Annotated in this window: 51 protein-coding genes (1 of these 51 only partly in view); 20 read left to right on the forward strand and 31 right to left on the reverse strand. The window is 73.1% G+C overall.

Going from position 1 to position 56,199, the window contains the following annotated elements:
* Positions 1-1,010: bile acid:sodium symporter family protein (locus MHY49_RS08235; RefSeq protein ID WP_255719756.1), on the forward strand; the 1,010-nt coding region annotated here is incomplete at its 5' end.
* A gap of 307 nt (positions 1,011-1,317) precedes the next feature.
* Here MHY49_RS08235 and MHY49_RS08240 read toward each other — a convergent pair.
* Entirely contained in the window at positions 1,318-1,806 is a 489-nt protein-coding gene (locus MHY49_RS08240) for a DUF2306 domain-containing protein (RefSeq protein WP_228357105.1), read from the reverse strand.
* Positions 1,807-1,924: 118 nt separating this feature from the next.
* Here MHY49_RS08240 and MHY49_RS08245 point away from each other — a divergent pair, with 118 nt between their 5' ends.
* Both MHY49_RS08245 and MHY49_RS08250 read left to right on the forward strand, forming a co-directional pair.
* On the forward strand, positions 1,925-2,635 hold the full coding sequence (locus MHY49_RS08245) for a MerR family transcriptional regulator (protein ID WP_239203534.1): 711 nt from the start codon (positions 1,925-1,927) through the stop codon (positions 2,633-2,635).
* Entirely contained in the window at positions 2,619-3,206 is a 588-nt protein-coding gene (locus tag MHY49_RS08250) for a DinB family protein (RefSeq protein ID WP_239203535.1), read from the forward strand. Before MHY49_RS08245 ends, MHY49_RS08250 begins: the two co-directional genes overlap by 17 nt.
* Here MHY49_RS08250 and MHY49_RS08255 read toward each other — a convergent pair.
* Genes MHY49_RS08255 through MHY49_RS08265 form a run of 3 tightly spaced genes read right to left on the reverse strand, consistent with a single transcriptional unit; the run spans position 3,167 to position 5,798 of the window.
* Entirely contained in the window at positions 3,167-4,459 is a 1,293-nt protein-coding gene (locus MHY49_RS08255) for a MalY/PatB family protein (protein ID WP_239203536.1), read from the reverse strand. The genes MHY49_RS08250 and MHY49_RS08255 overlap by 40 nt on opposite strands.
* A gap of 59 nt (positions 4,460-4,518) precedes the next feature.
* The gene (locus tag MHY49_RS08260; protein ID WP_200502301.1) at positions 4,519-4,896 is read right to left on the reverse strand and encodes a RidA family protein; all 378 of its coding nucleotides are present in this window, start codon (positions 4,894-4,896) and stop codon (positions 4,519-4,521) included.
* A gap of 47 nt (positions 4,897-4,943) precedes the next feature.
* Positions 4,944-5,798 carry a hypothetical protein gene (locus MHY49_RS08265; protein WP_239203537.1) on the reverse strand — a complete coding sequence of 285 codons (855 nt, stop codon included), beginning with the start codon at positions 5,796-5,798 and terminating at the stop codon, positions 4,944-4,946.
* Positions 5,799-6,035: 237 nt separating this feature from the next.
* On the opposite strand from MHY49_RS08265, the gene MHY49_RS08270 reads away from it, so the two are divergent.
* On the forward strand, positions 6,036-6,602 hold the full coding sequence (locus MHY49_RS08270) for a hypothetical protein (RefSeq protein ID WP_239203538.1): 567 nt from the start codon (positions 6,036-6,038) through the stop codon (positions 6,600-6,602).
* Between the two features lie 50 nt (positions 6,603-6,652).
* Positions 6,653-9,331, forward strand: a complete 2,679-nt coding sequence (hrpB, locus tag MHY49_RS08275) for an ATP-dependent helicase HrpB (RefSeq protein ID WP_239203539.1) — start codon at positions 6,653-6,655, stop codon at positions 9,329-9,331.
* Here the strand turns inward: hrpB and MHY49_RS08280 are convergent.
* Positions 9,328-10,497, reverse strand: coding sequence for a hypothetical protein (locus tag MHY49_RS08280; RefSeq protein ID WP_239203540.1), 1,170 nt, complete (start codon positions 10,495-10,497; stop codon positions 9,328-9,330). The genes hrpB and MHY49_RS08280 overlap by 4 nt on opposite strands.
* Positions 10,498-10,614: 117 nt before the next feature.
* On the opposite strand from MHY49_RS08280, the gene MHY49_RS08285 reads away from it, so the two are divergent.
* The 6 genes from MHY49_RS08285 to MHY49_RS08310 all read left to right on the forward strand — a co-directional run bounded on the left by MHY49_RS08285 (position 10,615) and on the right by MHY49_RS08310 (position 17,020).
* On the forward strand, positions 10,615-11,850 hold the full coding sequence (locus tag MHY49_RS08285; protein WP_239203541.1) for a methyltransferase domain-containing protein: 1,236 nt from the start codon (positions 10,615-10,617) through the stop codon (positions 11,848-11,850).
* 107 nt (positions 11,851-11,957) lie between these two features.
* The gene (locus MHY49_RS08290; protein WP_239203542.1) at positions 11,958-12,488 is read left to right on the forward strand and encodes a hypothetical protein; all 531 of its coding nucleotides are present in this window, start codon (positions 11,958-11,960) and stop codon (positions 12,486-12,488) included.
* 9 nt (positions 12,489-12,497) lie between these two features.
* On the forward strand, positions 12,498-13,610 hold the full coding sequence (locus MHY49_RS08295; RefSeq protein ID WP_239203543.1) for an asparaginase domain-containing protein: 1,113 nt from the start codon (positions 12,498-12,500) through the stop codon (positions 13,608-13,610).
* A gap of 211 nt (positions 13,611-13,821) precedes the next feature.
* Complete coding sequence (locus MHY49_RS08300) at positions 13,822-14,721, forward strand: sulfurtransferase (protein WP_239203544.1); 900 nt, start codon at positions 13,822-13,824, stop codon at positions 14,719-14,721.
* Positions 14,718-15,221, forward strand: a complete 504-nt coding sequence (locus MHY49_RS08305) for a SufE family protein (RefSeq protein WP_239203545.1) — start codon at positions 14,718-14,720, stop codon at positions 15,219-15,221. The genes MHY49_RS08300 and MHY49_RS08305 overlap by 4 nt, the downstream gene beginning before the upstream one ends.
* A gap of 518 nt (positions 15,222-15,739) precedes the next feature.
* Positions 15,740-17,020 carry an aminotransferase class I/II-fold pyridoxal phosphate-dependent enzyme gene (locus tag MHY49_RS08310; protein ID WP_239203546.1) on the forward strand — a complete coding sequence of 427 codons (1,281 nt, stop codon included), beginning with the start codon at positions 15,740-15,742 and terminating at the stop codon, positions 17,018-17,020.
* Positions 17,021-17,054: 34 nt separating this feature from the next.
* Here MHY49_RS08310 and MHY49_RS08315 read toward each other — a convergent pair whose 3' ends face one another.
* The 3 genes from MHY49_RS08315 to MHY49_RS08325 form a co-directional block, all read right to left on the reverse strand.
* Complete coding sequence (locus MHY49_RS08315; RefSeq protein ID WP_239203547.1) at positions 17,055-18,335, reverse strand: hypothetical protein; 1,281 nt, start codon at positions 18,333-18,335, stop codon at positions 17,055-17,057.
* Between the two features lie 210 nt (positions 18,336-18,545).
* A complete protein-coding gene (locus tag MHY49_RS08320; protein ID WP_239203548.1) occupies positions 18,546-20,696 on the reverse strand; it encodes a 3-hydroxyacyl-CoA dehydrogenase NAD-binding domain-containing protein in 2,151 nt (716 codons plus the stop codon).
* A gap of 211 nt (positions 20,697-20,907) precedes the next feature.
* Complete coding sequence (locus MHY49_RS08325) at positions 20,908-22,482, reverse strand: exo-alpha-sialidase (protein WP_239203549.1); 1,575 nt, start codon at positions 22,480-22,482, stop codon at positions 20,908-20,910.
* A 192-nt stretch (positions 22,483-22,674) separates the two neighbouring features.
* On the opposite strand from MHY49_RS08325, the gene MHY49_RS08330 reads away from it, so the two are divergent.
* Positions 22,675-23,094, forward strand: coding sequence for a hypothetical protein (locus MHY49_RS08330; RefSeq protein ID WP_239203550.1), 420 nt, complete (start codon positions 22,675-22,677; stop codon positions 23,092-23,094).
* Positions 23,095-23,118: 24 nt separating this feature from the next.
* On the opposite strand, the gene MHY49_RS08335 is transcribed toward MHY49_RS08330, so the two are convergent.
* Positions 23,119-23,985: a universal stress protein gene (locus tag MHY49_RS08335; RefSeq protein WP_239203551.1), complete on the reverse strand. Its 867-nt coding sequence runs from the start codon at positions 23,983-23,985 to the stop codon at positions 23,119-23,121.
* A 280-nt stretch (positions 23,986-24,265) separates the two neighbouring features.
* Between MHY49_RS08335 and MHY49_RS08340 the strand changes: the two genes are divergently transcribed.
* The 3 genes from MHY49_RS08340 to MHY49_RS08350 all read left to right on the forward strand — a co-directional run bounded on the left by MHY49_RS08340 (position 24,266) and on the right by MHY49_RS08350 (position 27,425).
* The gene (locus MHY49_RS08340; RefSeq protein ID WP_239203552.1) at positions 24,266-24,979 is read left to right on the forward strand and encodes a GNAT family N-acetyltransferase; all 714 of its coding nucleotides are present in this window, start codon (positions 24,266-24,268) and stop codon (positions 24,977-24,979) included.
* 260 nt (positions 24,980-25,239) lie between these two features.
* Positions 25,240-26,373, forward strand: coding sequence for a phosphatase PAP2 family protein (locus tag MHY49_RS08345; RefSeq protein ID WP_239203553.1), 1,134 nt, complete (start codon positions 25,240-25,242; stop codon positions 26,371-26,373).
* A 629-nt stretch (positions 26,374-27,002) separates the two neighbouring features.
* Positions 27,003-27,425, forward strand: coding sequence for a hypothetical protein (locus MHY49_RS08350; RefSeq protein ID WP_239203554.1), 423 nt, complete (start codon positions 27,003-27,005; stop codon positions 27,423-27,425).
* A 70-nt stretch (positions 27,426-27,495) separates the two neighbouring features.
* Here MHY49_RS08350 and MHY49_RS08355 read toward each other — a convergent pair whose 3' ends face one another.
* Together MHY49_RS08355 and MHY49_RS08360 are read right to left on the reverse strand one after the other, a co-directional pair.
* Complete coding sequence (locus tag MHY49_RS08355) at positions 27,496-27,921, reverse strand: hypothetical protein (protein WP_239203555.1); 426 nt, start codon at positions 27,919-27,921, stop codon at positions 27,496-27,498.
* Positions 27,922-27,982: 61 nt separating this feature from the next.
* Positions 27,983-28,696, reverse strand: coding sequence for a DUF402 domain-containing protein (locus MHY49_RS08360; RefSeq protein ID WP_228357082.1), 714 nt, complete (start codon positions 28,694-28,696; stop codon positions 27,983-27,985).
* Between the two features lie 90 nt (positions 28,697-28,786).
* Here MHY49_RS08360 and MHY49_RS08365 point away from each other — a divergent pair, with 90 nt between their 5' ends.
* Positions 28,787-29,830: a threo-3-hydroxy-L-aspartate ammonia-lyase gene (locus tag MHY49_RS08365; protein WP_239203556.1), complete on the forward strand. Its 1,044-nt coding sequence runs from the start codon at positions 28,787-28,789 to the stop codon at positions 29,828-29,830.
* Positions 29,827-30,267 carry a hypothetical protein gene (locus MHY49_RS08370; RefSeq protein WP_239203557.1) on the forward strand — a complete coding sequence of 147 codons (441 nt, stop codon included), beginning with the start codon at positions 29,827-29,829 and terminating at the stop codon, positions 30,265-30,267. The genes MHY49_RS08365 and MHY49_RS08370 overlap by 4 nt, the downstream gene beginning before the upstream one ends.
* A gap of 54 nt (positions 30,268-30,321) precedes the next feature.
* Here the strand turns inward: MHY49_RS08370 and MHY49_RS08375 are convergent, their stop codons facing one another.
* The 5 genes from MHY49_RS08375 to MHY49_RS08395 form a co-directional block, all read right to left on the reverse strand.
* Positions 30,322-31,494 carry a cysteine desulfurase family protein gene (locus tag MHY49_RS08375; RefSeq protein WP_239203558.1) on the reverse strand — a complete coding sequence of 391 codons (1,173 nt, stop codon included), beginning with the start codon at positions 31,492-31,494 and terminating at the stop codon, positions 30,322-30,324.
* Positions 31,494-32,354, reverse strand: coding sequence for a carboxylating nicotinate-nucleotide diphosphorylase (gene nadC, locus MHY49_RS08380; protein WP_239203559.1), 861 nt, complete (start codon positions 32,352-32,354; stop codon positions 31,494-31,496). Before nadC ends, MHY49_RS08375 begins: the two co-directional genes overlap by 1 nt.
* On the reverse strand, positions 32,348-34,129 hold the full coding sequence (locus tag MHY49_RS08385; RefSeq protein WP_239203560.1) for an L-aspartate oxidase: 1,782 nt from the start codon (positions 34,127-34,129) through the stop codon (positions 32,348-32,350). The genes nadC and MHY49_RS08385 overlap by 7 nt, the downstream gene beginning before the upstream one ends.
* Positions 34,126-35,553: a quinolinate synthase NadA gene (gene nadA / locus MHY49_RS08390; protein WP_239203561.1), complete on the reverse strand. Its 1,428-nt coding sequence runs from the start codon at positions 35,551-35,553 to the stop codon at positions 34,126-34,128. Before nadA ends, MHY49_RS08385 begins: the two co-directional genes overlap by 4 nt.
* Before the next feature lie 62 nt (positions 35,554-35,615).
* The gene (locus MHY49_RS08395; RefSeq protein WP_370646059.1) at positions 35,616-36,311 is read right to left on the reverse strand and encodes an NUDIX domain-containing protein; all 696 of its coding nucleotides are present in this window, start codon (positions 36,309-36,311) and stop codon (positions 35,616-35,618) included.
* A gap of 177 nt (positions 36,312-36,488) precedes the next feature.
* Here MHY49_RS08395 and MHY49_RS08400 point away from each other — a divergent pair, with 177 nt between their 5' ends.
* Positions 36,489-36,887 (forward strand): VOC family protein, encoded by a 399-nt coding sequence (locus MHY49_RS08400; protein WP_239203563.1) that lies wholly within the window; start codon positions 36,489-36,491, stop codon positions 36,885-36,887.
* A 34-nt stretch (positions 36,888-36,921) separates the two neighbouring features.
* Here MHY49_RS08400 and MHY49_RS08405 read toward each other — a convergent pair whose 3' ends face one another.
* The 7 genes from MHY49_RS08405 to MHY49_RS08435 all read right to left on the reverse strand — a co-directional run bounded on the left by MHY49_RS08405 (position 36,922) and on the right by MHY49_RS08435 (position 46,030).
* Positions 36,922-37,362, reverse strand: a complete 441-nt coding sequence (locus MHY49_RS08405) for a hypothetical protein (RefSeq protein WP_239203564.1) — start codon at positions 37,360-37,362, stop codon at positions 36,922-36,924.
* A 133-nt stretch (positions 37,363-37,495) separates the two neighbouring features.
* Entirely contained in the window at positions 37,496-38,836 is a 1,341-nt protein-coding gene (locus tag MHY49_RS08410) for an acyl-CoA dehydrogenase family protein (RefSeq protein ID WP_239203565.1), read from the reverse strand.
* Positions 38,836-40,053 carry an acetyl-CoA C-acetyltransferase gene (locus MHY49_RS08415; protein ID WP_239203566.1) on the reverse strand — a complete coding sequence of 406 codons (1,218 nt, stop codon included), beginning with the start codon at positions 40,051-40,053 and terminating at the stop codon, positions 38,836-38,838. The genes MHY49_RS08410 and MHY49_RS08415 overlap by 1 nt, the downstream gene beginning before the upstream one ends.
* Before the next feature lie 443 nt (positions 40,054-40,496).
* The gene (locus MHY49_RS08420) at positions 40,497-42,218 is read right to left on the reverse strand and encodes an ABC transporter ATP-binding protein (protein WP_239203567.1); all 1,722 of its coding nucleotides are present in this window, start codon (positions 42,216-42,218) and stop codon (positions 40,497-40,499) included.
* Positions 42,215-43,267 (reverse strand): ABC transporter permease, encoded by a 1,053-nt coding sequence (locus MHY49_RS08425; protein WP_239203568.1) that lies wholly within the window; start codon positions 43,265-43,267, stop codon positions 42,215-42,217. Before MHY49_RS08425 ends, MHY49_RS08420 begins: the two co-directional genes overlap by 4 nt.
* Position 43,268: 1 nt before the next feature.
* On the reverse strand, positions 43,269-44,393 hold the full coding sequence (locus MHY49_RS08430; RefSeq protein WP_370646060.1) for an ABC transporter permease: 1,125 nt from the start codon (positions 44,391-44,393) through the stop codon (positions 43,269-43,271).
* A complete protein-coding gene (locus MHY49_RS08435; protein ID WP_239203569.1) occupies positions 44,390-46,030 on the reverse strand; it encodes an ABC transporter substrate-binding protein in 1,641 nt (546 codons plus the stop codon). Before MHY49_RS08435 ends, MHY49_RS08430 begins: the two co-directional genes overlap by 4 nt.
* A 249-nt stretch (positions 46,031-46,279) precedes the next feature.
* Between MHY49_RS08435 and pdxH the strand changes: the two genes are divergently transcribed.
* Together pdxH and MHY49_RS08445 are read left to right on the forward strand one after the other, a co-directional pair.
* The gene (pdxH, locus tag MHY49_RS08440) at positions 46,280-46,993 is read left to right on the forward strand and encodes a pyridoxamine 5'-phosphate oxidase (RefSeq protein WP_239203570.1); all 714 of its coding nucleotides are present in this window, start codon (positions 46,280-46,282) and stop codon (positions 46,991-46,993) included.
* Positions 46,994-47,396: 403 nt separating this feature from the next.
* Entirely contained in the window at positions 47,397-47,636 is a 240-nt protein-coding gene (locus tag MHY49_RS08445; RefSeq protein WP_228357066.1) for a hypothetical protein, read from the forward strand.
* Between the two features lie 40 nt (positions 47,637-47,676).
* On the opposite strand, the gene MHY49_RS08450 is transcribed toward MHY49_RS08445, so the two are convergent.
* The 8 genes from MHY49_RS08450 to gap all read right to left on the reverse strand — a co-directional run.
* Entirely contained in the window at positions 47,677-49,236 is a 1,560-nt protein-coding gene (locus MHY49_RS08450) for an AbgT family transporter (protein WP_239203571.1), read from the reverse strand.
* Between the two features lie 78 nt (positions 49,237-49,314).
* Positions 49,315-50,106 (reverse strand): creatininase family protein, encoded by a 792-nt coding sequence (locus tag MHY49_RS08455; protein WP_239203572.1) that lies wholly within the window; start codon positions 50,104-50,106, stop codon positions 49,315-49,317.
* Complete coding sequence (locus MHY49_RS08460; protein WP_239203573.1) at positions 50,103-50,789, reverse strand: FadR/GntR family transcriptional regulator; 687 nt, start codon at positions 50,787-50,789, stop codon at positions 50,103-50,105. The genes MHY49_RS08455 and MHY49_RS08460 overlap by 4 nt, the downstream gene beginning before the upstream one ends.
* Positions 50,790-50,881: 92 nt before the next feature.
* Positions 50,882-51,772 carry an ABC transporter ATP-binding protein gene (locus MHY49_RS08465; protein ID WP_239203574.1) on the reverse strand — a complete coding sequence of 297 codons (891 nt, stop codon included), beginning with the start codon at positions 51,770-51,772 and terminating at the stop codon, positions 50,882-50,884.
* On the reverse strand, positions 51,769-52,833 hold the full coding sequence (locus tag MHY49_RS08470) for an iron chelate uptake ABC transporter family permease subunit (RefSeq protein WP_239203575.1): 1,065 nt from the start codon (positions 52,831-52,833) through the stop codon (positions 51,769-51,771). Before MHY49_RS08470 ends, MHY49_RS08465 begins: the two co-directional genes overlap by 4 nt.
* Positions 52,830-53,894, reverse strand: a complete 1,065-nt coding sequence (locus MHY49_RS08475; protein ID WP_239203576.1) for an iron ABC transporter permease — start codon at positions 53,892-53,894, stop codon at positions 52,830-52,832. The genes MHY49_RS08470 and MHY49_RS08475 overlap by 4 nt, the downstream gene beginning before the upstream one ends.
* Positions 53,895-53,896: 2 nt before the next feature.
* Entirely contained in the window at positions 53,897-55,012 is a 1,116-nt protein-coding gene (locus tag MHY49_RS08480; RefSeq protein WP_239203577.1) for an iron-siderophore ABC transporter substrate-binding protein, read from the reverse strand.
* A gap of 236 nt (positions 55,013-55,248) precedes the next feature.
* Positions 55,249-56,199, reverse strand: partial view of a type I glyceraldehyde-3-phosphate dehydrogenase gene (gap, locus tag MHY49_RS08485; protein WP_239203578.1) — the 3' portion only. The gene runs 54 nt beyond the window's last position; only the last 951 of its 1,005 coding nucleotides appear in the window; the start codon falls outside the window, past its right edge; it ends in the stop codon at positions 55,249-55,251.

The following is a 56,199-nucleotide window of genomic DNA, read 5'->3' on the forward strand; positions in this document are numbered from 1 at the left end:
CCGCTCCACCCACACCCCCGTCGGCCCCGGCCGGCTCCACGAGCGAGGACCGCTCCGCGCGCGTCGCCGTGACCGTGTTCCCCGTGCTGATCCTCGCGGCCGCCGCGCTCGGCTTCTTCGTGCCGGCCACCGGCCAGGCGATCTCCGGGTACACGAACCTGTTCCTGGGCATCATCATGTTCGCGATGGGGCTCACGCTCACCATCCCCGACTTCACCCTCGTGCTGAAGCGGCCGCTGCCGGTGCTGATCGGGGTGCTCGCGCAGTACGTGGTGATGCCTCTCGTCGGCTTCGCCATCGCCTGGGTGCTGCAGCTGCCGCCCGAGCTCGCGGCCGGCGTGATCCTCGTGGGCTGCGCCCCCGGAGGCACCAGCTCGAACGTCATCAACTACCTCTCGAAGGCGGACACCGCGCTCTCGGTGACGATGACCTCGATCTCCACGCTCATCGCCCCGATCCTCACCCCTGTCCTGACCCTCTGGCTCGCCGGGGCGTACATGCCGCTGGATGCCGGGGAGATGGCCCTGAGCATCGTGAAGATGGTGCTGATCCCCGTGATCGCCGGCCTCGTGATCCGCCTCGTGCTCTCGCGCCTGGTGGACAGGATCCTGCCGGCCCTGCCGTGGGTGAGCGTCGCCGGCATCTCCCTGGTGGTCATCGCGGTGGTCTCCGGCAGCGCCGACCAGATCGTCTCCGCGGGCGCCCTCGTGCTGCTCGCGGTGGTGCTGCACAACGGCTTCGGCTACCTCCTGGGCTACTGGTTCGCGCGCGTGCTGCACCAGCCGATCCGCACCTCCCGCACCACCTCGATCGAGGTCGGCATGCAGAACTCGGGTCTCGCCGCCACGCTCGCCGCCCAGTACTTCAGCCCCGCCGCGGCGCTGCCCGGCGCCGTGTTCTCGATCTGGCACAACCTCTCCGGCGCGGTGCTCGCGATGTACTACCGGCGCACCGCGCAGCGCCAGGACGCGGACCCGCGGGACCGGCGCGCACCCGCCGGCTCGCGGTGACGCGGATCACCTCGCATCCGGCGGTGCAGAGAACGTGCTCGCAGCACCCGACGCTCCCCGCGCTGACCTGGTGCGATACGAGGGGCGCACAGGATCTGCACACCCTGGGGCGCCCTTCCCAGGAAACCCGTAGGGACGCTCCAGCGAATCTTGCAGACAGGCTGGTTATCTAGACCCAACGCGTTACCGGCGGCCGGGCCTTCTGAGGAGGTGGCCCCGCCACTGAAGCCGGAACGCGGGGGAAAGGGATGGCCCCGGCTCGTGGGGACGAGCCGGGGCGCTTTCTTTGTCGGGGGTCCTTCGGGCCTCACTCCACGGCGAGGGGCCGACGCGCATCGCGGCGCGTGCCGCGCACGCGGACCACCATCCCGGCCCACGCCACGGCGAGGGCGACCACACCCGCGAAGAAGACCAGGGTCAGCACCGGGTCCGAGCGCAGAAGATGCGGGATCAGCCGCCCCGGCGACAGGATCGCGAAGACGAACGCGATGCACGTGCCCAGGTAGGAGCCGATCATCCACACCCGGTGCGACGCGACGTTGCCGCGCCGGATGTTGACGACGCCCATCGTGATGGAGAACAGCGTCCACACCGCGAGCGCGTGCAGCCAGCTGAGCCCCTGCGGGTGGATGAAGAAGCTCGAGACGCAGGTGAGGACCATGGCGATCGCCCACGTGCGGCCGAGCCAGCGGTGCGCACGGTCGCGGTGGCGCCGGAAGATCTGGATCGGCCCCAGGGTGAGGACGATCAGCGCGCCGAGCGCGTGCAGGACGATGACGACGACGGGTGTGCCCATGGGCCGACGGTAATGTGACGGGCGACACGGCGCCATCAAGATAGCTGCTGGTCCTCGCACTATCCGACCGTCCCGGAGGTCCAGCTCGGCGGCGCCGGCGAGATCCGAGGGGGATCGCATGCTGCTGAACGAGCTGGCCCGCGCGAGCGGCACGAGCACCGCGAGCATCAAGTACTACCGGCGACAGCGGCTGCTCCCGCCCGGGCGACGGCTCACCACGACGCGCTTCGACTACGGACGCGAGCACCTCGAGCGCCTCGCGCTGATCCGCGCGCTGCGCGAGCTCGCCCATGCCCCCATCGAGGACATCCGGGCGCTCACCACCGTGATCGACGAGGGCCGACCGCTCGTGAAGGCCCTCGAGATCGCGCAGGCGATCGCGACGGGTCTGCCCGCCCGTCTGCACGAGGAGCCGCCGCCGGAGGACGAGGATCCGCGCGTGGCGGCTCTGATCGGGGCGATGGGCTGGGCCGACGTCGGCAGCGGTCCCCGCGTCGCCCTCGACCGGCTGCTCGGGGCGATGGGCGCCGAGGACGTCGCCGCGGACCTGCCCACCCTGCTGCGCTACGCCCGCCCGCTCGAGGAGATCGCGAGGGAGGACCTCGCGGGGATCCGCAGCGAGCCGCAGAGCGCGCGGGGCGCGTCGTCGGGTCCGTCGGCCAGCGCCTCGAGCGGCCCGAGCACCGATGCGATCGTGCGCCATGCGCTCATCGGCTCCCTCGCCTTCACCCAGCTGACGGTGGTGCTGCGGGCGCTCGCCCACGCCTCGGTGAGCCTCGAGGCCGGGGCCGTCGAGGGGCAGACTGGTCCCCATGGTGCCCACCCCTGATCCCACGTCCACCCTCCTGCAGTACCTGCGCGAAGCACGGGAGTCCCTGCTCTGGAAGCTCGACGGCCTGAGCGAGCGGGACCTGCGCCTGCCCCGCACCCCCACCGGCACCAACCTGCTGGGGCTGGTCAAGCACGTCGCGAACGTCGAGGCCGGCTACTTCTCCCTGGTCTCCCCCGAGCCGTACCCCCACCCGGAGGACCTGGTGCCGCTGGCCGCGGAGGAGACCGACCCGCTGGTCGACATGTACGCCGCGGCCGACGAGAGCGCGCAGCTCGTGGTCGCCCGCTACCGGCGCGTGCAGACCTTCGTCGACGAGGTCGTCGAGGCCCTGCCGCTCGAGACCACGGCCGAGGTCCCCTGGTGGCCGCGCAGCCGCCGCACGATCTCCCTGCACCGGATCCTCGTGCACGTCACCGCCGAGGTCTCCCGGCACGCGGGCCACGCGGACATCCTGCGCGAGAGCATCGACGGCGCCGCCGGCCTGCGCCGCGACAACTCGAATCTGCCCGCCGGCGAGGACTGGCCCGATTACAGGGCGCGGCTGGAGGCCATCGCCGATCGCTTCTGAGCATCCCGCCGCTGCGCACCCGGCCGCTCCGCGAGCGCCCGCTCGTAGGCGGAGCAGAGGCGGTCCAGCGCCGCCTCGAGCACGGGCGTCGGGGTGGCGATGACGAGCCGGGCGAAGCCCTCGCCCTCGGGGCCGAAGACGGCGCCCTCGTCGCAGTAGAGCATCGCCTCGCACGCGTGCAGGCGGGTCAGCTCCTCGTGCGGCAGTCCGAGGGCGCGCAGGTCGATCCACTGCAGGTACGTGCCCTCGAGGTCGCACACGCGCACCGCGGGCAGGCGCTCGGCGAAGATCTCGCGGACCCGGCGGTGGTTGCGGGCGACCAGCTCGTTCACCGCGTCCAGCCACGGCTCGGCGCGCGTGTACGCGGCCTCGCAGGCGACGGCCCCCAGCACGTTGGGGTTGTCGAAGCCGAGGTCGTCGCGGGCCTCGGTGAGCCGTGCGCGCAGTCCCGGGTCGGGGATGATCGCGTTGGCGATGCCGAGCCCGGCGAGGTTGAAGGACTTGCTGGGCGAGGTGAGGACGAGGGTCCGCTCGGCCAGCCGCGGGTCGATCGTCGGCGCGACCAGGTGCTCGTGGCCCTCCTGCACGAGGTCGGCGTGGATCTCGTCGCTGACCAGCAGCAGGTCGTTCTCCAGGACGATCCGGGCGATCTCCTCGAGCTCCCACCGCTCCCACACGCGGCCGGTCGGATTGTGCGGGCTGCACAGCAGCAGCATCGTCGTCGAGGGGTCCTTCGCGAGCTGCTCGAGCTCGTCGAGGTCGAGGCGGAAGCGCCCCGCGCTCTCGACCAGGGGGTTGCGCACGATGCGCCGCCCGCTCGAGGTGATCGACCGGTACATCGGGTAGTAGGCGGGGGTCTGCACGATGATGCCGTCACCGGGGGCGGTGAGCTCACGGATGGCCCAGGTGAACGCTGGGATCACGCCCGGCGTCACGCGGATCCAGTCGGGGTCGACGTCCCAGCCGTGGCGTCGGCGCATCCAGCCGGTGACGGCGCCCAGGTAGTGGTCGGTGGGGACGGTGTAGCCGAGGACGAGGCCGCGCGCGAGGGCGCCCTGGAGGGCGTCGATGATCTCGGGCGCATTGGCGAGGTCGAGGTCGGCGACGGAGAAGGGCGCGATGGGTGCGCCCGCCGTGTCGCGACATCGCTCCAGGTCGACGTCGGCGGTGCGCGCCGCCTCGCCCATCGCCGTCCACTTCGAGGAGCCCATGGACGTGCGGTCGACGAGGGTGTCGAGGTCGTACGCGGTCATGGCTCCTCCTGGTGCGCGGTGCGGGCGGGTGTGCGGATGGTGGGGTGGGGTGGGGATGGTCAGGCGGCGGCGACCACGGTGACCTCGATGAGCGCGCCCTTGGGCAGCGCGGCGACGGCGTAGGCCATGCGCGAGGGGTACGGCTCGGTGAAGAAGGTCCCGTACTCCTCGTTGACGGCGGCGAAGTCGTCGATGGAGTCGAGCAGCACGGTGACCTGCAGGGCCTTCTCGAGTCCGGAGCCGGCGGCCTCGAGGATCGCGCCGGCGTTGGTGAGCGCGCGGCGGGTCTGCTCGCGGATGCCGCCCTCGACGATCGCGCCGGTGGCGGGGTCCAGCGGGATCTGCCCGGAGACGAAGATCGTGTCGCCGTGGCGGACTGCTTGGGAGTAGGGGCCGATGGCGGAGGGGGCCTGGTCGGTGCTGATGGCCTGGGTCATGGGTGCTCTCCTGTGTGCGTGGTGGGACGGCGGAACGGTGGGCTGGTTCAGTGCCGCAGGTCGATGCCGAAGACGCGGCGGATCTGGGCGACGGCGTGACGGGTGAAGCGGACGTCGGACGGGGTGCTCGCGAAGGGCACGAAGAGGCCCGGATGGTCGGGGTGGGCGACGCGCCCGTGGCCGGCGCCGGGGGTGACGACGAAGCCGGCCTTCTCCATGCGCGTGAGCAGCTCGCGGCGGGTGGTGGGGTGGCGGGTGCCGCGGCCTCCACGGGCCGACCTCCCGGAGGCCTCGATCGCGGCGTCGAGCGCGTCCTCGTACTCCTCGGGGCGCACGGAGAGCGCGTAGCGGGCGGTGAACAGGCCGATCACGGCGTTCTCGGCACGGTGCACCTGGACCACGAGGTCGCCGCGCAGGAAGTGGTCGCTGGTGCCGGAGTCGGCGCTCCACGACTCCTCCGGGTCGGCCACGGCGAGCACGATGGTCTCGGTGGGGACGTCGGTGACGCCGACGGTGCGGATCGCGCCCTCGTCGATCGTGAGCGGGCGCAGGTTCGGGCGCGGGTCCTCGGGGACGAGGGAGTGCACGGCCTCGGCCGGAGGCGCCTGCGCGGGGCGTGGGAGCTCCACGGTGCGGGCGCGGCGGTGCGCGGGGAGGCGGTCGCCGGCCGACGGATCGCGCGGCGTCGGCGTGCTGCTCTCCGGGTGCTGCTGCTGGGGTCCATCCCGGTGCTCGCCCTGGTCATCGCCCGGGTCCGGGGCGCGGCGGCCGGTGGCGGTCCAGTCGACCGGGCGCACGCGCGCAGCGGGCGCGGGACGTCCCCGCAGCGCGGCCGGCGAGGGCGCGGCGGGACGCGGGAACGGCGCGGCGGGACGCGGGGTCCGGGGCTCCTTCGTGCTCATCGCGCCTCCTTCCGCCTCGGGCGTGCTGCTCGCGGGTGCTGTTCGTGCATGTCGCCTCCGGCGACCGCGCCAGTCTCTCGCATGGTCGGCCCGGACGCCCCTCATGTGTCCTCGTGAGTCGGGCACGGCTCCGGTAGCGTGGGCTCGGCCGTCGACCCCGTCGGGCCCGTCGGGCCCGCCCGTCCCGTCGGCCCGGTCCGTCACGTCGGCCCCGTCACCGCTTCGAAGGAGACCGCAGTGCAGCGCTTCCCCCATCGCCTCGCCGCCGCCCGTCGTCCCGTGTCCGTCGCGTGCGCGCTCGGCGCGGTGCTGGTGCTCGCCGCGGGCTGCGGCGGCGGGGACGGCGCGTCCGAGGGCGCGGACTCCCGTGCCGCGCAGTCCGACGGGGGCGGCTCGTCCGAGGCCTCCGGCGCGGGAGCATCCGACGGCGGCGCTGCGTCCGACGGCGGGTCGGACGGCTCGGGCGGCTCGAGCGGGGGCTCTTCGGCATCGGCCGAACCGATCGCCGTGACGCCGCCGGAGCAGAAGCCCGAGCTGACCGACGCGTGCACCGGTGAGGGGGCGTTCCTGGTCAACGACGAGAAGCCCAACGACCCGGCGCTGCCCAAGCGCGACGACCTGACGCTGAAGGTCTCGCTCGAGGACCTCACGGACGACGACGGCGCGGACCTCGTCGCGGACATCGACGGCACGGAGAGGCCGATCGAGACCGCGCACGTGGGCGACACGATCTCCGTGGACCAGTGGACGCTGTCGGTGACGAGCGTGTGCAAGGACTCCGTCGAGTTCGACCTCATCGACTGAGTGCACGGCGCCCACCGAAGCCCCCGACGACCTGCGATGATCCTCGTCCCATGACGACGCCCCGACCCTTCGACCTCGCGGCGATCGGCGCCGGCCTGCCCGTCGCCGCCGCGCGCGGGGAGCTCGCCGAGGCCGCACGGTCCGGTGCGCTCGTGGTCACGGCGCCTCCCGGCACCGGCAAGACCACGTTCGTGCCGCCGCTCGTGGCGGACCTCGTGCCCGGCCGTACCCTGGTCACCCAGCCGCGGCGCGTGGCCGTGCGCGCCGCGGCCCGACGCATCGCGCAGCTCGACGGATCGCGCCTCGGCGAGCGCGTGGGCCTCACCGTGCGCGGCGAGAGGCACGTCGGCCCGCAGACCCGTCTCGAGGTGCTCACTCCGGGCGTCCTGCTGCGCCGACTGCTCGCGGACCCTGAGCTCGAGGGCGTGGACGCGGTGATCCTCGACGAGGTGCACGAGCGCTCGCTCGACGGCGACCTGCTGCTGGGCATGCTCGCCGAGGTGCGGGCGCTGCGGGAGGACCTCACGGTGGTCGCGATGTCGGCGACGCTCGACGCCGCGCAGGTCGCGGACCTGATGGGCGGGGCGCGCGTGGTCGACGTCCCCGCTCCCCTGCATCCGCTGCGCATCGCGCACGAGCCCGGCACCGCCCCGCGGCTCGACGCCCGCGGCGTGACCCGGGAGTTCCTGGACCATCTCGCGCGCATCACCGTCGAGCACCGGGCGGAGGAGGACTGCGACGCCCTCGTGTTCGTGCCCGGCGCCCGGGAGGTCGACGAGCTGGTGCGCAGGATCCGCTCGCGCGCCCCCGACCTCGAGGTGCTGCCCCTGCACGGCCGTCTGCCCGCGCGCGAGCAGGACCGGGCCACGCGAGGGCGCGCACCGGAAGAGGCGGGAGAGGCTGGGGCCGATGCGGCGTCCCCCGGTCGCGTCGTCGTCTCCACCGCTCTCGCGGAGAGCTCCCTGACGGTGCCCGGCGTGCGCCTCGTCGTCGATGCGGGACTGTCCCGGGAGGTCCGACGGGACCGGGCGCGGGACATGACGGGCCTGGTCACCGTGAGCGCGTCACGGGCGAGCGCCGACCAGCGGGCGGGTCGCGCGGCGCGCCAGGGCCCGGGACTGGCGGTGCGCGCCTATTCCCCGACGGACGACGCGCGCATGCCCGCGATCTCCCCGCCGGAGATCGCTTCGGCGGACCTCACGGACGCCGCCCTGCTGGTCGCGGCGTGGGGGTCGCCGTGGGCGGCACCCAGTGACCCCGAGGAGGTCACGGGCGCGAGCGTCGGCGCGGCCGGGGAGCCCGCCCTGCTCCCCGGGCTGCCGCTGCTCACTCCCCCGCCCGCGGCCTCCGCGACTCGGGCCGTCGAGGTGCTCGCGGGACTCGGGCTCGTCGACACCGACGGCCGGGCGAACGCGCTGGGCAGGCGAGTCGCCCATCTGCCCGTCGGCGTGCGGGAGGCGCGCGCCCTGCTCGAGGGCTCCGAGCGCCTGGCCGCGCCCGAGGCGGTCGCGGAGGTGATCGCCGCGATCTCGGACGACCACCGCGCGCCCGACGCGGATCTGCCGCGCCTGCTGCGGGAGCTGCGCACGGGCCGTGCCCCCGGCGCTGACCGCTGGCGGCGCGAGGTCTCCCGCCTGCGCCGGATCGCTGAGGATGCGAGGGCGAGGAACGACACCACCCCGGCTCTCCCCCACGACCTCCCGGGCCAGGTCCTCGCGCTCGCGCGGCCCGAGCGGGTCGCCCGCCTCACCGCGAGCGGAGCACGCACCTACCTGCTGGCCGGCGGCACGCGCGCCGCACTGCCCGAGGGATCCGGCCTCACCGGCAGCAGCTGGCTCGCGATCGCAGAGGTGCAGCGGGCCGACGGGCGTGCGGCGGACGGCACGGGCGCCGTCATCCGCGCCGCCGCCCCGCTCGAGGAGGACTCGGCGCTAGACCTCGCCGGCCCGCTGCTGCGCGCGACGCGTCGGGCCCGGCTCGAGGGCGGGAAGGTCTCGGTGCGCGAGGAGCGCGCACTGGGCGCGATCGTGCTGCGCGCGACCCCGGTGGCCGCCACGGCGGACGACGTCGGCCCCGCCCGCGCCGCCCACCTCCGGGAGCACGGCCTCACCGCTCTGAGCTGGAGCGATTCCGCACGGACCCTTCGCTCGCGGCTCGCGCTGATCCATCGCGAACTCGGCGACCCCTGGCCCGCGATGGACGACGCCTCCCTGCTCACGTCCCTCGAGGCCTGGCTGCTGCCGGACCTGCTGCAGCTGCGCCCGGATGCCCCACTCTCGCGCCTGGACCTCACCGCCGCGCTGCGGCGCCTGCTGCCCTGGCCGGAGGCCGCGCGGCTGGACCAGCTCGCGCCGGAGCGGCTCGCCGTGCCGTCGGGGTCGACCGCGCGGATCGACTATCCCGACGCGTCGGCCGCAGCAGGATCATCGGATTCGACGGCGGCGGACGGATCGGGCAGGCCCGTCGTCGCGGTGAAGCTCCAGGAGCTCTTCGGTCTCGCGGAGACACCGCGCCTGGTCGACGGGAGGGTGCCCGTGCTCTTCCACCTGCTCTCCCCCGCGCGCAGGCCGCTCGCCGTCACCGACGACCTGCGCTCCTTCTGGGACGGTCCCTACCAGGACGTCCGCAAGGAGATGCGCGGGCGCTACCCCAAGCATCCCTGGCCCGAGGACCCGTGGACCGCTCCCGCGACGGCCCGCACCGCGCGGCGCCCGGAGGGGCGGGGCTAGAACGGCTCCCCAGCCGCGTAGATGTCCGCGAGGGCATCGATCTCGATCGTGTCGCCGGTGCGCAGGGTGATCCGCGGGATCTGGCCCAGGGAGAGGGCGAGCGGGAGCGGCACGTCGACGTCGTTCCCGCGGCCGTCGTCCGTCCGCCCGCGACCGTGGCAGACGCCGCAGCCGAGGAGTCCGACGGCGAGCGCGCGACGCGCGTCGAAGGCGAGGCGCGCGCGGATGTCCTCCTCCCCGCCGGGGCCGCCCTCGGCGCGGCAGGGCCGCAGCTCGTCGACCCCGGTCAGGGGACACATGCCGGGCCACCGGCTCGCGCGCGCGGGCAGGCCCTGCAGGTGCGGGACCCGCGGATCCGTGCCGGTGGGGAGCACGTCGAGGACGCCGTCGTGCACGTGCACGATCGCGACCTGCCCGGTCTCGCGGGCCGCGCAGCGCGCGATCTCCACGAGGTCCACATCCTCGTCGGCCCGTGCGCTCCCGAGGACGTCGGCCTCCCGCATGATCGCCACCGCCGGCTCGAACCAGCTGCGATCCGACGCGATCAGCGCGCCGGAGCCCGTGACCACTCCCGGACCCCAGACGGCCTGCAGGACCTGCTGCGAGCGCAGCCATTTGCGATCGTCCCGCCGCACCGGTTCGGGCACCGCGTCCTCGGCCCCCTCGGACGGTCCCGCCGGATCGACCGGGTCGAGCCCCGACGGGAGATCGGAGGGATCCGCAGGATCCAGCGGCTCCGGGCCCTCCGGCGAGGGCGCATCGATCGCGAGGAGGGAGCCGTCCTCGAGCTCCTCCACGGTGGGGACGACGGGCGCGGACGTCGGGATCACAGGACCCAGCGCCGGGATCAGCACGACCTCGCCGGGGAGCGCGAGCTCGTCGCGTGCGCGCTCGTTCGCGACCACCCGGCCCACCTCGGCACCGATCCCCGTCGGGACGGGCGGATGCTGCGCCTCATCGGACCCCGAGAACCCGTCGTCGAAGGGCACCGGCGGCACGTCGGCCTGCGGCCCCAGGGTCTCCGGGGCGGCGGTGCGCGGATCCGCGGTCACGGACACGCGGCCCACGCCGGCGATCTCGAACGAGAGCCGCTGCGTGCGCCAGGTCTGCGCGACATCGGTGACGAACCCGGGTTGGGCGTCCGTCGTGCTGCCTCCCTGCATCATGGTCCTTCCGCTCCGACCGGGAGGTCCCCCGACCTCCCGTCGTGAACCTAGCAAGCTCGCGCCCGTGCCGGGCGCGGAGGGATCGCATCCGCACGACGGAGCCGTACACTTCACAGCGTGCAGTGCCACCACTTCGATGCCGGCACCTGCCTCTCCTGCACCCTGATCCCCCTCCCTCACGACGAGCAGATCGCGCGTGCCCGGGACCGGTATCAGGAACTGCTGGCCCCCTTCGCCGCCGACCCGTCCGCTCCCGGTGCGGTCTGGCTGCCGCCCGTGCGCAGCGCCGACTCCGGCTTCCGGGCGACCGCGAAGATGGTCGCGACCGGCACCGCCGCAGATCCGGTGCTGGGCCTGCTCTCCGCCCCCGGGCGCGCGCCGGGAGGCCCGGGCGTCGACCTCGTGGACTGCCCGCTGTATCCGGAGGGCGTGCAGGAGCTGCTCGAGGACGTGCGCGCCCTGGTGCGGCGCGCCCAGATCCCTCCCTACGACGTGCCCCGGCGCCGCGGCGAGCTCAAGAACGTGCTGGTCACCGTCTCGCCAGACGGCGAGTTCATGCTGCGGCTCGTGCTGCGCAGCGAGAAGCCGCTGCCGAGGATCCGCGAGCATCTCCCCCGGCTGCTCGAGGCCCAGCCGCAGCTGCGCGTGATCAGCGCGAACATCCATCCTGAGCACAAGGCGGTCCTCGACGGGCCGACCGAGATCCACCTCGCCGGCGACGCCGCCCTGCGGATGCGCATGGCGGGCCCGACGGACGCGCGGACGGACGGGCCCGCGCTCCCCGCCGGGCCAGGTCGCGCGATCACGCTGCAGGTGCGGCCGCGCTCCTTCGTGCAGACCAACTCCTCGGTCGCCGCGCAGCTCTATGCGCAGGTGGGAGCGTGGATCGACGAGATCGACCCCGCGAGTGTGTGGGACCTGTACTGCGGCGTCGGGGGTTTCGCCCTCCACTGCGCGCAGGACGCCGACGCTCCGGGGGCGCGCGAGGTGATCGGTGTGGAGATCTCCCCCGAGGCGATCGACTCCGCCCGGGCGGCCGCCGCCGAGGCCCATCTCTCTGCGACCTTCCACGCGGACGACGCGACGGCGTGGGCGGTCCGCGAGGCGGAGGGGTCCGGTCCGCCGCAGGCCGTGATCGTGAATCCTCCGCGCCGCGGCATCGGCGAGCGCCTCGCCGGCTTCCTCGAGCACTCGGGCGTCCGCGACGTCGCCTACTCCAGCTGCAACCCCCGCACCCTGGCGACGGACCTCGCGGCCATGCCCTCCTACCGGATCGCCGCCGCGCGGCTGGTGGACATGTTCCCCCACACCGCGCACGACGAGGTGCTCGTGCGGCTGCGCCGGGTCGCCTGAGCGCGAGTCGTCCGGCACCTCGGAGAGCGGGTGCACGAGCTCGGCGCCGCGTGGAACAGTGGGCGGTGAGCACATCACCGCCACGCCCGTCGAGGAGGTCGAGCGCCATGGATGCAGCATCCGCATCGCGACCGGAGGACCCGCAGGACCCGGGAGCCCCGGCAGTGGGGTCCAGCCCCCGCACCGTCGCCGGGGCCGAGGCCTCGCCGCCGCCCCAGGACGGTCCTCTCCCCCTGCTCGCCGCGCTCTTCGCCGAGCAGATGGCGCGCCAGCGCATCGCCGACGACGGCGGGGCCCACCACGGCGCCATGCCCGACGTCCTCCTGGATCCCACCCATGTGGAGGGTCCGCTGCTGGCCGAGCTCGATCGCATGTCGATCGAGATCCCGCGCGTGGAGGCGTGGGGGACGTTCCACGGCATCGAGGCGATCGACGGCGGCTTCGCCGTCCTGCTCGACGACGACCGGGTCGAGATCCCCGCCGACATGCGACTGCACGTCACCGAGCGCGCCTATCGCCAGGCGGGCGGCGCCGATGTCCGCCAGTACCCGCCCGAGGAGATCGAGCGCCGGCGCACCGAGGCGGACCCCGCGGCCGTCCTCTTCGAGGCGAGGGACGACGAGGCTCCTGCCCCGTAGGATCGCCGGGTGAGCATCCCCGACGACTCCCCTGCTCCTGACCTCGCCGCACGCATCCACGTGCTGTCGCTGGGCGGCACGATCTTCATGACCGCGGCGGACGGCGCGGGCGCCGCACCGGGTGCGGGAGGCGCGGACGTCGTCGCCGCCGGCCTTCCCGCGGGCGTCGAGGTCACGCACGAGGAGGTCGCGAACATCGGGTCGCCGTCGGTGCGGCCCGGTCACCTGGGTGCCGTGCTCGAGCGGGCCCGGACCGCGGTCGACACGGGCGCGCGCGGGGTGGTCCTCACGCACGGCACCGACACCCTCGAGGAATCCGCCTTCGTGCTCGACGCGCTCTGGGACCGCGACGCCCCGCTCGTGCTCACCGGTGCGATGCGCCCGTCGGACGCACCGGGGGCCGACGGGCCCGCGAACGTGCGCGATGCGATCCGCGCGGCCGCCGCGCCCGCGCTGCGCGGGCTCGGCGCGCTCGCGGTCTTCGACGGCGCGGCCCACCTGGGTGCCCGCGTGCGCAAGCTGTCCTCGCGCTCCGTGAGCGCCTTCGGCTCCGTGCCCGCGGGCGCCCTCGCGATCATCGACGAGAGCACGCGGCTGCTGCAGCGGCCCGCAGCGGCCGCGACGCACGCCGCCGATCACCCGCTCGTGCGCCTGCTCGCAGGGGCGTCGGCGGGAACGTCGGCAGATCCCTCGGCCGGACCCTCGGCCGATCCGACCACCGCCGGCCGTCCCGAGCTCCCGGACCCGCTGCCCCGCGTCCCGGTGATCTCCCTGGGCATCGGCGACGAGGGCGAGATCCTCGACGTTCTGCCCCACGACTCGATCGCCGGCCTCGTGGTGGACGGCGCCGGCATGGGGCATGTGCCCGCGGGGGCGATGCCGAGGCTGCGGCGCCTCGTCGCCGAGGGCGTTCCGGTGGTCGTCGCGACCCGGATCCCCGACGGCGGCACCTCGACCCACCACTACTCCTACCCGGGCAGCGAGGTCGATCTGCTCGCGAGCGGCTGCCTGATGGCGGGCGTGCTCCCGGCCCACAAGGCGCGTCTGCTGCTGCAGCTCGCACTCGCCCGGGGACTCTCCGCAGCGGGCATCGGCGAGGCGTTCGCGCTGTTCGCCCCCTGACGCCGCCGCGCCCGGGGCGTCCACGCGGCGTCGTCGACCCGCGGGCCGCATCCCGGCCGTGTCTCGTCCGCCGTTCCCCGGCTCACCCCGCCCTGACGCTCGTCGTGCGAGGGTGGGAGACTGGCCCCATACGCCACACCTGGGTGGGCCATTCGATGCGGTATCGGCCCGACGCCGCCCCGCCCGGGACGCGATCTGGAGGAGGCACCCCATGGCACTGCCCGCCGACCCGGCACCGGAGCTGCAGGAGTACGCGCATCCCGAGAAGCTCGTGACCACCGCGTGGCTCGCCGATCACCTCGGCGAGGACGGCCTGGTGGTCGTGGAGTCCGACGAGGACGTCCTGCTGTACGACACCGGGCACATCCCCGGCGCCGTGAAGATCGACTGGCACCTGGATCTCAACGACCCGGTGACCCGCGACTACGTGGACGGCGAGGGCTTCGCCGCGCTCATGAGCCGCGCCGGCATCACGTCGGACACGACCGTCGTCGTCTACGGCGACAAGTCGAACTGGTGGGCCGCCTACGCCCTGTGGGTCTTCGAGCTCTTCGGCCATGCCGACGTGCGCCTGCTCGACGGCGGCCGCGCCCTCTGGCAGTCCGAGGGCCGTGAGCTGACCCGCGAGGTCCCGCAGCCCGCGGCGACGGAGTACCCGGTGCTCGAGCGTCACGACGAGGCCTCCCGCGCCTTCCGCGACGACGTGCTCGCCTTCCTGGGCGGGCAGCTCGTGGACGTGCGCTCCCCGCAGGAGTACACGGGCGAGCGCCTGCACATGCCCGACTTCCCGCAGGAGGGCGCCGTGCGCGGCGGCCACATCCCCGGCGCGAGCTCCGTGCCGTGGGCGAAGGCCGCCCGCGAGGACGGCCGCTTCAAGCCGCGCGCCGAGCTCGAGTCCGTCTACCTGCAGGAGCAGGGCCTGGATCCCGCCGCGCCCGTCATCGCCTACTGCCGCATCGGCGAGCGCTCGAGCCACTCGTGGTTCGCGCTGAAGTACCTGCTGGGCTTCGCCGATGTGAAGAACTACGACGGCTCGTGGACCGAGTGGGGCAACAGCGTGCGCGTCCCGATCGTCACCGGCTCCGAGCCGGGCGAGGTGCCCGCCCGATGACGGCCGCCTCCGGCGACGCGACCGCATCCGACGGCCCCGCCGACCAGGGGACGAGCGCGCCCCTCCCGGAGGCGTTCGCGGAGATCGTCGACGACTTCCACGCGGTCTCCGGCAATGATCGCGTGCAGATGCTGCTCGAGTTCGCCGACGACCTCCCCGAGCTGCCCGAGCGCTACCGGGACCACCCCGAGCTGCTCGAGCCGGTGCCCGAGTGCCAGTCGCCCATCTTCGTCATCACGGAGGTCGACGGCCAGGGCGAGGACGCCCCGGCGCGCCTGTTCTTCTCGGCCCCGCCCGAGGCGCCGACCACGCGCGGCTTCGCGGGCATCCTCGCCGCGGGCCTCGAGGGGCTCACCGTCGGCCAGATCCGGGCGGTCCCGGCCGACGTCACCGAGAACCTGGGGCTCGCCGAGGTCGTGAGCCCGCTGCGCCTGCGCGGCATGGCCGGGATGCTGGGGCGCATCAAGCGCCAGCTCGGCGAGAAGGCCGGCCTGCAGTAGTCGTCCCCCGTCGTCCCCGAGCGGCGGATGTCGTGATCCGTCCGCTCTTGTCCGGACACAGCGAGCGGCCCGCACCGACCGAAGTCGGCGCGGGCCGCTGCACATCGACACCTCGGACCCCCACCCGAGGCGTCTGGTACCAGGCCGTGCCTGTACGACTGGGAACTATAGGTTTCCGGACGGTCGATCCACCAGTGGCGCAGACCACTGCGAGGGTGATGTCGCAGGTCACCTCGCCTTCATAACTTTTGAGTCCGGATCGCACGGCGACCGGCGGGGCGTGCCGGACCCCCTCGTCGACGTGCTCGTCCGCGTCCCTCCTGGTCGTCCCGGCCTGTCGCGACGGCCGACGGCGCCGCTCCCGGTCCAGCCCGCGACGACCCGGCACCCGTCGGCCGCGACCCTGCCAGACTCGCACCATGTCCGATCACCTCTCCCCCGCCCGCCGATCCGCGCCGGAGCCCGCTGGAGCGCCCCGGCCCGAGCCTTCGTCCGCGCCCGCGCCTGCACCCGCGCCCGTGTCCGCACCTGCGCCCGAGGGCCCGTGGTCGCGCGCGGTGAGCGCCGCCGGTCTCCTGCGCGACGGCGAGGTGCGGCCGACGATCTTCGCGCACATGTCAGCCCTCGCCGCGGCGCACGGCGCGATGAACCTGGGCCAGGGCTTCCCCGACACCGATCCTCCGGAGGTCGTCGCCGAGTCCGCGGTGGCGGCGATCCGCGAGGGGGCGAACCAGTACCCGCCGGGCGCCGGGGTGCCCGCCCTGCGCGAGGCGATCGCCGCGCACCAGGAGCGCTTCTACGGTCTGCGCTGGGACGCGGCGAGCGAGGTGCTCGTGACGGCGGGAGCGACCGAGGCCCTCGCCGCGTCGCTCCTCGCGCTCGTGCGGCCGGGCGACGAGGTGCTCACGCTCGCCCCGTTCTACGACGCCTACGCGGCGGTGATCGCCCTGGCGGGCGGCGTGCACCGGACCGTGCCGATCCGCCGCGAGAGCGTCGCGGACGACGGAGGCGACATGGCCGACGGACAGGACGGGGCCGACAGTGCGCGGGCGCGCCTGCGCGTGGACCCCGACGAGCTGCGGGCGGCGATCACCGACCGCACGCGCGTGGTGCTCGTGAACTCCCCGCACAATCCCACGGGGATGGTGCTGGACGCCCGGACGCTGCAGGTCATCGTCGATGCCGCCGCGGAGCACGACGCGTTCGTGCTCACCGACGAGGTCTACGAGCACCTCGTCTTCGAGGGCGAGCACGTGCCCGTCGCGTCCCTGCCCGGCGCCCGGGAGCGCACGATCTCCGTGGGATCGGCCGGCAAGACGCTCTCCGTGACGGGCTGGAAGATCGGCTGGGTGACGGCGCCGGCGCCGATCCTCGAGGCGGTCACCGGCGTCAAGCAGTGGCTCACGTACGCCTCGGGCACGCCCTTCCAGGGAGCGGTCGCGCGGGGCCTCGCCATGGCCGACGAGGATTTCGCGGCGATCGCCGAGGACCTGCGCGAGCGCCGGGACCTGCTGGTCACGGCGCTCGATCGGATCGGGCTGCCCCTCGTCGTCGCGGAGTCCGGCTACTTCGTGCTCGCCGATCTCGCGCCGCTGGGAGCGCACGACGCCGCCGAGCTCTGCGACCGTCTGCCCGAGGAGGCCGGGGTGGCCGCGATCCCCGTCAGCGCCTTCCTGCCCGAGGGCGAGGCCGGGCAGTGGCGCAGCTGGGCGCGCCTGGCGTTCTGCAAGGACCGTGCGACGCTCGAGGAGGCCGGGCGGCGCCTGGCCGCATGGGCCGAGGGCGTCCGCGCGGGCTGAACGGGCACCGCGCGGGCCGCTCCGCGTCCCGCCGTCACTTCCCGGCGACGAATGCCGGGTCGGTGTCGAAGTCGACGAGTCCGGACACCTTGAAGGTGCCGTCGCCCTTGTCGGAGTCCGGGACCAGGAACGGCATGTCGTAGGTGACGGAGGCGCCGTCGTAGATCTGCTCGGCGTCGAGGTAGTCGTGCTCGGTCGTGGCGTACGTGTACTCGTACCCCTTGCCGTCCGCGCTCACGTAGGAGACGGTGGCGTCAAAGTTCGCCGTCGCGCTCCCGTCGCCGTGATACGTGATCGTCACCGGGACCAGGATGTACTTCTGTCCGCTCGGCGCCTTGTCGTTGTACTGGTCGGCCTTCGCGATGGCCTCGTCGGCATCGAAGTTCGCCTTCCCGAGCTTCACGTCGAGCTCCCCGCCGTCGACCGCCTCCACGGTGACCGTGCTGCCCGCGGGCAGGGGGTCGCTGCGGGTGCCGCGCGCGGAGGAGGAACCGCCCCCGGCGTCGTCGGACGCGGTCGCGTCCTCACTGGGCTCGTCGGAGTCGCTGGGCTCGTCGGATGCGGCGGTCTCCTCGGGCTCGCTCGTCTGCTCCTGCGTGGCGGGGCCCGACGTCGGCTCCGGATCATCGCCGCCCGCCAGGGCGAACACCACGATGATCGCGATGACGGCGAGAAGCGCGAGGACCGCGCAGCCGCCGCAGCCGATGAACCACCACTTCTTCGACCCGCCGCCGCTGCCCTGCTGCTGGATGCTCGAGAAGCCGTCGCCGCCCCCGCCGTACGCGGGCGCGCTCGAGGCGCCCGTGGTCGTGCCGTAGGGGTTCGCGGAGGCCGACGAGCCGGGGCTCGTGGGCGGCGCGGGATACCCGCCGCCTGCCGTGCCGTAGTCGGGGTTCGCCGAGCCGTAGCCGCCGTATCCGGAGCTCTGGGCGCCGTAGCCGGCGCCTGGGTCGCCATAGCCCGTGCCCGGGTCGCCGTAGTTCGTGCCCTGGTCGCCGTAGTTCGTGCCCTGGTCGCCGTAGCCGGAGCCCGCTGAGCCGTACCCGGATCCCGCGTTGGAGGAGTCGTAGCCGGTGTTCTGGGCGCCGTAGCCCTCTCCGGCCGGAGCGTAGCCGGACCCCTGGTCGCCGTAGCCGGAGGGCTGGGCGCCGTAGCCGGTGTTCGCCGAGCCGTAGGCGCCGTCGGCCGAGCCGAAGTCCTGGCCGAAGCCCTGCTGCTGCCCGTCGGGCGGGCCCGCGGCGCCGTCGCCCTGGCCATCGCCCTGCGGGGCCGAGCCCCATCCGTTCTGACCGGGATTCTGCGGTGGTTGCGTCATCGTGTCGCGCGGCGCCGAACGGCCCCGCCCCTCCTCTCAGCACCTGTGCCGACGAGGTCCACGGCACTCTGAGAGGCTATTGTGCCCCAGCGCACACCGGCGCCGCGACCGGATGCGCCACCCGGCGCCGCCCCCTGCGGAGCGGCCCCGAGCGTCGCCGGGTCCCGGTGTCCGCCTGCGGCCCGAACGGCCCCCGGCGGTCGGGTGCCGTCAGCGGGTGAAGCGGTCCCCGTGGAAGGGCGCGCCGACGACCTCGCGGCTCACGCCGGTCTGGTCGAGGTACGGGGTGAGCCCGCCGCGGTGGCGCGGGTAGCCCGCGCCGAGGATCATCGCCAGGTCGATCTGCTCGGGGCGCTCGACGACGCCCTCGTCGAGCATCAGCCCGGTCTCCTCGGCGAGCCCGCGCAGCACGCGGTCCAGGAGCGCGTCGCCGACGGCGGCCGACCCGTCCTCCGAGGTCCCGCCGGAGAAGGCGGCCCGCAGCGCGTCGGAGACCTGCGGATGGACCTGCGAGCGGTCGCGCACCGTGCCCGCCTCGCCGGAGTCGAGCAGGCGCGTGAGGCCCGTGGAGACCGGGAAGCGCTCGGTGCCCAGCTGCTCGCCGAGGACCTTTCCCACGTGGTCGGCGACGCCGATGCCCACGAGGTCGAGCAGCTCGAAGGGCCGCATCGGCAGGCCGAAGGGGTCCAGGGAGGCGTCGACGGCGGCGAGGTCGGCGCCCTGATCGGCCGAGCGCAGCACCTCGCTGAGCACGCGGAACAGCAGACGGTTCACGATGAACCCGGGCGCGTCCGCGCTCTCGACGGCGAACTTCCCGCAGCGCCGCACCACCTCGTGACCGGTCGCGAGGACCGCGGGGTCGGTGCGCTCGGTGCGCACCACCTCGACGAGCGGCATCTTCGCGACGGGGTTGAAGAAGTGCAGGCCGACGACCCGCTCGGGGTGGGCCAGGTCTTCGCTCATCGCGGCCACCGACAGCGAGGAGGTGTTCGTGACCAGCAGGGCCGACGGATCGAGGACGCCCTCGAGCTCCCCCAGCACGCTCTTCTTGATCGCGAGGACCTCGGGGACCGCCTCGAGCACGAGATCGCAGTCGGCGAGGTCGGAGACATCGGCGGTCGCGCTCAGCAGCTCGGAGACGGAGCGGGCGGACTGCTCGTCGAGCTTCCCGCGGGAGGCCGCCTGGGCGATCACGTCGCGGGCGTGCGCGAGGCCCTTCTGGGCGATGTCCTCGTCGAGGTCGCGCAGGGTGACGGGCACCTGCAGGCCGAGGGCGAGCTGCGCGGCGATCTGGGATGCCATGAGGCCCGCTCCGGCCACGCCCACGCGGCGGATCTCGCGGGCGCCCTCGACCGGGCGGCGCCCGGGCTTGCCGCGGCGCAGCAGCTCGGCCGCGTACAGCGACCCGGCGGCGGCATCGGAGTCGGCGAGGCCCACGATGGCCTGGCGCTCCGCGGCCAGGGACTGCTCGAGGCTCGATCCGGGCAGGGCCTCGAGGATGCCGAGCGTGCGCTTGAGCGAGGGAGCGCCCGCGGCCTCCATGCGCTCGGCCCATGCGCGACGGGTCTCGGCGGGGCTGTGCGGGGCGTCCAGCGCGTCGAGCAGCGTCCGGGCGCGATCGGATCCCGCGGCGGGGATCGGATCGGGGCGGGCCGACGGGTCGATGCCGCCGTCGGCGATGCGGCCGGCGAGGTGGTCGAGGGCCGCGTCGAGGTCCTCGACCAGTGCCTCGACGATGCCGAGCTCGTGGGCCGCGGAGGCGCTGAGCTGCTTGTCGCGGGCGGGGTCCTCGAGGATCACGCGGACGGCGTCGGCAGGGTCGATGACGGACTGCAGGAGGGTGGTGCCGCCCCATCCGGGCAGGATCCCGAGGCTCGTCTCGGGCAGGCCGATGCCGCGGACCGTGGGGCCGGCGGTGCGGATGTCGGCCATGAGCGCGACCTCGAGGCCGCCGCCGAGGGCAGCGCCGTTGAGGTGGGCGAGCACCGGGACCGCGGCGCCGCGCATGCGGACCTGCAGGTCGTGCGCGCGGTGGGTCATGGGGTCGACGGCCTCGCGTCCGGCGGGATCGGCGAACATCGAGAGGTCGGCGCCGGCGAGGAAGACCCTGCCCGTGCCGGTGAGCGCGATCGCCTGGATCTCGCCGGCCTCAGCCCGGGCGAGCGCCTCCGTGAGCGCCGAGTCGACGTTCTCGAGCGACTGCGGCCCGAGTGTCGCGGGCCGGGTCTCGCCCTCCGGCGGGGCGAAGGTGAGGACGGCGATCGTGCCGATCCCCTCGTGCTCGCGGTCCTCGACGAGGACGCGGGTGACGTGCTCGGTGTACGCGGGGACGCTGCCGGAGTGCGCGGTGGTGGGGGCCATGGCCAGCCTTTCGGGGGTCTTCTCGTCGTCGAGGCGCCGTACGTCATCGAGGCGCTGATTCCTGATACCGACGGTTTCAGGTACAGCATGCCGCAGGCGGGCCGGGAGTGTCCAACGAGGCGGAGAGCGACGACGGGGAGCGCCGCATGTGCGGCACTCCCCGCGGGGCGCCCCGTATGCGGCGCTCCCCGTCGGACCGACGGCCGGATGCTCAGGCCCGGACGGTGACCTCCAGGTCCCCGCGCAGCGAGAACGGCCCCGCGCTGATCGTGACGTCGCCGGTCACGGTCGCCGCCTCGGCATCGGCCGGCGCGGTGACGCGCAGGCGGACGGTGCGGCTGCGGCCCGGGGGCAGGGCCGACACATGCACGCTCTCAGCGCTCCAGCCCTCGGGCAGCTCCGCCGTGACGCGGGAGGCGGGCAGTGCGCGCTTCTCGTCGTTGCGCAGGGTCACGGCGACCTCGACCTCACCGCCCGCAGCGACCTTCGCAGAGGTGTCGGGGACGTGCAGGCGGAAGGGGTTCAACCAGTCGCGGTCGAAGCGGCCGAAGACAATGGTGTTGGCACCCTCTCCCTCGAAGAGCACGCCGAAGGTGCCGTCCTCGAGCGCTGCAAGCTGGGAGTACGCGTGGTCGCCCGCCTGGTAGGTCTTCTTCACCGGCCAGGTCTCACCGTCGTCGTAGGAATAGCGCACGGTGCCGTTGACGCGCGCGGTCGCGCTGTCCGAGTTCGAGAACAGCAGCTCCTTCGCCGCGTCCGAGCCCGCCCGCGCCCCCGGATCCATGGCGATGATCGAGGCGTTGTTCCGCGGATCGGTGAGCGTCGCGTCGAGGACGGGCTCGGACCAGGTCTCCCCGCCGTCGCGGGAGAGGGCGACGTAGCGCGCGGTGTCCCCGCTGTGGACGCGCGAGTTCAGCATGAGCGTGCCGTCGCTGAGCTCGACGACCTTGTTCTCGTCCATGTTCACGCCCGTCGGCTCGCCCATCCGCCAGGTCTCGCCGTGGTCGTCCGAGAACACGGAGTAGGCGCGGAACGACTCGTCGCGCCACTGCCCGATGTACTGCTGGACGAGGCGGCCGCGATGCTTCCCTCGGGTGATCTGGATGCCGCAGCCGCTGGTCGCGAACATGCCGCGGACGTCGTCGGGCTTGGTGACCTCGGTCAGGCGCCGTGACGTCCAGGTGCGGCCGCCGTCCTCCGAGACCGAGACGGTCGAGCTCAGGACCATGCGATCGGCGTCGTCGTTCCCGAAGCCGCTCTCGAAGAAGCCGGCGTCCTTGGAGAAGACATGGAAGTTGAACAGGGTGCCGGTGATGCGGTCGTGGACGTAGCTCGGGTCGGAGAACCCGATCTTGTCCTCGCCGTCGTGACCCTGCTCGATGACGGTCCGCTCCTCCCAGGTGCGGCCGCCGTCGCGGGAGCGGCGCTGGAGGATCGAGTTGGGGCCGGGGGCATCGATGCCGGTGGGGCGGCCGTCGTAGGCGGCGAGGACGTCGCCGTTCTCGAGCTGCACGAGCGCCGTGATCCGGTAGTTCGGGAACACGCCGTCGCCGCCGACCGCGAGGGTCTCCGTGAGGAAGCGGCCGCCGGTGCTGCCGCCGTGGCCATGCCCGCGGCCGCTGCCGTGCCCCTGGTCATGGCCATGGCCATGGCCATGACCATGACCGTGGCCGGTGGGGGCCGCGTGCGCGGCCGCGGGGAGGGTGAGCAGAGAGGCGAGGGCGCCGGCGCCCGCACCGAGAACGGTGCGGCGATGAGGTCCGGCGGTGCGAGGAGAAGACGTCACGGGAGCTCCTTCGTTCCTGTCCGTCGGCGGCGCGGGCAGTCGCCTTGAAGGGACCCACCGAGGGACGTCTGATGTCCGACCTTAAGGGAGCTCGGTGAGCACCACAAGGAGGAGCGACCCTCCGGCACCGCAGGAGCTCGCCAGCGCACCCGCGCGTACGCTGGGAAGGAGACCTCGCGCAGGAGGTGCGCCATGTCTTCCGGCTACAGCCCCGTCGTCCCCCATCCGCGTCCCGTGCCCTGGGGATGGACCCTGGCGGAGGCACTGCTGGGTGCCGGCGCTGCGGCGACCATGCTCGGCCTGTTGCCCCTGGGGCTGCTCGCGCGCACCATCATGTGCGGCGCGCTGGTGATCGCGCTCGTGCTCATCGACGGCTTCACGCGGATGCTCTGCGCAGGATCCGGACTGGAGCGATCGATGCGTCAGCTCGTGGTCGGTGGGCTCACCCTGCTGATCATCGTGCTGGCCGTGACGGCGACGCCGCTGACGGTCCCGTCGCCCGCCCGGTGGACGCTCGTCGCCGCGACCGCCGTCGGCCTGTTCGTCGAGCTGCGCTGGGACAAGCGCGTGCAGGTGGAGCGGGCGCGTGCGATCGCCGCACAGCAGGAGTGAGCGACGCCGAGGCTCCGGGGCGCCTCAGGCCGGCTGCTGGGACGAGGGGTCCGGCTCGCCGCGGAACTCGTGGCGGCAGATCACGGTCGTGCACTGGGCGTGATGCACCACGGCATGTGCCGTCGAACCGAAGAGGCGGCCGTGGCGTCCCTGGTAGCCGAGCACGAGCATGCCTGCCTCGGCCGAGGCCTGCAGGAGCCCGTCGGGAACGCTGCTCCCCTCCGCGACCTGTGAGCTGACCGCCAGATCAGGGGCCGACGCGTGGGCGCGGGCGGTCGCCTCGTCGAGGATCCGCTCGGCGCCGTCGCCCTCGACGACGTGTCCGTCGACCGTGCCGCGCACGTGCAGCAGGGTCAGGCCCTCGCCGAGGGCGCGCGCGAGGCGGACGCCGGCGTCGACGGCTTCGAGGCTCGCCTCGGAGCCGTCGACCCCGACCAGGACGGGGCCGTGCGGCGCCTCGGCCTCGCGCACCACGATCACGGGACAGCCGGCGTGGGTGATCAGCCCCAGGCTCACCGAGCCGAGCAGCATCCCGAGGAATCCGCCGAGACCGCGGTTGCCGACGACCATCAGCAGGGCGGTCCGCGACGCCGTCTCGAGGACCGCTCGCGGATTGCCGGTGATCAGCTCCGTGCGCACCTCCACGCCGGGCGCTGTCTCCTCGGCGATGCCCGCGGCCTCCTTCAGCAGCTGCTCGGCGACGTTGCGGTGGCCGGATCCGGAGACGCCCTTGACGGGCCCCAGATCCTTGGTGACCAGCGGGAAGATCCAGGCGTGGATGATGGCGAGCGGCTTCCTCCCCGACTTCGCCAGCCGCGCCGCCCAGCGCAGGGCCATGGCCGACTGATCGGAGCCGTCGTACCCGACGATGATGGTGTCGCTGAAGTCCATGACGTCCCTCCTGAGGGTCCGATCCGCGATCCCGGTCGGCGGTGATCCGGGCGTGCCACGAGCCTAGCGGCGCAGATGCGGAGGCGGGAGGGGCGCGGACGTCCGGCCGGCCCCGTCCGCGCCCTCCGCTCGATCAGCCGATCCGCGCCCGCCGCACGATCCGCGCCCGCCGCATGCGTTCTCCCTTCGTCACACCCGCGCTCCGGGCCTGTCCCCTCCCCGCCTCGCGGATCTACCGTGAAGAACCGTCCCCCACCTGCTCCAGGAGAACGCCCCGCCGATGGTCACGCTCGCCGACACCGCCTCCTCCGCCACGGATGACTCCGTGCTGGACTCCCCCGCCTGGTCCGCGCTCACGGGCGCGCACTCGCACTTCGCGATCGGGAACGATCTGGTGCTGCGCTACCCGCACGACGTCTCGCCGTTCGTCGGCGTGAAGGACTGGGAGGACCCGGGCGTGTGGGACGCGATCCTCGACGTGTTCGGGCACGACGCGGTCGTCAGCGTCTCCCACGCGGATCCGACGCTGCCCGAGGGGTGGAGCTGGGCGCACCGCATCGACGGCGTGCAGCTCACCCAGACGCCCGCACTGCAGACCCGCCCAGATGAGGAGGCGGTGGTGCTCGGCGCCGACGACGCACCGGAGATGCTCGCCCTCGTCGAGCGCAATCAGCCCGGCCCGTTCCTGCCTCGCACCCATGAGCTGGGGCGCTACGTGGGGATCCGGCGCGAGGGGCGCCTGGTGGCCATGGCCGGGGAGCGCCTGCACCCCGACGGCTGGACCGAGATCAGCGCCGTGGCCGTGGACGCCGACCAGCGCCGGCAGGGCCTGGCCTCGCGCCTCGTGCTCGACGTCGCCCACGCCATCCAGCAGCGCGGCGACCGCGCCCTGCTGCACACGGGCGCCGAGAACACCGGTGCGATCGCCGCCTACGAGAAGCTCGGCTTCGCCCTGCGCCGCACCCTGATCTTCGGGGCCGTGCGCACGCCCTGAATCGGCCCTGTGGGGTGCGGGCCAGGAGGCAGGGCCCGGCTTCTCAGAGATCGGGAGCTCGATCACGGACGCCCCATGTCCACTCGGATGACGCGACTCGCCGGGCCGGAACCCCTTGAGGTCGTCGGACTTCTGACCGGCACCTCGCCGAAGCCCGTTCACCCGGTCAGCGGGCGCCAAGAGAAATCCTAGGCAACGTTAAAAACAGTCACGAGAATATCCCGATGACCCGAATGCGACGTTGGCCCTACACGTTCGCCGTGGCGCTCTCTCTGCTCATCGGAGCAGCCGCCGTGGTCTCGTCCCTCTACCTCGGTCTCCCTCTGCGGGACCCCGACGGCTTTCTCGGACCCTCTTATGTCCGCCTGCCTCTGCTGGCTCTCGCGTTCATCGGCGGCGGGCTCATCGTGGACGCGGTGAGACGAAGCGGGGTGCGGCACCTCCCCGCCGCAATCGTCGACGTCGCCAAGAAGGAATGGAACGTCCACCGTCTGCTGTGCATCGGCACGGGACTGCTGAGCTTCTATGTCTGCTATGTCGCCTACCGCAACCTCAAGAGCATGCTTCCGGTGTACCGTCGCGGCACTCTCTTCGACCGGCAGCTGCTCCACATCGACTCCTCGCTCACCGAGGGCCACAACCCGGCAGTGATGCTGCACCATCTGCTCGGGACCGACATCGCTGCGAACTTCCTCTCCCTCGCCTACCTGGCCTATCTTCCGCTCGTCCCGATCAGCCTCGGTGCGTTCCTCGTGCTCAGTCGTACGCCTTCCATCGGCGCCTGGTACGCCACGACCCTGTGTCTCAATTGGGTTCTCGGCACCGTCAGCTATTACATCCTGCCGTCGGTCGGCCCGGCGTTCAGCGATCCCGAGGCCTACCGGACACTGCCCGACACCGGAGTCAGCCAGCTCCAGGACTCGCTCATCGCCACGCGCCTCGACTTTCTCAGCAACCCGGTCGGCAGCGACTCCATCCAGGGTGTCGCCGCGTTCGCGTCGCTCCACGTCTCCGTCACCTTCGCCGCAGCGCTGTTCATGAGGCGCACGAATCAGAGGGCAGCCCTCCGAGTGACCGCCTGGACCTTCTTCGGCGTGACGACGGTCGCCACCATCTACTTCGGCTGGCACTACATCCTCGACGACATCTCGGGCATGGGCATCGGCTGGGCCTCGGTGACGCTGGCCGCATGGGCCACCGGCCAACATCGGGCACGACAACGCCCGGTCGGCCTCCCCGCCGACGCCGACCTCGGCGCCAGCGGCCCTGATCCCGCTGGCTCACGGCCAGGCCTCGTCACCGTGCACCCGGGCTTGTCCGCGGAACAGCTCCGTCATCGACCCGCTCCCCGAGCCTCCTTGCACAGCCTCCGGGAAAGAAGCATCGGTGCCTAGGAGCAAGAGTCTCCGCGGCGCTCACGGGTGCTTCCAGAACCGCTGGGGCGCGGGTCCGGTGAATGGCCGGCGTCTTCGCGATCGATAGCGGCTCGAGTCGACCGGTGCGGTCGACGAGCTCGTCGAGGATGCTGGACTTGTCGGCATCGTCGGTGTCTTCACAGTCGAGGTCGTTCTTCTCCTTGTCGCTTCGCCGTTGCTTCATTGTCAGCTCCATGAAGATCACGCGCACTCGTCCTTGATGCCCGGGAGCCGGGGCCACGCTGGTGGCAGAGATCCTCTCCCAGGTCACCGCGGATGGTTGCGGCCTCATCCTGCTGGTCGCGAACACGGGTCCGCGCGTGCTCGGGGTGCTCTCGGGCTTCGCGGCACCCTGAACTTCGGGGCCGTGAACACGCCCTGAGCACCCGAACGGTTGCCGCGTCCTCCACGGTTCCGTACGGTCGAGGAGCGGGCCCGGTCCGCCGCGAAGGGCCCGTACGACCGGGAACAGGGCGCGGCGATCGAGGGGGACCACGATGCCGGCGACGCCGACGACACCGACACCCGAAGACGTGCGGACAGCGCGGACGACGCAGAATTCCGCGGGCGCATCGGCCGAGCGGAGCACGCCTCGGCCCATCCCGCTCGTGCTCACGCTGCTCCAGGCCGTGATGCTCTGCGGCGCCCTCGCGGTGATGATGGTGCTCACCACCGTGACCACGAGCTGGTGGCCGTGGCTGGTCTATGCAGTCCTCATGTACGGAGGGCTCTTCCTCGGAGGGCTCGTTCGGCGCCGTCATCTCGGAGGGCGCGTGACCCGCAGCGGCAGGGTCGTCGCGGTGAGTGCGATCGCGGCGGTCCCGCTGGTGGTGCTCGTGCTCCTCGCGGAGAGCCTCGGATTCACCGCATGGGGGCTCCTCGCCATGCTCGTCGTCTTCGTCGGCTTCACCGCGCTGCTGCGCTTCGACGACGTCGCGTCGCTGCAGCGCGCCCGGGAGGGGCACTTCGTCCAGCCCACTGCGAGGGGTCCGCAGGACGTCGACGGCCCCGCACCCGCCTCCCCGCGCTGAGCGGTTCGCCGCGCCGAGCGGGCACGTCCGTTGCGGATCGGATCGGTCCGACGGATCTCATCGGCCCTGATCAGAGCAGCGCGCGGATCTCGTCGGCGGAGGGATTGCGCAGCACCTGGTCGCCGATGATCACCGTGGGCGTGAGCTCGTCGCCGCCGTTCAGTTCGCGCACGCGTGCGTTCGCCTGCTCGTCCTGCCACACGTTCACCCAGGTCACGCGCGAGTCGCGTCCGAGGCTCAGCAGAAGTCGCTCGCAGTAGACGCAGCCGGGCTTCCACAGCACCAGGGCGCGGCCCGGGGCGATCTGCGCCGATGCCTCGGCCCAGGCGGTGTGGCGTCCGCGCCGGCCCGACCACCAGCCGATCGTGAGCACCACGAGGCAGCCCAGGACGCCGACGAGAGTGCCCGCGGTGAGGCTCTCGACCCCGATCACGATCCCGAGGACGAGCACCGCGAGGAACCCCAGGAGGATGCTCAGCCGCGTGCGCTGGTCCATGGCGCTCTCCTCTCTCGTCGTCGCACCTGCGTCGGCAGCGGCACCGGCCATCGCAGCGGCCTCACGGTCGCAGCTCCTGCCAGCCCTCGGGAAACGTCACGAGTCCCGCGTCGGCCGGAGGGACGAAGGCACCCCAGTCGGCGCCGACCAGACCCTCGCGGCGCTCGAAGATGCCGCGCACCGTCGCCCCCACCTCGGTGATGCGCTCGGCGATCTCGCGGGTCGCGGTGCCGTTGTCCACGAACCATGCCAGCTCGTCCTCGTCCTTCATCGCGACGCGCCAGTCGTCGGTCGCAGGATCGCCCTCGGCGACCACGTCGAGCGCCCAGTCCTGCATGTCGTAGCCGAGCGGGGTGCGCCGCCAGGGCGCCTCGAGGTTCCCGTACCAGCGGGGCGTCCAGTCCGTGCCGTCGTGCCAGCGCCAGATCGACCAGGGCTCGCCCGGTCGGTGCGCGCGCACCACCGTGCTGCCGCGCCACGCGGACAGCTCGTAGGAACCATCCCAGTCGCCCGGCGCGACGAGCCGGCCGTTCGGGCCCGAGCGGGGGCCGCCGCGTCCCGCCATCTCCGAGCCGGGGACGGTCATCATCACGATGAGGTCCTCGGAGTCGTGCAGCACCGTGCCGGCGACGGCGAAGCCCACGGCCGGGCCGGTCTCGGGGAAGTCGCGGACGCTGCGCTGGACGACGTCCGTCCCGGGGGCGTGCGGCGGCACGGGCGGGTCGTAGGGCGCGGTGGGGAGGTCCCCGAAGGGACCGGTGGTCGGTGTCGCCATGGCCCCACCGTACGCAGGGGTCCGACGGCCGGTCCCGTCGGCCGCATAGAGTCGGACGGGACCCGGCCGCAGCAGGAAGAAGGAACCCGCGTGAGCGCACCCACGATCGCCGACGTGCGCGAGGCAGCGCGCCTCCTGGACGGCGTCGCCCATCGCACGCCCGTGCTCACCTCCCGCACGCTCGACGCGCTGACCGGCTGCGAGATGCTGCTGAAGGCGGAGAACCTGCAGCGCGTCGGCGCATTCAAGTTCCGCGGAGCCTTCACGGCGATGAGCGCTCTGGACCCCGGGACGCCCGTGGTCGCGTTCTCCTCCGGCAACCATGCGCAGGCGGTCGCGCTCGCAGCGCGCGAGCAGGGGCGCCGCGCCACCATCGTCATGCCCGAGGACTCCCCGGCCGCGAAGCTCGCGGCGACCCGCGGCTACGGCGCCGAGGTGGTCCTCTACGACCGCTACCGCGAGGACCGCACCGCGATCGCGAGCAGCATCGCCCGGGAGCAGGGCGCGGAGGTCATCCCGCCCTTCGACCATCCGTCGATCATCGCCGGCCAGGGCACCGCGGCCCTCGAGCTGCTCGAGGACGCGGGCGAGCTGGACCTGCTGTTCGTGCCCTGCGGAGGCGGTGGCCTGCTCTCGGGCAGCCTGCTGGCCGCGGCCGACCTCTCCCCCGCCTGCCGCGTGTTCGGCGTGGAGCCGGAGGCCGGGGACGACGTGCGCCGCTCCCTCGACGCCGGCGAGCCGGTGGCCATCGACGTGCCGCGGACCATCGCCGACGGCGCGCAGACCACGCGCGTCGGCGACACGACCTTCGCGATCATCCGGGAGCGCGTGAGCGGCATCCTCACCGCGAGCGACGCCGAGCTCGTCGCCCAGATGCGATTCCTCGCGGCGCGGATGAAGACCGTGGTGGAGCCGACAGGCTGCCTGGGACTCGCCGCCGCCGTCGCGCAGGCACGGGATCTAGCCGGCGACCTCGGCAGACGGCCCCGCGTGGGCGTCATCCTGTCCGGCGGGAACGTGGACCTCGCCCGGTTCGCCGAGCTGTTGGGCGGCGGCGAACCCGTGGGCGACGGCGAACCCGTGGGCGACGGCGAACCGGCGGACGACGCCGACGCTGCAGGAGGAGCGGCATGAATGCGGGCAGGAAGGACACGAGCCCGCGGAAGCCCGCGGCGAGCACGACGGCGCCGCGGAGCGGGGCGACCGGCAGGCCGCTCTGGCCCGGACAGGTGCTCTCCTCGCTGCTGATGGCCGGGGGCGTGCTCATGCCCTACGCGCCGTGGCTGATCACGAACGGCCTGGCGCGGCTGCTGGTGATGTTCGCGCTGCTCGCGGCGGGCCTGCTGATCTACGGGATCGCGATCCGACGCTCCGACCTGCCGCGCACCGGCACGGCTCCCACGCCCATCGCCTCGCGGATGATCTTCCTGGGGGTCATCGGTCTGACGCTGCTGTCCTCGCTGATCATCGAGAGCATCCACGCGCCCCTGTGGATCCCGCTGCTGATCGTGGTGGCGGCGCTGCTGTTCCTGGCCTTCCACCTCGACGCGAGGTCGCGGACCCAGGGATGAGGCGATCGCGGGCAGAGGCACGAGGGCGGGACGGACCGCCCTGGGGACGCGTCCTCACCGCTCCCGCAGCACCGACTCCACCGCCGCGGTCGCGGCCTCCAGGGTCTGCGCGTCCGCACTGCGGGGGAAGCTGAAGCGCACGGCCGTCTGCGCCACCTCCCGCGGGACGCCCAGGGCCGTGAGCACATGCGAGGGCTCGTCGCTGCCGGCCGCGCACGCCGAGCCGCTCGACGCGATGACGCCGTGCTCCTCGAGATCGAGCAGCACCGACTCGCCGCTGGTCCCGGGGAAGCAGAACGACGCGTGTCCCGGCAGGCGGCGGGCCGGCGGAGTCGCGGGCGTGCCCGACGACTGACCCTCCCCCGCAGCACCGACCGTCGGCCCCGTGACCAGCGCTCCCTCGCAGGCGCCGAGGACGCGTGCGATGAAGGCGTCGCGCAGGGGCGCGAGCCGGATCGCCGTCTCCTCGCGCTCGGACTCGGCGAGCTCGAGCGCCGTCGCGAGCGCGACCGCGAAGGCGACGTTCTCGGTGCCCGAGCGTCGGCCGGCCTCCTGCCCGCCGCCGTGGACGAGGGGTTCGAGGCGCAGGCGGCCGCGGATGATCGCGGCGCCGATCCCCTTGGGCGCGCCGAGCTTGTGGCCCGAGAAGGTCAGCGCGTCCGCGCCGAGCCCGCGCAGGTCGAGCCAGCCGGCCGCCTGGACGGCGTCGGTGTGCAGGAGGGCGCCGACCCGGTGCGCCTCCTCGGCGAGCGCGGGCACGTCCGAGACGGCTCCCACCTCGTTGTTCGCGTACGCGAGGGAGACCAGGGTCGTGTCCGCACGCAGCTCCTCGCGCAGGGCCTCGGGAGTGATCGTCCCGTCGGCCGACGGGGTCACGAAGGAGACCTCGAAGCCGTGCACGCGCCGCAGGTGATCGATGCTGCCGAGGACGGCCTCGTGCTCGATGGGCGAGGTGACCAGGTGCTTCCCTCGCGGGTTCGCCAGGGCCAGCCCCTTGATCGCGAGGTTCGCGGCCTCGCTGCCCCCGCTGGTGAAGGTGACGTCGCTGCGGCGAGCACCCAGCACGGCCGCGACCCGGGAGCGGGCGTCGGCGAGCCCCGCGGCGGCGGCCTCCCCCGCGCTGTGATGGCTCGAGGGATTGCCGAACACTCCGGTCAGGTAGGGCCACGCGGCCTCGAGAGCCTCGCGTCGCACCGCGTCGGTCGCGGCGGCGTCGAGATACAGCATCACCGGGCGGCGCTCACCGTCGCATCGAGCCCCAGGTCGAGGCTGCGCACCGAATGGGTGAGGGCGCCGGAGGAGATCACGTCGACGCCCGTGCGGGCGATGTCCCCGACGGTCTCAAGAGTGACGTTGCCGCTGGCCTCGACGATGGCCCGGCCGTCGACGATCTCCACACCGCGCTCAAGGTCGGCGAGCGAGAAGTTGTCGAGCATGATGACGTCGACGCCGCCGGCGAGGACGGGCTCGATCTGGTCGATGCGGTCCACCTCGACCTCCAGCCGCGTCATGTGCCCGAGGCGCTCGCGGGCGGCGCGGATCGCCTCGGTGAGGTCGAGGCCCTGGCTGCGCAGCACCGCGAGGTGGTTGTCCTTGGCCATCACGCCGTCGGAGAGGGAGAAGCGGTGGTTCACGCCGCCGCCGCAGCGCACCGCATGGCGCTCGAGGGCGCGCAGGCCGGGGGTGGTCTTGCGGGTGTCGGTGATGCGCGCATCGGTCCCCTCGACCTCGTCGACGAAGGCGCGGGTGAGCGTCGCGATGCCGGACATGCGCTGGGCGAAGTTCAGGGCGATCCGCTCGGCCTGGAGGACGGCGCGCGCGGGACCCTCGATCTCGGCGAGCACCTGGCCGGCGACGAAGGATTCCCCGTCGACCGCATGCGCGGTGACCTGGACCGACGCGTCCGTGAGCCGGAAGGTGGTGCGGACCACGTCGATGCCGGCGAGCACCCCGGCCTCGCGGGCGGTGAGCTGCGCCGCGGCGCGGGCGTCCGCGGGGAGGAAGGCCTCGCAGGTGGCGTCGCCCCAGGGCGCGTCCTCGGCGAGCGCCGCGGAGACGACGCGGTCGATGTGGGCGGTGGTCAGCATGCGGGGACCTCCTGGAGGGCTCGGGTGGCGGGGGCGGGATCGGGAGAGGCCGACGGGGCAGGAGCTGACGGCGCAGGGATCGTCGAGTGCTGGGCCATCGTGTCCGCGGCCGACGGATCGTCGAGCCGGTGGTGGGCACCGGCGGAAGCCGTGCGGGCGCGGGCCGCCGCGACCGTGAGGCGGGCGAGATGCAGGAGGTTGCGATCCTCGACCGCGGCCACGGTGCTGGGCGTCGGGGCGGACCAGCCGTCCAGGACCCGGGCGGCGTGCGCGAGCTGGTCGCCCGTGCGCAGCAGCCCCACGCGCTCCCACATGAGCTCCTGCAGGTCGTGGCGTGTCCATGCGGGCCCCGCTGCAGGCACCGCGGCGAGCGCCGCGGTGCCTGCAGCGGGTGCTGCGTGGGAGTCAGCGCGCGCCCCAACAGCCGACCCAGCGGCCTCGACGGCCGCGGTCTCTCCGGCGCGCGCACCGAAGACGGCGCCTTCGAGCAGCGAGTTCGAGGCCAAGCGGTTCGCGCCGTGCACACCGGTGCAGGCGCACTCCCCCGCGGCGAACAGGCCCGGGAGGCTCGTGCGCCCGTCGAGGTCGGTGCGGATCCCGCCCATCGCGTAGTGGGCGGCCGGGGTCACCGGGATCGGCCGGGACGCCCAGTCGAGCCCCGCTGCGTGCACGGCGGCATCGATGGTCGGGAAGCGTCGGGAGAGCTCGGCACGGCCGATGTCCCTCGCGTCCAGCAGCACGGGGTGCCCGTGCTGGGAGGCCATGACGCGGGCGATGGCCCGGGCGACGACATCGCGGGGAGAGAGTTCGGCGCGCGGGTCGATGTCGAGCATGAACCGCAGGCCCTCGACATCGCGCAGGACGGCGCCCTCTCCGCGCACGGCCTCGGAGACGAGGAAGGCGCTGCCGGTGAGGGCCGTGGGGTGGAACTGCACGAACTCGAGATCGGCGACGCGCGCGCCCGCGCGCCAGGCGGCGGCGACTCCGTCCCCCGTGGCGACCTCGGGGTTCGTGGTGTGGGAGAAGAGCTGTCCGGCGCCGCCGGTCGCGAGGACCACCGCGTCCGCGCGGACCTCGAGTGGGGTCCCGTCGGCACCGAGGAACGTGGCGCCGACGACGCGGGGCGCGCGCTCGTGCCCGTGCCCGCGCTCGCAATAGTTCGCGGACTGATACTCCTCGTCCCGCGGACCGGGACAAGACGTTCCCGCGGGAACGTCGTGGGTGTCAGAAACCCGTGCGGCGCCGTGACCGGACCGGGCACTGCTCGGCGCGGAAACCAGCAGATCGATGAGCGCCGTCTGCTCGAGCACCTCGATCGGTGCGCGTCGGACGGAGCCGACCAGGGCATCCTCGATCGCCCGACCGGTCGCATCCCCTCCGGCGTGCAGGATGCGGGGCCGCGAGTGCGCGCCCTCCAGGCCCATCGCGTACGGGAGGTCGGGGTCCTCGGCGTCCCCCTCGACCCGGTCGAAGACGACTCCGAGGTCGATGAGCTCGCGGATCCGGTCCGGCCCCTCCTCGCAGAGCACGCGCACGGCGTCCTCGAGGCACAGCCCCGCCCCCGCGAGGTGCGTGTCGGCGGCGTGCTGCGCGGGCGAGTCCTGCGGGGCCAGGGCTCCGGCGATGCCGCCCTGGGCCTTCGCGGTCGCCGAGTCGTCGATCGCTCCCTTGGTCACGAGCACCACGCGGCAGGTGCGGGCGACGCGCCGGGCGGCCGTCAGTCCCGCGATGCCCGAGCCGACGACGAGCACGTCGGCCCGCAGGACGCGGGTCATGCGCGCGCCGCGCCGGACGGAGTGCCGGTCGCTGCTGCGGACGCGCCGGTCGCTGAGGCTGCTCCGGTCGCTCCGGTCGTTCCGCCGCTGACGGCCCCCGGCTTCGCGGCGAGCATGCGCTCGAGGGCGAGGCGGGCGGGATCGGCGACGTCGGGGCCGACGGTGATGCGGTTGATGACCTCGCCCTCGAGCAGGGACTCGAGGGCCCAGGCGAGGTAGCCGGGGTGGATGCGGTACATCGTCGAGCACGGGCACACCACAGGATCCAGGCAGAAGATCGTGTGCTGCGGATGCTGGGCGGCCAGGCGCTGGACGAGGTTGATCTCGGTGCCGATCGCGAAGGTCGTGGGCTCCTCGGCCGCCTCGATGGCCTTGCGGATGTAGTCCGTGGAGCCGGCCTCGTCGGCCGCGTCGACGACGGGCATCGGGCACTCGGGGTGGACGATCACGCGCACACCGGGATGCTCCGCGCGGGCCTTGTCGATCTGGGCGGTGGTGAAGCGCTTGTGGACCGAGCAGAAGCCGTGCCAGAGCACGACCCGGGCGTCGCGCAGGGTCTGCTCGTCGTTGCCGCCGAGCGGGCTGCGCGGGTTCCACATCGGCATCTGCTCGAGCGGGATCCCCATCGCCTTCGCGGTGTTGCGACCCAGGTGCTGATCGGGGAAGAACAGCACGCGTCGGCCGCGTGCGAAGGCCCACTCGAGCACGGTCGCCGCGTTCGAGGAGGTGCACACGATCCCGCCGTGGCGGCCCACGAAGCCCTTGATCGCCGCGGAGGAGTTCATGTAGGTCACGGGAATGACCGGGGCGAGGACGTCGTCCCCGTCGGCCGCGCCCGCTCCATCGGCGGCGCCCGACGCGTCCGTCCCGCCGAGCTCCTCGGCATAGACCTCCATGAGCTGCTCCCAGCACTCCTCAACCTGGTCGATATCGGCCATGTCGGCCATCGAGCAGCCGGCGGCGAGGTTCGGCAGGATGACCGCCTGCTCGGGGCCGGAGAGGAGGTCGGCGGTCTCTGCCATGAAGTGCACCCCGCAGAAGATGATCGCCTCCGCCTCGCGGCGGGCCTTCGCGGCGTTCGCGAGCTGGAACGAATCGCCCACGTAGTCGGCGTACTGCACGACCTCGTCGCGCTGGTAGAAGTGGCCGAGGACCACGACCCTGTCCCCCAGCTCGGCCTTCGCGGCGCGGATGCGCCGGTCGAGCTCCTCGCGGCTCGCCTGCCGATAGCGCTCGGGGATGCCGCCCTGGCGGGGCGCGGCGCCGGGGATCGGGTCGGCCTGGGAGGCGCCGGGGCCGTATGTCGAGGGCCCGGCGTCCACGTCCCACGGCGCGTCCAGCAGCGCGGTCGAGCAGGTGCTGCCGCGGGCGGCGCCCGTCGAGATGTCGCGGATGGTGAGGTCAACCGAGGCGGTGGTGGTCATCGGGTTCTCCAGGGTGTGCGGTGGGGCGATGGGGCGATGAGTGCTGGGGCGATGGGTTCTGGTCAGAGGCCGGTGAGGGGGCCGTTGTCGGCGAGGTGGATGGACTCGTCGTGGCGGAAGAGCTGCGCGGGGCGGTGACGGCCGCCGGCGCGGTACTCGCCCGTGGGGACGAGTCGTCCGCTCGCCTCCATCTGACGACGGAAGTTCGCGGGGTCCAGGCGCCGGCGAAGCACGGCCTCGTGGACGGCGCGCAGCTCGGCGAGGGTGAAGGTCTCCCCCAGGAAGGCCGCGGCGATGCGGGAGTACTCGACCTTGTTGCGCAGTCGCCACAGCGCGTACTCGACGATGAGCGAGTGGTCGAAGGCGAGCTCGGGCAGCTCGTCCGCGACGAACCAGCGCACGTTGACCGACTCGAGGCTCGCGTCGGCCTCCTCGGAGCGCACCAGCGCCCAGTAGATGACCGAGACGGTGCGATCCGCGGCCGACGGCGCGCGGTCCAGGCTCCCGAAGGCGTAGAGCTGCTCGAGGTAGCGCGGGGTGAGCCGCGTGGTCTCCCGCAGCGTCCGGCCCGCCGATGCCGCGAGGCCCTCGCTGGCGCCTAGCGGACCTCCGGGAAGTGCCCATTTCCCCTGGTGGGGGTCGCGGATGCGGCGCACGAGCGGGACCCAGAGCACCGGCAGACGGGTGCTGGGATGGGGGCGCAGCGCGAAGATCACCGTCGAGACGGCGAGGGAGACGGGATCGGCCACAGCGGTCACCTCCAGTTAAAGTCACGCGGACCTTTACGGTTGCGGAGACCTTATGGTCGCGATGACCCGAACACGGGCGCTGTGACGAGGAGCTGTGACCGCCGTCACCGGTCAGGTGACTCTAAGTCGGGGCCCGTCGACGGCAATCCCCTTGCCGCCCACGCATCCCCGGCGTTCGATGGGGCCATGACGAGCTATGTCTCCCATACGTCCATCGACTGCGCGAACGCGTTCGCGCTCTCGGAGTTCTGGAAGAAGGTGCTCGGGTACGTCGACGATCCCGAGGACCCGAACTTCCCGGGCCACGAGGAGTGCGCGATCCACGATCCCGCGACCGGCCACACCCTGCTGTTCCTCGAGGTGCCCGAGGCGAAGTCCATCAAGAATCGCCTGCACCTGGACCTCCGTCCGCGCCGTGACACGCAGGATCAGGAGCTGGCGCACCTGCTCGAGCTGGGCGCGACGCAGGTGGCCGATCTGCGCGGCATCCACGGTCCCGGCAGCGGCTGGGTGGTCCTGGCCGATCCCGAGGGGAACGAGTTCTGCATCCTGCACTCGGACGAGGAGATCGCCGCGATGCGGTGACCGGGCGGCGCGGTGTCCGGGCGCTGCAATCGCCTCAGTCCTGCCGACGGGGCTTCCAGGTCTCCCACCAGTGCCGGCGGTAGGCGCGCTCTTCGCGGTGCGCGGCGGCGTCCATGTACGCGGAGTACGCCGCGTCGTAGAGGGAGGCAGGCAGGGTGAGGTCGGCGCGCGCCACGCCCCTCGCGCGCAGCTGCGCACCCAGGATCCCCGGGATCTGGCGCATGCCGAGGCCGCGACCGGGGACCGCTCGGCGGATCCGTGCGCCCTCGGCGGTGAGCTGCATCCCCCAGTCCGCGTCGACCGTGGCGAGGCCGGTGCCCACGAGGACGGCGGCTGCGCTCTCGATCCGCTCGCGGGAGGGGAGGTCGGTCTGCAGCATGTCCCACCCCGAGAGCAGGGACTGGGTGACGAGCCTCGGACGCTTCTCGTCCAGCAGCGCCATCAGGGTGGCGGCGTCGTCGACATCGAAGTCCATGGCGGCAGTATCCCGCGGTCCGACGGGCCCGCACCCGCCCCCGTGCGTCGACCCACGCCCTCGTGCGCCGGCCCACGCCCTCGCGCGTCGACCCTCGGACCGGCCCGCCCCCTCGCGCGGGCCGGTCATCGCGTCACACGAAGGCGCTGACCCCGGTCACCTTCCGGCCCACGATGAGCGACTGCATGGTGTCGGTGCCCTCGTAGGTGTGGAGGGCCTCGATGTCGCTGCGGTGGCGCACCACGCGGTTCTCGAGCAGGATCCCGGAGCCGCCCAGCAGGTCGCGGGCGTTCGAGGCGATCTCTCGCGCGGCGCGGGTGTTGTGCACCTTGGCGAGCGACGCCTGCTCGGGGCTGATCGCTCCCGCGGTCTCGAGCTCGGCGAGGCGGGTGCAGTACAGCTGCATGGAGGTGAGGGTCTGCAGCATGTCCGCCAGGCGCACCTGCACGTTCTGCGCCTTGGCGAGGGGCCGGCCGAACTGGATGCGGGTGCGCGCGTGCTCGAGGGCGGCCTCGTAGCAGGCGGTGGCGTGCCCGAGGGCGCCCCAGGCGACGCCCGCGCGGGTCGCGAAGAGGACCTTCGAGGTGTCCTTGAAGGAGCGCGCGCCGGGCAGGCGCGCATCCAGCCCCACGCGCACGTCGTCCAGGCGGATGTGCGCCTGGTGGATGGCGCGCAGGGCGACCTTGCCGGTGATGACCTCGGCCTCGTAGCCGGGGAGGTCCTGGGCGACGAGGAACCCGGAGACCTGGCCGTGCAGCGTCTCGTCGCTCGGGTCGTCGACGCGCGCCCAGACCACGGAGACGTGGCCGTTCACGCCGTTGCCGATCCAGCGCTTCTGGCCGCTGAGCACCCACTGATCGCCGTCGCGACGGGCGGTGGTCTCGAGCGAGACGGAGTCGGAGCCGTGGTCGGGCTCGGTGAGGGCGAAGGCGCCGAACTCGCGGCCGGCGACCAGGGGCTCGACCCAGCGCTCCTTCTGCGCATCGGAGCCCAGCAGCACGATCGAGCGCAGGGCGAGACCGCCCTGGACGCCCACCATGGTGCCGAGCGACCCGTCGATCCGGGAGAGCTCCATGTTCACCAGGCCCGCCGCGAGCGGGCTGAGCGCGCGGTGCCCGGGGACGTCGAGCCCGTCGGTGAGCAGGTCGAGGTCGCCGAGCTTCGCGATCAGCTCGGTCGGGTACTCGGCGCGATCCCATGCCTCGTTCAGGCGCTCGAGGTCCTCCGCGAGGCGGCGTGCGTCGGCCCAAGCCCGCAGATCCTCTCCGGCGACGTGCTGGAAGAGGGCGAAGTGGTCGGCCTCGATCGGCAGCAGCTCGGCCGGAGTCGCGGCGGTCGGGTCGGGGGCCGAGACGACGGGGCCGGGGCCGATGCCGGTCGCGGCGTCGCCGGCGCGCTCGGAGCGGGCGGCGCCCGCGTCGGTGCTCGGGGCCGGAGGGGTCTGGGGCTGGCCGGGGTGGTCGGTCGTGGTCATCAGGACATCCTCTCGAGGATCAGGGCCATGCCCTGGCCACCGCCGACGCACAGCGTGGCCAGGCCCAGCGCGCCGTCGCGCTCCTGCAGGCCGTGGATGAGGGTGGTGGTCATGCGGGCGCCGGTCTGGCCCCAGGGGTGGCCGAGCGCGATCGCGCCGCCGTGGACGTTGAGCTTGTCGTGGTCGATGCCGAGGTCGTCGGCGGAGGGGATGACCTGGGCGGCGAAGGCCTCGTTGAGCTCGACGAGGTCGATGTCGCCGATGCTCATGCCGGCGAGGTCGAGGGCGCGGCGGGTGGCCTCGACGGGGCCGAGGCCCATGATCTCCGGACTGAGACCGGAGACGCCGGTGGAGACGACCCGCGCGAGCGGGGTGAGGCCGAGCTCGCGGGCGCGCTCGTCGGACATGACGACGAGCGCCGCGGCGCCGTCGTTCAGCGGGCAGCAGTTGCCCGCCGTGATCGTCCCGCCGGGACGGAAGACGGGGTCGAGCTGGGAGACGGACTCGTAGGTGACGCCCGCGCGCGGGGAGTCGTCGGCGGAGACGACGGTGCCGTCGGGCAGGGTGACCGGCGTGATGTCGCGGTCGAAGAATCCGGAGGCGATGGCCGCCTCGGCGCGGTTCTGCGAGCGCACGGCGAACTCGTCCTGCGCCTCGCGGGTGATGCCGCGCAGCTCGGCGACGTTCTCGGCGGTCTGGCCCATGAGGATGTACGGGTCGGGCAGGTCGCCGTCCTCCCGCGGGTCGTGCCACGGGGCGGGGATCTCGCGGCTCGCGCGCTTGTCGGTGCGCTCCCAGGCGTCGCGGAACAGCGGGTCGCGGTCGTCCTCCTCCATGAGCTTCCCGCTGCTCATGGAGATGGACTCGACGCCGGCGGAGATCACGGCGTGCGCCTCGCCCGCGCGGATCGCGTGGAAGGCGGTGCGGGTGGTCTGGATGCTCGAGGCGCAGAAGCGGGTGACGGTGGCGCCGGGCACGGTGTCCAGGCCCAGGCGGATGGCGACGGTGCGGGCGAGGTTGCCGCCCTGGTAGCCCTCGGGGATCGCGCAGCCCAGCTGCAGATCGTCGATGGTGGCGGGGTCGAGGCCGGGGGCCTGTTCGAGGGCCGCCCCGATCATCTGCCCGGCGAGGTCGTCGGGGCGGATCGAGATGAGAGAGCCCTTGCGGGCGCGGCCGATGGGCGAGCGGGCAGCGGCGACGATGACGGCCTCGGGCACGGTGTCTCCTTCGACGGGTGTGGGGGCGCCGGCCCCGGGTCCGACGGAGGTGCCGCGCGCAGGCGCACCGCAGAACGGATACCGATACCGACCGTTCCTGATACTAACGGTTTCAGGTACCTGTGCCAATCAGCGCGATCGAGGCGGGGCCGGGCGGAGCGGGACGACGCGCGGGCCGCTCATCCGGTCGACGAACTCGGCCCCGCGCCGACGGACCCCCTCCGTCGCGCGGAGCCGATCGTCCGCTCCCCACCGGGCATCAGCCCGATCCCCCGTGGGGGCACCTCGAACACTAGGTCCGACCACCGACATCCGACCATGGGGAGAAGTCCCCATCGACGCTGGTCATGGCCGAGACCCGCCGGACCGGGGCCGCGGACGCCCCCGGGGACGCCGGGCTCGACCTCGGCAGCATCAGCGGCCGAGCGCCGCCGTCGCGCGGGTCAGCGCTCGGTTGCCGGGCCGAACTCCTGGGCGAACGCGATCCGGCGGCGCTCCTGCTCCACCGGATCGGGCACCGGCAGCGAGGCGATGAGGCGCCTCGTGTACGGGTCCTGCGGATCCTGCAGCACGTCCGGGCCGTGCCCCTGCTCCACGAGACGGCCGCGGTAGAGGACGCCGATGCGGTGGGCGAGGGAGTCGACGACGGCGAGGTCGTGGCTGATGAACAGGGCGGCGAATCCCAGCCGCTCCTGCAGCTCGCGGAAGAGCTCGAGCACCGTGGCCTGCACGGACACGTCGAGCGCACTCGTCGGCTCGTCGGCGATGAGCAGCTCGGGATCCAGCACGAGGGCGCGCGCGAGCGAGACGCGCTGTCGTTGCCCGCCCGAGAGCTCGTGCGGGTAGCGGCGGCGGTGCCCGGCGGGCAGCTCGACGGCCTCGAGCAGCTCCCCCACCTTCTGCGAGCGCGCCTGGGCGGACAGGCCGCGCTCGTGCACGGCGAGCGGCTCGGCGATGCACTCCTCGATGGTCAGGTGCGGGTTGAAGGAGGTCGCGGGGTCCTGGAAGACGAAGCCGATGCGGCGCCGCACGGGCTTGAAGGCCCGCTCGCGCAGGCCCAGCATCTCGTGGCCCAGCACCGTGAGACTGCCGCCCGTCGCCTTCTCCAGGCCCGCGATGGTGCGGCCGATGGTGGTCTTGCCCGAGCCGGACTCCCCCACCAGGCCGAAGACCTCGCCGCGGCGGATGGCGAGGTCCACGCCGTCGACCGCGCGGAAGGCGGGTCGTCCCAGTCGGCCGGGATACTCGATGACCAGGTTCTTCGCGGTCACCAGCGGCTCGGCGGACTCGATCGTCTCCTGCTGCTCGCGGGACAGGGCGCTCCAGGCGCTGCGGCGCCCCAGGTGCGGGACGGCCTCGAGCAGGTTCCGCGTGTACTCCTCGCGGGGCTCGGCGAACAGCTCGCGCACGCCCGCCTGCTCGATGACGCGGCCGTGGTGCATGACGGCCACGCGGTCGGCGAGATCGGCGACGACCCCCATGTTGTGGGTGATGACGATGATCGAGGTGCCGAAGCGGTCGCGCACGTCGCGCAGCAGGTCCAGGATCTCGGCCTGCACGGTGACGTCGAGGGCGGTGGTGGGCTCGTCGGCCACGATGAGCTCCGCCTCGAGGGCGAGGGCCATCGCGATCATGATGCGCTGCTTCTGCCCGCCGGAGAACTCGTGCGGGTAGCGGTCGATGCGCTCGGCCGGGTCGGGGATGCCGACGGCCGTGAGCGCCTCGATCGCCTTCGCGCGGATCTGCTTGCGCGTGAGCTTCGGCTGGTGGGCGCGCAGCCCCTCCCCCATCTGCCACCAGATCGGGAACACCGGGTTCAGTGCGCTCGAGGGCTCCTGGAAGACCATCGAGACGTCCTCGCCGCGCAGCGCGCGCAGGCGCGCGCCGCTGAGGCCGACGACGTCGGTGCCGGAGACCAGGACGGCACCGGACTCCTCGGCGGTCTCGGGCAGCAGGCCCAGGATGCTGCGCGCGGTCACGGACTTGCCCGAGCCCGATTCGCCGACGACGGCGAGGATCTCGCCGGGGGCGACCTCGAGGCTGACGCCGTCGACCGCGTGGACCTCCCCGGCGTCGGTCGCGAAGGTGACGTCGAGGTCGCGGATCGCCAGACGCGCCGGAGCGCTCGCGGACCCGCTCGTGCGCTCGTCGAGGATCTCGCTCATGCCATGGCCTCCGTCGAGGTGGTTCCTGCGGGGCCGCCCCGCCGCTTCCGCCGCACGCGCAGGCGCGGGTCGTTGAGGTCGTTGATGGACTCGCCCACGAGGGTCACGCCGAGCACGGCGGCGACGATCGCGAGGCCCGGGAACAGGCCCGTCCACCAGATGCCGGAGGTCGCGTCGGCCATGGCCCGGTTGAGGTCGTAGCCCCACTCGGAGGCGCTCGTCGGCTCGATGCCGAAGCCCAGGAAGCCCAGCGCGGCGAGGGTCAGGATCGCCTCGGAGCTGTTGAGGGTGAAGATCAGGGGCAGGGTGCGGGTGGAGTTGCGCAGCAGGTGGGTGCCCATGATGCGCCGGTGCCCGGTGCCGATGACCTTCGCGGCCTCGACGAAGGGCTCGGCCTTCAGCCGCACCACCTCGGCGCGGATGACCCGGAAGTACTGGGGCACGAACACCACGGTGATCGAGATGGCCGCGGCGAGGATGCCGCCGCCTGCGCTCGACTGGCCGCCGGAGATCACGATCGACATGACGATCGCGAGCAGCAGGGAGGGGAAGGCGTAGATCGCGTCGGCCAGCATCACCAGGATCCGGTCGAGCCAGCCGCCCACGTATCCGGAGATCAGTCCGAGCGCGACCCCGATGAACAGGGACAGCACGACGGCGCAGGCCATCACGGCCACGGCCGTGCGGGTCCCCCAGATGACGCGCGAGAGCACGTCGTAGCCGGCGACGGTGGTGCCCAGCGGATGCGCGCCCGACGGCGGCTGCTGGGTGCCGAAGGAGGCACCGTCGGCCGAGGTCTCGGCGAAGCCGTAGGGCGCGAGCAGCGGTGCGAACAGCGCCGTGAGGAGCAGGCCGAGCACGAGCACGAGGCCCGCGACGAGCATGCCCCTCTGCAGGCCGACGCTTCGGCGCAGATGGCTGATGATCGGCAGGCGCAGGTACCAGCGCTCGCGGGCCGTGGCGGCGACGACGGCGGCCTCGGCGGCGAGCTCGGTGCCCTCCTGGGCGGAGGGGGACTCGCCGGGAGGCTGGGGCGGTGGGATCGTCATCTCAGTACCTCACTCGGGGGTCGATGAGGGCGGCGATCACGTCGACCAGGAAGTTCGAGATCGCGACGATGACCGCGAGCATCATGACGATGCCCTGCACGGCGACGTAGTCGCGGGCGGTCATGTACTCGGCGAGCATGTAGCCCAGGCCCTTCCACTCGAAGGTGGTCTCGGTGAGCACGGCGCCGCCCAGCATCATCGCGATCTGCATGCCCATCACGGTGATGATCGGGATCAGCGCGGGGCGCAGGGCATGGCGCGTGGTCAGGCGCGACTCCCGCACGCCGCGGGAGCGCGCCGAGTCGACGTAGGGCATCTCGAGGGTGCCGATCATGTTCGTGCGCACCAGGCGCAGGAAGATCCCGCCGGTGAGCAGGCCCAGCGCGATCGCGGGGAGGATCGCGTGGCTGATGACGTCCCAGAGCAGCGAGACGTCCCCCAGGCGGATCGCGTCCAGCAGGTAGAACGGGGTGGGGTTCAGGATCTTCCCCATCGTCAGCTCGCCCCGGCTGGAGATGCGCCCGGCGACCGGGAGCCAGCCCAGCCCCACGGAGAACACGAGCTTGAGCAGCAGGCCCACGAAGAACACCGGGGTCGCGTACCCGAGGATCGCGAGGACGCGCAGGGCGAGGTCGCCCCAGCGGTCGCGGGCGCGGGCCGCGAGCATGCCGAGCGGCACCCCGATCACGAGCGCCACGACCACCGCGTAGATGACGAGCTCCGCGGTCGCCCCGCCGTACTCCGTGAGGATCTTCGCCACGGGTGTGCGGTCGGTGTAGGTGGTGCCGAAGTCGCCGCGGACCACGCCCCACAGGTAGTCGAGGTACTGGATGATCAGCGGCCGGTCGTAGCCGGCCTCGGCGCGGCGCTGGGCGAGCTGGTCAGGGGTCAGGCGCCCGCCGAGCGCCGCGGTGATCGGGTCGCCGGTGATCCGCATGAGGAAGAAGACGACCGTCATCAGGATCAGCACGGTGGGGATGATCAGCAGGAAGCGCGTGAGGATGTAGCGGCCCAGTCCCCCGCCGCCGCGCCGGCCGCGGCCGGCGGTCGCGGAGGGGGCCGACGGGCCGGCTCCCCCCGCGGCGGCCGGTCCGTCGGTGGCGCTGCGCGTGAGGTCCGCGGTCACGGGGCGAGCGGCGCGAGGCGGAGCTTGAAGGACGAGTCGAGGGTGACGCCCTGCAGGTCCTTCGTGGACACGGCGATCTGGGCGCCCTGCAGCAGCGGAAGCGTCGAGATGTCCGTGGCCACCTTGTCCTGGATCTCGACGAAGAGCTTCTCGCGCTCGGCGGCGTCCTGGGTGCCGCGCTGCTGCTCGATGAGCTTCTGCACCTCGGAGTTGTCGTAATGGTTGGCCAGGAAGTTGTCCTTGATGAAGAACGGCGAGAGGTAGTTGTCGGCGTCCGAGTAGTCGGGGAACCAGCCCAGCTGGTACGCCGGGTAGACGTCGGCCACACGGTCCTTGGAGTACTGGACCCACTCGGTGGACTGCAGGTCCACGGCGAACAGGCCGTCGGCCTCGAGCTGGGACTTCACGGCCGCGTACTCATCGCCCGAGGAGCTGCCGTAGTGGTCGGGGTTGTACTGCAGGCTGAGCTTCACGGGGGTCTCGACGCCGGCGTCGGACAGGCGCTTCTTCGCCTTGGCCGCGTCGGGCTTGCCCGAGCCGTCGCCGTACATGGTCTTGAACTGGTCGCCCGCGCCCGGAAGACCCTCGGGGATGTACGAGTACAGCGGGGTGTACGTGTCCTTGTAGACCGAGGTCGCGATGGCCTGGCGGTCGATGAGGTCCGCGGCGGCCTGCCGCACGGCCTGGGCCTTCTTCGCGTCGGCGTCCTTCGTCTTCGCACCGTAGGGCATGGTGTCGAAGTTGAAGACGATGTAGCGGATCTCGCCGCCGGGGCCGTCGTGCACCGCGACCTTCGAATCCTTCTTGAGGTCCTCGATGTCCGTCGCCGAGAGCGAGCGGAACACGCAGTCGACGTTGCCCTGCTGGATGTCGAGCTTCATGTTGTTCTGGTCGGCGTAGTACTTCAGCGACACGTCCGAGGTCTTCGGCTTCCCGTAGATCCCCTTGTAGTCGTCGAAGGCCTGGAAGGCGACCAGCTCGTTGAGCTTCCAGCTGGCGATCTGGTAGGCGCCGCTGAAGGCCTTGCCCTTGACGATCTCGTCGTCCGCGAGGACCTTGTCGGCCGGGAAGACGTCCTTGTCGACGATCGGGCCGGCGGGGCTGGTGAGCACGTAGGGGAAGGTCTGGTCGTTGGGCTCCTTGAGGTGGAACTCGACGGTGAGGTCGTCCTTGGCCTCGACCGCATCGAGGTTCGCGAGCAGGCTCGAGGGTCCGTTGGGGTCCGCGATCGCGAGCTGGCGGTCGAAGGTGTGCTTCACGTCCTCGCTGGTCAGCTCGTTGCCGTTGGCGAAGGTGAGGCCCTCCTGGAGCTTCACGGTGAACACGGTGTCCGAGGTGAACTCGGCGGACTCGGCGAGGTCCGGCTCGGGCTTGCCGTCCTTCGAGCCGATCTTCGTGTTCAGCAGGTAGCCGTAGACCTGGGTCCACACCGTCGAGGAGCCGTTGTCGTACGCCGCGGCCGGGTCGAGCGCGGTCACCTTGTCGGTGGTGCCGACGGTGAGCGAGTCCGACGAGTCCCCGCCACCGCCGTCGCCTCCGTCGTCGCTGGTCTGGGCGCAGGCGGTCAGCAGCACCGGGACGCCGGCGAGACCGAGCAGCACGGTGCGGCGGCGAGGAGTGAGAGCTGCGTCGAACATGGGGATCCTCCGATGGGGGGTGACGGGGGCGGGGCGGGCGCTGGGCGCGAATGTGACCTGTGCCCCACGGCGCATGGTGGACGGAAACCTAGCACCCGGTGCGCGCGAGGGTCGCGTCCTGTGGACGAAGGGTCGATCCCGTGGCCGAATCGTGACGTGGGACAGCGGCGCCGTCATGATGCAGCACGGGCGTCGCCGCGCGCGGCGGACCGTGTTGCGCGCGGCGACCCGCAGGCGTACTCATGGGGCATGAGCGACTCGCACCCCGTCCCGGATCTCGCGGACGACCGCAACGACTACCTCGGCGGCTCCCTGGCCGACGCCGCCCCCGCGGACCCGATGGGGCTGTTCGACGTCTGGATGCAGGAGGCGTTCACGCGCCGCGAGGAGCGCGGCGACCTGCCGGATCCCACGGCGCTCGTGCTCTCCACCGTCGACCGCACCGAGGACGGGGACCCCCGCCCGCGCTCGCGCACCGTGCTGCTGAAGGCGCACGACGCCGCGGGATTCGTGGTCTATACGAACAAGGACTCCGCGAAGGGCGAGCAGATCGCCGCCGACCCGTGGGCGACCATGCTATTCCCCTGGTACCCGCTGCAGCGGCAGGTGCGGGTCGACGGGCGCATCGAGGACGTGGCCGACGCCGAGTCCGACGCCTACTGGGCGCGTCGACCGCGCGCCTCCCAGCTGGGCGCCTGGGCATCCCACCAGTCCCGGGAGATCGACACGCGGGAGGAGCTCGACGCGCAGTACGCCGAGGTCGAGGCCCGCTTCTCCGACGAGGAGCAGGTCCCCCGCCCTCCGCACTGGGGCGGGTACCGCCTCGTCCCCGACCGCATCGAGTTCTGGCAGGGCCGCGGCGGCCGTATGCACGATCGCATCGTCTACCGGCGGGCCGACGGGTCCGGAGCGACCGACGGTCCGACCGATGGGGCTTGGGAGCGGGTGCGCCTGCAGCCCTGACCGCCTGGGGGCGTCCCGCGGGACCGGTTCGACGGGGCCCCGGGGCCCCGGGACTCCGGGCCCCGGCGCTCACGCTCCGGTATGGCGCGCTCCTCCCCGGGATCCGCCCGCAGTCCGAGCCGCAGGCGACCGCGGAGCGATGCGGCGCGCGTCCGCACGGCGCGAGCCTTGAGGCATGTTCTTCGACGACCTGCTCCGCCGCCTCCGCCACCACTCCGACCCCTCCCCCGACGGCCACGCTCCCCGCCCCGCGACCAGCGGGACCTCCCGCACCGGTCGCCCCGATCGCCCCGGTCCCACCAGTCGCACCGGCCGGCCCGCCGCACGGCACCGCGTGTCGTCCACAGGGACGGCACAGCCCGATCACGGGGAGGACGCGGGCCGGGCGCGGGAGGGTCGGGGCATGAGCACGCACCTGATCACCTACCGTCCGCTCGACGCCGCCCTCGGGGAGCCCGGCGCCCTCGACGAGCTGCGCCGGATCCGCGCCGAGCGCAGCGCGGAGGATCGGCGGCGTCAGCGCCTGGCCGCGGCCGCCCTGCGCCACGAGCTCGCCGCCCGCGCGCAGCACCGCTCCGACCGCCGGCGCGCCGCCGGCCGTCACCGGGCGGCCGGTCGCCCCCACCTGCTGCTCTCGGCCTGAGCACGGGCGGGGACGGACTCGGGTCCGGATCGCGCGGTCGTCAGCGCACGGGGGCGCCCGGACCGAGCGGGATCCCCAGCAGCCACCAGGCGAAGAACAGGACGGTCCACGCGAGCGTCATGCACACGGCGAGGGGCAGCGTGAAGGCCGCGAGCGTGCCGATGCCCGCCTTCTTCCGGTACTGCTGGAGGAACCCGAGGGCGAGGACGAAGTAGGGGCTCATCGGCGTGATCGCCGTGGAGCCGGAGTCGGCGATGCGGAACAGCGCCTGCGTGGTCTCGGCCGGGACGTCCACGAGCATCAGCATCGGCACGAGCACCGGAGCTGCGATCGACCACATGGCCGAACCCGAGGTGACCAGGACGTTCACCACCGACAGCAGGGCCAGGACCATGAGGAACACGAGCGGCAGCGGCACGCCCGTGGTCTTGAGGACCTGCGCGGACTCGACGGCGATGACGTCGCCGATGTGGGTCCAGTCGAAGTAGGCCAGGAACTGCGCGATGGAGAAGAACAGCACGAGCACGGGCGCGATCTGCTTGACGCCGCGCGCCATCAGCGCGGGGACGTCGGCCGCCGAGGTGACGGTCCCCGCGAGGACGCCGAAGACGATGCCCGCGAGGGCGAAGGCGAAGCCGACGAGGACCGCGACGCCGTTGAGGAACGGGGAGTCGTCCAGGGTGCCGTCCTCGCCGCGGAGCGGGGACGACGCGGGCACCACCGCGATCGCCACGAGGACCGCGACGACCACGAGGGCGATGATCGCCCACAGCATCGCGCGGCGCTCGCGGGCGGAGATCTCGAGGGACGCCTCGTCGACCTCGGCGTCCTCATCGGCCTCGAGGTCGGGGCGCTTGGCCAGCAGCGTGTTGGTCACCAGGGTGATCACGACGGCCAGCAGCAGCGACGAGGCGATGTTGAAGAACCAGTTGCTGAGCGGGGAGACGTACGCGTCGGGGTCGATGATCCGCGCCGCAGCGGTCGTGATGCCCGCGAAGATCGTGTCGTTCGGGGTGGGGATCGGGCTCGCGTCGTAGCCCGAGGCGATCGAGGTGTACGCGACCACGATCCCGAGGATCGGGGAACGGCCGACGGCGCGGAAGGCGACGCCTCCCAGGGGCACGAGGATCGCGTAGGCGGCGGCGCTCGCGACGTGGGACATGGTGCCGGCGAAGGCGACCGCGAAGACGACAAGCCACGACGGCACGCGCGAGACGCTCACGCGCATGAGCCCGGAGAGGAAGCCCGTGTGCTCGGCGACCGCGACGCCCATGATCACCACGACGATCGTGCCCATCGGGCCGAAGGACGTGAAGTTGTCGATCGCGGTGGACATCGCCATCGCGAGGCCGTCGCCGCTGAGCAGGTTCTCGACGACCACCTTCTTGTCGTCGGCCGGGCTGATCACGGAGACGCCGAGGGCCGACATGACGGCGCTCGCGATCCCGAGGATCCCGGCGAGGATCCAGAACAGCCAGAACGGGTGCGGCAGCGCGTTGCCGACGCGCTCGACGACGCCGAGCACCCGCAGCGTGCGCGGGAGCCGGGTGTCGGCATCGGTGGTGCTCGTGGGTGCGGGAGGGGCGGACGGTGAGCTCATGGGATCGACCTCGCTTCGTCGGGGGGTCAGCTCGTGATGGGTGGTGCTGCACGGCGCGCATCCTCGCGCGCCGACTGCTCAGAGGCGGGACCAGTGCTCCACGAACGCGTCCAGGCGCTCGATGATCCGTGCGAGGATCCGCTCGCCGAGCTCTGCGGTCGCGCGCCGCGGATCGCCGAGCACGCCGTTGGGGCTGAGCTGGTCGTAGGGGCGGGTGAGGGTGGGCTGGGAGAACGAGCGCGCGAGCGCGCTCGTGGGGTCGAGGTCGGCCATCGTGGTGACGCCGGCCTCGAGGAGGTCTTCGCGCACGAGATCGGGGGCGACGTGCAGCATCTGGGAGGTCTCCGCCTCGCCGCAGTGCCCGTGGATCTCGCTCACGCCGGCCTCGCGGACCACGTCACCCGCGAGGGACGTCAGGGGCGACCAGGCGAACTCGAGGTCGCGATCCACGGCGAGCAGATCCTGGGCGACCGTGGTGAGCGCCGCGTTGTTCCCCCCGTGGCCGGTGATCACGAGGATCTTCCGCCACCCCTGCCGGCGCAGGCCGAGGGCGATCTCGCGCACCAGGGCCGTGAAGGTGCTCGTGGTCAGGGTGAGGGTCCCCGCCATAGCGAGGTGGTGCGGGGAGACGCCCACGGGGATGACGGGGCCGATCACGACGTCGCCGGGGCGTCGGCGCGCCAGGTCCTCGCAGACGGCTTCGGCGCGGATCGTGTCGGTGCCCAGCGGCATCGCGGGTCCGTGCTGCTCGAGCGCGCCGGCGGGGACGAGGACGATGTCCCCGGCCTCGGCGCTCCGCCGCGCCTCCTGCGAGGTCATCTCGGCGAGCCGGCGGGCCCGGGTCGGTGCGGCGCTCCGGGGCTGGTTCATGACTGCTCCTCCAGGTGGGCGGTGGCGTCGATCGCGTCGCGGATGTGCTCCAGGTGGTCGCTGGTGAGGCTCGCGGCGGCGTGCGCGTCGCCCTCGCGGACCGCCCGCAGGATCTCGAGGTGCTCGGCGTGGTCCCGTGCGCGGTCGTCGTAGCTGAAGCGGATCTCGACCTGCTCCTGGGAACGGCGCTCGAGCAGGGCGTCGATGGTCTGCACGAGCAGGGCGTTGCCCGTGCACCCCGCGAGCGCCACGTGGAAGTGCTGCTCGGGGCGTCCGGCGGGATCCGGATCGTGCAGCGCGTTCTGCGCCGCGCGCTCCAGGGCGTCGAGGGTCTGCGGCGAGCGGGCACGGGCGGCCTCGGCCGCGATCCCCGGCTCGATCGCCAGGCGCGCAGCAGCGAGCTCGCGCACGGACTCCCGCGTGATCGGGGGGCGATGGGGGTTCACGATGAGCGCGCGCTCGATGCCGGTGCCCACGTAGACGCCCGAGCCGTGGCGCAGCTCGACGACCTTCGACGCCTCGAGACGGCGGAGCGCCTCGCGCAGGGTGGGGACGGTGACCTCGAGGCTCTCGGCGAGCCGACGCGTCGCCGGCATGACGTCGCCGGGGCCGAGCCGCTCGCTGCGGATGCGATCGACGATCTCCTGGGCGAGCTGCTCCGAGAGCGAGAGACGAGGGGTCATGAAGTGACTAGATCACTTGATCGGTCTGTGGGTCAAGTCTCATCGCCCCCGGCAACGGGCCCCGGGGGGACGAGGAGTCGCGGTCCCGGACGTCAGGAACTGCGCGCGCGGTCTGCCCTGCGGCGCGGCACCACCATCGGCGTGCCGCTCTGCGGGTCCGCCGCCACCTGGGCGTCGAGGCCGAAGACGTCGGCGAGCAGCTGCTCGTCGAGCACGTCGGCCGGGGCCCCCTGGACCACGAGCCGGCCCTCGTGGAGGACGACGAGCTCGTCGGCGTAGCGGGCGGCCTGGTTCAGGTCGTGGAGGACGGCGAGGACGGTGCGGCCGCTCGCGCGCATGTCCTGGCACAGGTGGAGGACCTCGATCTGATGCGCCACGTCGAGGAAGCTCGTGGGCTCGTCGAGCAGCACATGGGCCGTCTGCTGGGCGAGCACGAGCGCGATCCACACGCGCTGGCGCTGCCCGCCGGAGAGGTCCGTGACCTGCACGTCCGCGAGCTCGGCCACGCCGGTGGCGGCCATCGCGGCGTCCACGGCCTCGGCATCGCCCGGGAGTCGTCGGCGCAGCGCGGAGCGGTAGGGGTGGCGCCCGCGGTCCACGAGGCCGCGCACGGTGATGCCGTCGGGCACGACGGGCTCCTGTGGGAGCATCGCCAGGCGCCTCGCGACCGCCCGGGAGCGCTGGGCGTCCAGTGGCTCCCCGTCCAGGAGGATCCGTCCGGAGCGCACGGGCAGCGTCCGCGCCATGGCTTTCAGCATCGTGGACTTGCCGCAGCCGTTCGGGCCGATCACCGCGGTGAAGCGGCCCGCGGGCACCTCGAGGTCAAGGTCGGAGAGGACCACCTTCTCCCCGTAGCCGACGCTCACGCCCTTGAGGGAGACAGCCGGGGCGTCCGTCGGGCCGGGCGCCGGGGCGGGGGTCGGGCCGGGCGCCGTCGACGCGGCGCGCCCCTCGGCCCCGACGGACTCGGATCCGATGCTCATGCGCTGTTCCTCCTCCAGGTGCCGATCAGCAGGATGCCCAGGTAGACGCCGCCGAACCCGGCGGTGATCACACCCACGGGAAGCCCGTCGAGCAGGGGCACGGCCTGCACGGCGAGGTCGGACACCAGCAGGATCACGGCACCCACGAGTGCGGAGACCAGCAGGTGGGGGCCGGGCAGGCGCAGGGTGCTGCGGGCGATGTGCGGCGCGGCGAGCGCGACGAAGGCGATGGGCCCGGCGACCGCGACAGCCCCCGCGCACAGCAGCACCGACAGGATGATCGCGCTCGTGCGGGTGCGCACGGCGCCGGCGCCGAGGGCGTCGGCCATCTCGTCGCCCATGTCCATGACGGTGAGGTCGTGGCGCAGCAGGCCGGCGAGCGGCGCGCACACCAGCAGGACGATGCCGATCATCGCCGCGTGCTGCATGCTGCGGGAGTTCAGGGAGCCCACGAGCTGCCCGGCGAGCTGGGAGCCGGCATCGCGCAGGACCACGGCCACCACGTACTGGGTGAGGGCGAGCGCCATCGCGGCCACGCCGATCCCGGCGATGATCAGCCGCGAGGGCGAGGCGAAGCCGCGTCCGGTCGCCGCGTGCACGAGGCCGATCGCGATCGCGGAGCCGGCGAGAGCGCCCATCCAGGTGGGGGCGGGCCCGTCGGAGACGAGGGAGACCAGGGCGATGCCGGCGCCCGCGCCCGCGCCCAACCCGATCACGTCGGGGCTCCCCAGCGGGTTGCGGGTGACGGTCTGGAAGAGGGTGCCGGCCAGGCCGAGCGCGGCTCCGGCGCCCGCGCCGACGAGCACGCGCGGCCCGCGCATGCGGGTCAGGATGATCTCGGCGCGGCGGTCGCCGCCGCCCTCGAGCACCTTCAGGACGTCCGACGGGCCCACCCCGAGGTCGCCGCGGGCGAGGGTGACGGCGCCGGCCGCGACGGCGATCGCGGCCAGGACGAGAGCGAGCAGCGCGGTGCGCAGCGCCGGCGGGAGCGGAGCCCTGGACGGACGGGTGCCCGAGCGGCGGGCGGCGCGTTCGGCGGGCGGCGCGGAGACGGTGCTCATCGGTCCGTCACCGCCCCGCGGCGCACGGCCAGCAGCAGGAACGGGGCGCCCACGAAGGCGGTGACGACGCCGACCATGAGCTCTTCGGGTCGGATGAGGACGCGCGCGAGGACGTCGGAGACGACCAGCAGCGCGGCTCCGAGCAGCAGGTTGAGCGGAAGCTGCCAGCGATGGTCTGCCCCGACGAGACCGCGCACGAGGTGCGGGACGGCGAGGCCGACGAAGGCGATGGGGCCCGCGGCGGCGGTCGCCCCGGCGGCCAGCAGTCCGGCGGCGATGATCCCGGCTCCGCGCACGAGGCGCACCGGGGAGCCGAGCGAGATCGCGACGTCGTCGCCGAGGGCGAGGGTGTTCAGGGCCGGGGCGACGAGGATCGCGACGACCAGCCCCGTGAGCATCACCGGGGCGACCGTCGCGAGGGTGCCGAGGTCGGCGCCGGCGAGCGAGCCGACGACCCAGTAGCGGTAGGAGTCGAAGACGGCGGGCATGCGCAGGATGATTCCCTGCACGATGGCGCCCAGCACAGCGCTCACCACGGCGCCGGCGAGCACGAGCGGGACCACGGAGGAGGTGCCCGCGGGGCGCGAGACGAGGTGGACGACGAGCACGGCGAGCAGGGCCCCGGGGATCGCGGCGAGCGCCGCGACCTGCGTGCTGACCGTCCCGAGGACGGCGGTGATCAGCACGATCGCGAAGGAGGCGCCGGAGGTGACGCCCAGCAGCCCCGGCTCGCCGAGGGGGTTGCGGGTGAGGGCCTGGATGAGCTGGCCGGAGAGCGCGAGCGCCGCGCCCACGGCGAGTCCGACGAGGGTGCGCACGGTGCGGCCGTGCACGATGAGCTCCATCCGCTCCTCGCCGCGCCCCAGCAGGGCGGCGCGCAGCTGACCGGGGTCGTCGGCCCGGGTGCCGAGGCACACGCTGGCCAGGCACACCGCGAGCACGAGCAGCACGGCGAGCCCGATGGCGGCGAGCGGCGGGATCCGGCGCCTGCCGCCGAGGAGCACCCGCCCCGCGCCGGCGGCGGGGCGGGTGCTCGGATCGGACGAGACCGCGGTGCTCACGTTCAGACCTTCGCGACGGCCTTCTCGATCAGGGGGACGTAGCGCTCGAGCGCCCAGGGGACGGTGAGCGGGTTGATCATCGAGGAGCCCGTGACGAAGGCCTGGTCGGTGGGGGCGACGATCGCGCCCGCCTTGATCGCGGGGATGTCCGCGTACAGCGGCTGCGCCTCGACCTCCTTGCGGTTCTTCTCGTCGGAGTAGAACGTGAAGATGAGGTCGGAGTCGTCGAGCATGTCGGCGTTCTCGAGGCCGATCATGGCGGAGTCCGTGCCCTCGACCTCGTACTTCGAGATCTCGTCCTTGATGGGATCCACGGTGAGGCCCAGCGCGCTGACCATGGCGACGCGCTGCTCGTCGGGGTAGAACACGCCCAGCGTGCCCTTGCCGGAGTTGTAGATGAAGGAGAACGTGACGTCCTCCCATTCCTTCTGCCGGCGGGAGGCGAACTCGTCCTTGATGCCCGCGATGAGCTCGTCGGCCTTCGAGGGCAGGCCGAGGGCCGTGGAGATCGTGGTGATCTGCTGCTCCCAGGTGATCACCCACGCCTCCTTCTCGTAGGCGACGGTGGGGGCGATGTCCTTGAGGACGTCGTACTGCTCCTTGGTGATCCCGGACCAGGGGGCGAGGATCAGATCGGGGGTGAGCGCGAGGATCGCCTCGGTGTCGAGCTCGGTGGAGCCCGTGATGAGCTCCGGCAGCTCGCCCTTCCTCTCGTCGATGGCCTCGTGCACCCACGGCAGCTGGCCGGAGTCGTCGGCGCCCCAGGCGTAGTCCTCGACGCCCACGGGGATGGTGCCCAGCGCGATGCAGGTCTCGGTGGATCCCTGGCCCAGGGTGACGATGCGCTGGGGCTTCTCGGGGATCTCGGCGGTGCCGAGCGCGTGCTCGATGGTGACGGGGAAGGCGCCGTCCTCGGAGTCGCCGCCGGCATCGGAGGAGGTCTCGTCCGCGGAGGAGGCTCCGCCGCAGGCGGCGAGCGCGAGGCCGATGGGAGCCGCGGCGGCTCCGGCGAGGAGCGAGCGGCGGCTGGGACGACGGGCGGGCTCGGGCCGACGGGCCCCGTCGGCGGACAGGGGCCGGGGCGCGAGGGGGCTGCGAGGGAGGGATCGGCGGGTCATGGCGGTGCGGTCTCCGTTCCTGGTGACTGGGGATGGAGCCGGGCCGCGCATCCGGTGGGGCGTCCGCATGCGGGAGGGTCGACGGCGCCGTCTGCGGTGACCGCCGACGGCAGGTGAGGGTCGGCTTCTCCGAGGCTTCGGCGACCCTCACCCTAGAGGGTGGGCGAGGGCCGCCACCATGCCGCCGAGCACGGATGCGGGATGGGTCACACCAGGTCAGGGCGCGCGCAGGCGGGTCAGCCCCGCTCTCCCCCGATCCTCTCGGAGAGCTCGACGAGCCGGTTCGAGAACCCCCACTCGTTGTCGTACCAGGCGAGGACCTTGACCTGGTCGCCCACGGCCTGCGTGAGCGGAGCGTCGAAGACGGCGGAGCGGGGGTCGCCGACGATGTCCGCCGAGACGATCGGCGCCTCCGAGTAGGCGAGGTACCGGGAGAGCCCGGGGCTCTCGGCGGCGGCGCGGAACGCCTCGTTCACCTCGTCGGCGCTCGCGGGCCGCTCGAGCTTCGCGGTGAGGTCGATGATGGAGCCGACGGGCACGGGCACGCGCAGCGAGGCCGCCGTGAGGCGCCCGTCGAGCCGCGGGATGATCCGGCCGATGGTCCTGCCCGCGCCGGAGGAGGTGGGGATCGTGGAGAGGGCGGCGGCGCGCGCCCGCCGCAGGTCGGAGTGCGGCGCGTCCTGCAGGCGCTGGTCGCTCGTGTACGCGTGGACGGTGGTCATGAGCCCGGACTCGACGCCGAAGGCGTCGTCGAGGACCTTCACCAGGGGCGCGAGGCAGTTGGTCGTGCAGGACCCGTTCGAGAACACGTCGCCCGTGAAGTCCACGTCCGCGTCGTTGACGCCGAGCACGAGCGCGGGCACGTCGCCGTCGGCGGGGGCGGAGATGATCACCTTCCGCGCACCGGCCACGAGGTGCTCGCGGGCGGAGGCCGCATCGGTGAAGCGGCCCGTGGACTCGATGACGACGTCCACGCCGTGCTCGCCCCAGGGGATGCTCCCGGGCTCGCGCTCGGAGCTGACGGGGATGCGCCGTCCGTCCAGCACGATCGCTCCGTCCTCGGCCGCGACGCCGTCGAGACGGCCGTTCAGCGAGTCCCACTCCAGGAGGGTCGCGAGCGTCGCCGCGTCGGCGATGTCGTTGACGGCGACGACCTCCACGTCCGCCGCGGAGGCGAGCGCCGCCCG

Origin of the sequence: Brachybacterium sp. ACRRE (assembly GCF_022346485.1) — a bacterium.
In the GTDB taxonomy this organism is placed as follows: domain Bacteria; phylum Actinomycetota; class Actinomycetes; order Actinomycetales; family Dermabacteraceae; genus Brachybacterium; species Brachybacterium halotolerans.

Bases quoted from the DNA above. Each gene is read 5' to 3' on its own strand.
- MHY49_RS08240 (WP_228357105.1), bottom strand. From the start codon at position 1,806: ATGGGCACACCCGTCGTCGTCATCGTCCTGCACGCGCTCGGCGCGCTG.
- MHY49_RS08245 (WP_239203534.1), top strand. From the start codon at position 1,925: ATGCTGCTGAACGAGCTGGCCCGCGCGAGCGGCACGAGCACCGCGAGC.
- MHY49_RS08250 (WP_239203535.1), top strand. From the start codon at position 2,619: ATGGTGCCCACCCCTGATCCCACGTCCACCCTCCTGCAGTACCTGCGC.
- MHY49_RS08255 (WP_239203536.1), bottom strand. From the start codon at position 4,459: ATGACCGCGTACGACCTCGACACCCTCGTCGACCGCACGTCCATGGGC.
- MHY49_RS08260 (WP_200502301.1), bottom strand. From the start codon at position 4,896: ATGACCCAGGCCATCAGCACCGACCAGGCCCCCTCCGCCATCGGCCCC.
- MHY49_RS08265 (WP_239203537.1), bottom strand. From the start codon at position 5,798: ATGAGCACGAAGGAGCCCCGGACCCCGCGTCCCGCCGCGCCGTTCCCG.
- hrpB (WP_239203539.1), top strand. From the start codon at position 6,653: ATGACGACGCCCCGACCCTTCGACCTCGCGGCGATCGGCGCCGGCCTG.
- MHY49_RS08280 (WP_239203540.1), bottom strand. From the start codon at position 10,497: ATGATGCAGGGAGGCAGCACGACGGACGCCCAACCCGGGTTCGTCACC.
- MHY49_RS08290 (WP_239203542.1), top strand. From the start codon at position 11,958: ATGGATGCAGCATCCGCATCGCGACCGGAGGACCCGCAGGACCCGGGA.
- MHY49_RS08300 (WP_239203544.1), top strand. From the start codon at position 13,822: ATGGCACTGCCCGCCGACCCGGCACCGGAGCTGCAGGAGTACGCGCAT.
- MHY49_RS08305 (WP_239203545.1), top strand. From the start codon at position 14,718: ATGACGGCCGCCTCCGGCGACGCGACCGCATCCGACGGCCCCGCCGAC.
- MHY49_RS08315 (WP_239203547.1), bottom strand. From the start codon at position 18,335: ATGACGCAACCACCGCAGAATCCCGGTCAGAACGGATGGGGCTCGGCC.
- MHY49_RS08320 (WP_239203548.1), bottom strand. From the start codon at position 20,696: ATGGCCCCCACCACCGCGCACTCCGGCAGCGTCCCCGCGTACACCGAG.
- MHY49_RS08330 (WP_239203550.1), top strand. From the start codon at position 22,675: ATGTCTTCCGGCTACAGCCCCGTCGTCCCCCATCCGCGTCCCGTGCCC.
- MHY49_RS08335 (WP_239203551.1), bottom strand. From the start codon at position 23,985: ATGGACTTCAGCGACACCATCATCGTCGGGTACGACGGCTCCGATCAG.
- MHY49_RS08340 (WP_239203552.1), top strand. From the start codon at position 24,266: ATGGTCACGCTCGCCGACACCGCCTCCTCCGCCACGGATGACTCCGTG.
- MHY49_RS08355 (WP_239203555.1), bottom strand. From the start codon at position 27,921: ATGGACCAGCGCACGCGGCTGAGCATCCTCCTGGGGTTCCTCGCGGTG.
- MHY49_RS08360 (WP_228357082.1), bottom strand. From the start codon at position 28,696: ATGGCGACACCGACCACCGGTCCCTTCGGGGACCTCCCCACCGCGCCC.
- MHY49_RS08370 (WP_239203557.1), top strand. From the start codon at position 29,827: ATGAATGCGGGCAGGAAGGACACGAGCCCGCGGAAGCCCGCGGCGAGC.
- MHY49_RS08375 (WP_239203558.1), bottom strand. From the start codon at position 31,494: ATGCTGTATCTCGACGCCGCCGCGACCGACGCGGTGCGACGCGAGGCT.
- nadC (WP_239203559.1), bottom strand. From the start codon at position 32,354: ATGCTGACCACCGCCCACATCGACCGCGTCGTCTCCGCGGCGCTCGCC.
- MHY49_RS08385 (WP_239203560.1), bottom strand. From the start codon at position 34,129: ATGACCCGCGTCCTGCGGGCCGACGTGCTCGTCGTCGGCTCGGGCATC.
- nadA (WP_239203561.1), bottom strand. From the start codon at position 35,553: ATGACCACCACCGCCTCGGTTGACCTCACCATCCGCGACATCTCGACG.
- MHY49_RS08400 (WP_239203563.1), top strand. From the start codon at position 36,489: ATGACGAGCTATGTCTCCCATACGTCCATCGACTGCGCGAACGCGTTC.
- MHY49_RS08405 (WP_239203564.1), bottom strand. From the start codon at position 37,362: ATGGACTTCGATGTCGACGACGCCGCCACCCTGATGGCGCTGCTGGAC.
- MHY49_RS08410 (WP_239203565.1), bottom strand. From the start codon at position 38,836: ATGACCACGACCGACCACCCCGGCCAGCCCCAGACCCCTCCGGCCCCG.
- MHY49_RS08420 (WP_239203567.1), bottom strand. From the start codon at position 42,218: ATGAGCGAGATCCTCGACGAGCGCACGAGCGGGTCCGCGAGCGCTCCG.
- MHY49_RS08425 (WP_239203568.1), bottom strand. From the start codon at position 43,267: ATGACGATCCCACCGCCCCAGCCTCCCGGCGAGTCCCCCTCCGCCCAG.
- MHY49_RS08435 (WP_239203569.1), bottom strand. From the start codon at position 46,030: ATGTTCGACGCAGCTCTCACTCCTCGCCGCCGCACCGTGCTGCTCGGT.
- pdxH (WP_239203570.1), top strand. From the start codon at position 46,280: ATGAGCGACTCGCACCCCGTCCCGGATCTCGCGGACGACCGCAACGAC.
- MHY49_RS08445 (WP_228357066.1), top strand. From the start codon at position 47,397: ATGAGCACGCACCTGATCACCTACCGTCCGCTCGACGCCGCCCTCGGG.
- MHY49_RS08450 (WP_239203571.1), bottom strand. From the start codon at position 49,236: ATGAGCTCACCGTCCGCCCCTCCCGCACCCACGAGCACCACCGATGCC.
- MHY49_RS08455 (WP_239203572.1), bottom strand. From the start codon at position 50,106: ATGAACCAGCCCCGGAGCGCCGCACCGACCCGGGCCCGCCGGCTCGCC.
- MHY49_RS08460 (WP_239203573.1), bottom strand. From the start codon at position 50,789: ATGACCCCTCGTCTCTCGCTCTCGGAGCAGCTCGCCCAGGAGATCGTC.
- MHY49_RS08465 (WP_239203574.1), bottom strand. From the start codon at position 51,772: ATGAGCATCGGATCCGAGTCCGTCGGGGCCGAGGGGCGCGCCGCGTCG.
- MHY49_RS08470 (WP_239203575.1), bottom strand. From the start codon at position 52,833: ATGAGCACCGTCTCCGCGCCGCCCGCCGAACGCGCCGCCCGCCGCTCG.
- MHY49_RS08480 (WP_239203577.1), bottom strand. From the start codon at position 55,012: ATGACCCGCCGATCCCTCCCTCGCAGCCCCCTCGCGCCCCGGCCCCTG.